Genomic DNA, 56,934 nt, shown 5'->3' on the forward strand with positions numbered 1-56,934 from the left:
GCGGGGGTGATGCAGCCGCAGACGGCTACCTGACGGTCTCCGCCGAACCTCGGGGCGAGGTGTTCCCGACGGGGTGAGTCCCGGACCCGGGTCCGGGACTCAGCCGCTTCCGGAGACGGCCTTCGCCGCTGGCCCGGACAATGCTGCTGCCGGACCGGAAGGCGGTAGACCTCGACGGACAGCCTGAGACACCCGAGACCGACCCACCGACGAGAGCGGCAGAAACGGTCCCTCGTCATGGGACCGGGCACGCCCATTTCCAGGGGTACCTCTTCTTCCTGTGCCAGGAGGCGAGGGTCAACCCGCCCTTCGATGCGCAGCGGCGGCACCAGGTCGGGAACCCACACCGGCTGGCCCAGGTTCGGCAGGACAGCCATGATCTCGTCCCAGACCCCGCAGGTGCGCCACGTCCTGTAACGGGAGTGAATGCCCTTCCAGGGACCCACGAGAATGAGGATTGCTGAGGTCCTTGTTCCCGCCACCGCCAGAGGCACTTTCCAGGTGAAGAAGCGTGTCGGGTCCTACCCGCGTGTCCGCGTCGAGGGCGGCGGTCGTGGGGTCGTCTCGCAGGCCGGGGCCGTGCTGCTGGTCGAGACGATCCTCAAGTCCGGTCTGACTCGATCGGGTGGAGGCGGGCCCTGGCCAGCAGATCGAGTCCCCTATAGCGGCGGGCTTCGGTCCATTCGTCGTTCTGCTCCGCCGGCACGGCGCCGACCAGGCGGATCAGGGCAGTGCCGTCGGGGAAGATGCCGACCACGTCTGTGCGGCGGCGGATCTCCTTGTTGAGCCGTTCCTGCGGGTTGTTCGACCAGATCTGCCGCCAGATCTCCCGCGGGAAGACGGTGAAGGCCAACAGGTCGTGCTGGGCTGCATCCAGGTGGGCTGCGGCCTTGGGAAACTTGGCCTCCAATGCGTCCAGGACGTGCCGCATCTGGGCCCGGACAGCCGTCGTGTCGGGCTGTTCGAAGACGGTCCGGAGCAGCGTGGCGACCCACGGCTGGGCCGATTTCGGGACCCGGCTGAGCAGGTTGCGTGCGTAGTGAGTGCGGCATCGCTGCCAGGAAGCACCGGGCAGCACGGCGTCGATGGCGTCGACGAGGAGTAATTGTCAATACCTGTGGATCGCTTGCTCCGCGAAGCGCGGAACCTGTCCCCGGGGGCTTGGTTTCCCAAGTACTTCAAGGGTGGCGGCGCTCGCGTTCCAGGGCGAGGCGTTGTTGCTCTTCCAGGATGCGTTGACCACGGGTTCGGAGTGCGGAGCTGCGTCCCCGTGGTCGCCACCATCGATGCACCCGGGCGGGTGTTCGATCCAGTGCGTTTGCGTACTCGGTGATGAGTTCACGATCCCCTGCAGCCTTGAAGGCTGCGAGTAGAACGTGTTCGCTGGCCAAGTACGGATGTCGACGGCGTCGGGCCTCGTGCTCAGCGTCGCTCAGCAGCGCCTCAAGGGACGTGCTGGCAGGCAGCCTCTCGGCAATCGATCCGTATCCGAGTTTGTTCAGGACATCAGGAAGTCGGGAGTTGTCGGACAGCACTGCTCGGAGACGACGTGTCGTGCCCAGGGTCACGGAGCCAGGGTAGACGAGCGCCTGTTGCCCTGCGCGGAACCGTCTTCAGCGTTCGGTTGAGGTTGTTCATGCAGCGAGGCCCCTGGGGCGTTCGACGAGCTGGCCGCGTTCGAAGCGGGCACCTGCTCGACGAGGGCGACGAGGTGGGGTGCGGTGATCGCGCGCCAGCGTTCCCGGGCGGACTCGGCGAGCTTGAACACCATGGCGAGGGCGGCGGCCGTGCTGCCCGCGCCGCGGGTGACCTTGGTCCGGAGCTTGACCGTGGAGAAGGTCGACTCGACGGGATTTGTGGTGCGCAAATGGATCCAATGCTCCGCGGGGAAGTCGTAGAAGGCGAGGAGTTCGTCCTCGTCGTCGGTGATCTTCTTGGCGGCCTTGGGCCACTTCGCCCCATAGGTTTTGGCAAAGTCCTTCACGGCCTTGGCGGCGTGGGGGCGGTCCTCGGCGTTACAGATCTCCTGCGGGGCTCGCTTCGCGCCGGGCTGCGCGGACTTCGGGAGCGCGTTCATGACATTCCTGGTCCTATGGAGCCAGCACCGGGTGGCGGGCTTCGGGGAAGACCTCGGCGAGCGCGTTCCACAGTCCCATCGCACCGTCACCGGCCACCAGGGCCGGGTCGCGCATGCCGCGCCTGCGGCAGTCGCGCAGCAGGTCGGCCCAGGATTCGGTGGACTCGCGCAGGCCCTCGGCGAGCGCGATCAGCTCCTTGCGCCCGTCGGCGCGCACGCCCATGAGGACCAGGACGCAGGAGTGGGCCTGGCCGAGCCTGACCTTGGGGTGGTTGACTCTTTCCTCGCTGACCTGCCCGTATTCGGCGCCGCAGAGGGCGTCTGCCTCCGCGGACATGAGCGCGTCGGCGAACGTCTTCACCATCGCGCGCAGCAGATCGGGACTCGCCGTGGCGAGGTTGTCCTCGGCGAGAGCATGCAGCGGCAGACTGTCCGGAGCGGTCATCGTGCTGATCTCCTTCGGGCTTCGACACCTCGAAGATCAGCCGGTGGCCGTTCGTCCATGCGGGCATCACCCCGACGCCGGAGCAAACCCCCGGATCAGGTCGAACCCGTACACCGTCTCCAAGGACGCAACCGACCTTTGTTCCTCACTCCCACCCACCCCCCTGGGTCCGAAGTCGTCCTGGATCTTCAGCCCTGCTCGGTCCTTGCGCCGGGCAGCAGATGAGGACTTGGAACACCGGCAACACACCGCGGTACACATGTGGTCCCGGATCCAGGGGGTCAGCCGGCGACGAGCCGCACCGGCAACGACTCGAACTTGCTCATCGTCTGGCTGGCCGCGCGCACTGCAGGCGCGGTCCGCTCGATGCGCCGGACCCTGCGGGCCAAAGCAGTCAGAAGTTCGATCGCTTCCATCCTGGCCAGGGGAGCACCGACACACAGATGGATTGATGTGCCGAGGGCCAGATGGGCTTTGGCGTCGACGCGGCTGATGTCCAGGCGGTCCGGATCCGTGAACCTGCGCGGGTCTCGATTGGCGGGGGGTATAAGCACGCACACGTCTGCGTCGGCGGGGACGACAACCCCGTCAAAGTCCACGTCGGCGGTCGTACGGCGGTAGACCGAGCGCAACGGCGAGTCCCAGCGCAGCACTTCTTCCACGGCGTTCGGAATCAGGCTGGGGTCGGCAAGCACAGCGTCCCACTCCTCGGGAAACTCGGCGAAGGCATTCACGGCGTTACCGATGAGACCGCTCGAAGAATCGACGCCGGCCAACCAGAGCGAGAAGAGCGTCGTCAGCCGCTCGGATTCCGCCAGGGCTCCGTTCATCCCGCCGTCCTCCATGAGACGACGCCCCATGCAGTGCTTCGGCAGTGCCGGAACGCCCTCATCCAACAGCCAGTTGAACGCCTGAGAAACCAGGTTCCCCTCACGGGGGTCGAGGTCGGGGCCGTGGAGTTGGCCCACCGCGTTGGCCCAGACCCGCATGCGGAGGGAATCGGGCGGCTCGATACCGGTGAGCAGTCGCGTGGACAGATCGGGCAGCGGCGAGGCGAAGAAGGAAACAGCGTCGATCTGCCCGGCCGCAGCAGCAGCCTCCACCAGTCCGACGGCGGTCGCACGGACCACGGGACGAAGCCGTTCCATCGCTTCACGGCCGAACTCCGTTTGCACAGAACGCCGCACGCGTGTGTGACGGGGCGGATCGCTGTCGACCAGAGGGTAGTTGTTTCCGTGCTCCGGCACCCGGGTGTAGCCCGCACCGAGCCCGGAGCGGAACTCCCGGTGATCGCGCAGCACACGACGCGCTGAGTCGTAGCGGCCTACTAGCCAGACCTCTCGTTCACGAGAGTAGACCACAGGCCCTGCCTCTCGTATTTGCCCGTAGGTACTCGCAGGCTCCCGCAGCACTTGGATCCCGTAAGGATCAATCCCCTCAAGGAGAGGGACAGCAGAACTCATGAATGTTCCACCCTTTCAAAAGCTACCTGTCTTTTGCGGCGCCCGGGTCCCACAGATCGGCGGCCCGTGAGGCCGTCACACTAAGCCGGTCCCATACCGGGGTGGGTACCGCCTGGATTCCCCGGAGAGGCCTGCGGCGCTCCGGTGGGGGAACCGGGAACGCATCCGGACGGAACGAGGCGAGGCTGAAGCCTCGTTCTCCTCAGCAAGACGGACAGGGCTGACCGCCTCGCACAACCGGTCCGCGACAGGCCGCCGTGCCGGCAGCCGATGGCAGGGCGACGGGTCCACGGGACGAGGTGGAACGCGGCGCGTTCCCTCTGCCGCCGTTCCGGACGCGGATCCACCGGTAACGCCCGGCTCCGTACGACATCAGTACGCCGGTCGTGGTCGGCAGCACGGTGAGCGCGTTGATCAGCCTCGCGCTTTCATCAGGTGGGGTGTCCGAGGCTTGATCAAATAAGCGAAGAGTGCTCCTGACCTGCAACGATGGGACTTGTCTAGGGTCCTGTCGGCTGCACGGAAAGAAGCTCTCTCCAGGTGACGAAGCGTATCGGGTCGTACCCGCGTGTCCGCATCGAGGGCGGCGGCCGGACGGTGGTACGGACGCTGACCACATCACCGCCGCCCAACTGGCCCTGGCCCAGCTGCCGAAGAAGTACCGGCGAGGGCGCCGGACCCTGATCCGCACCGACTCCGCGGGCGGCACCCACGACTTCGTCGCCTGGCTCGCCCGGCAGGGACGGTGGCTGTCCTACTCGGTCGACATGGTGATCACCGAGGCGATCCACCAGCACGTGCTGAAGGTCCCGGCATCGGCCTGGACGGCGGCCGTCGAGGCGGACGGCGAGATCCGCAACGGCGCCTGGGTCGCCGAACTCACCGGCGACGTCCTGGACGGCTGGCCGAAGGGCATGCGGCTGATCGTCAGGAAGGAACGTCCGCACCCCGGGGCTCACTTGAGGCTCACGGACGCGGACGGCATGCGGCTGACCTGATGCGCCACCAACACCTTGGGCCGGCCGATCGCCGAGCTGGAGCTCCGTCACCGGCTGCGGGCCCGGGCCGAGGACCGCATCCGCGCCGCCCGGGCCACCGGCCTGCGGAATCTCCCTCTGCACCGCACCGCCCAGAACCGTATCTGGCTGGAGATCGTGCAGATCGCACTGGACCTGCTGGCCTGGATGCCGATGCTCGCCCTGACCGGCAAGGCCAGGCTCTGGGAGCCCCGCCGCCTGCGGCTCCGCCTGTTCACCACGGCCGGACATCGTGACCACCGGCCGTCGGCGAATCCTCCGCCTGGCCCGGCACTGGCACTGGACCAGCCACACCACCACAGCTCGTGAGCGGCTCGCACTCCTGCCGAACCCCGGCCGACCGACGGATTCCCCGTCCCTACGACAGCAGCTCAACACCCGGAGCAGTGGAAACCGGCGCCGCCCCGAGGCGACACTCGGGTCTTCGGCCTCCACAGCCTCAGCCCACGACACAAAGACGGTCCACCGACTCCGTCGGCGGACCGTGACGAAACTTCGAGGTTACTGAGGTTGAACTCGTGGTGTCGTAGGTGCTGATGGCTCGTCGTCCGCGCGGTATCACCGGGGCATGCGGTATCCACAAGGAGGCGGGCTGACTGCCGAACGGCAGCAGTCCGCGAGGAGTTACGGCTCAAGGCGGCCGAGCGGTTCGCCCAGGGCGAGGCGACCTCGGTCATCGCCAAGGCCCCGCGCGTCAACGTCCGCTCGGTACAACGGTGGCGGCAGAAGTGGGAGGAGGGCGGACCGCGGGCCCTGCGGTCGCAGGGACCGGCATCGCTGCCGAGGCTGAGCCAGGAGCAGTTCGCGCGGCTGGAGGCGGAGCTGGCCAAGGGGCCGGCCGCGCACGGCTGGGAGGACCAGCGCCGGACACTGGCGCGGATCAAGACGGTGAACGGTCGGCGCTTCCACATGGCCTACACGATCCAGGGCGTGCGGAAACTGCTGGCGCGTAACGGCTGGTCCTGGCAGGTCCCGGCCCGACGGGCCATGGAGCGGGATGACGAGGCGGTGGCCGGGTGGGTCAAGGAGGTGTGGCCCTGCGCGGAAGACTCGCGGCGGGCCGTGGAGCCTGGCTCGTCTTCGAGGACGAAGCCGGATTCTCCATGACGCCGCCGCACGCGAAGACCTGGTCACAGCGCGGCCGGACCCCGGTGGTGCGGGTCCGCGGCCGCTCCCGCAGACGGATTTCCATCGCCGCGCTGACCTGCTGCAGACCCGGTCACCGCTCCAGGCTCACCCACCGGCCCCGCCATGACGACGGCCGTCGCGATGGGCGCAAGAGCTGCTCCTGGCGCGACTACCGGGACCTGTTGATTGCAGCACACCAGCAGCTCGGCGGCCCGTCGTGCTCGTCTGGGACAACCTCAACGTCCGCAAGGCCGCCGACCTGCAAAAGTTCGCCGAGGCCCGGGACTGGCTGACCATCTATTATCTGCCGCCCTACGCACCCGACCTCAACCCCGTAGAGGGAATCTGGTCCCTCCTGCGACGCGGCTGGCTTTCCAACGTCGCCTCCAGCACCCCAGAACACCTCGTCCAGCGCATCCGGCGCGGCCTACGGCACATCCAGTACCGCAGCGAACTCAAAGACGGCTGCTTCGCCGAGACCGGCCTGACTGTCAGACCCACCTGAGTCACCCGGCCACATCACGAGTTCAACCTCAGTAGCGCAGGGCGACCGCGAGTGCCTCGGCCAGGGTCGCGGGCGGGCGGCCGATCAGGCGGCGCAAGTCGCCTGAGTCGGTGTACATCTCGCCGCGGTTCATGCCGCGGTCAGCGTCAGCGAGGACCTCCGCCAGCTCGGCGGGTAGGCCCGCAGCGGCCAGTACCTGGGCGAAGTCGGTCACCGGGAGGTCAGAGTAGGTCACCTGCTTTCCGGCCGCAGCGGAGATCGCGGCGGCGAGCTCAGTCAGGGTGAAGGATTCGTCGCCGCCGAGCTCGTACACGGCGCCGGTGTGGCCTTCAGCGGTGAGGACGACCGCTGCGGCCTCGGCGTAGTCGGCGCGGGACGCGGCACTGATCCGCCCCTCGCCTGCGGCGCCGACGACGGCGCCGTTCTGCAGGATCTGCGGCAGTTGGCTGGTGTAGTTCTCCAGGTACCAGCCGTTGCGCAGCAGCACGCTGGGGATTCCGCGGTCCCGCAGATACTCCTCGGTCTCGCTGTGCGTGGCACCGATGACGGTGGTGGCCGTGTCCGCGTGCGTCGTGCTCGTGTACGCCACTAGCGACACGCCTGCGGACGCCGCAGCGTCGATCACGCGGCGGTGGTTGGCGACCCGCTCGCCCACGGGGGCCGAGGCCGAGATCAGCAGCAGCCTGTCCGCACCCGCGAATGCCTCGGCCAGGCCGTCGGACTCCGCGAAGTCGGCGCGGCGTACCGTGATGCCTCGGTCGGCCAGGTCCTTGATCCTGGCGATGTCCCGGCCGGTCGCGATGATGTCCGCGGCCAGGATCCCGCGCCGCAGCAGTGCCTCGATGGTGAGTCTGCCCAGGTGGCCGGTGGCTCCAGTGACGACGATCGGCATGATGGTCATTCCTTCCGTCCGCGCGTGCCTCGCACGCCTGCCGCGGTCCGTCCGCGGTGGGATGGACACAGAATGACCTGGACACTCTCCATTGGGGAGTAGCCACTTCTTGGTATGGTACTTACCGGACCGATAGCATTGAGGTGAGCCGTATGACTGCTGTCGAGAACGTGGCCGGGCCCATACCGTCGTTCGATCCGTACGAGCGCGGCTGCCCGTCGCGGGACCTGCTCGACCAGATCGGCAGCAAGTGGGCGGTCCTCGTGTTGGGCGAACTCGGCCGGAACGGGGCCTCCCGGTTCGGCCGGCTCCGGCAGGCGCTGGCGGGCGTGAGCGAGAAGATGCTCACCCAGACGCTGCGCACCCTCGAACGCGACGGGCTGGTCAGCCGGACCGTCTACCCAGAGGTGCCGCCCCACGTGGAGTATGAGCTGACTGCGCTCGGCCAGACGCTGCGGGAACCGCTGAAGGCACTCACGGAATGGTCCGTGCTGCACATCGAAGAAGTCATCACCGCCCGCGAAGAGTACGACGACCGCACTGAGCGCACCCGGTAATCGGCAGCGGCCGGCGGTCTGGTCATAGACGGCTGCCTCGCCGAAGCCGGCCCGACAATAAGACTCACCTGAGCAACCCGGCGACATCACGAGTTCAACCTCAGTAGATGCAACCGCTGATGTTCCTCAAACCGAGGGCAGGGCGGGGACTTGGTGGGCATCCTTGGCGCATGTCGCTTCCAGTCGTTGCCCTCGTTGTTGCATCGATCAGTGCCCTCTCTCTGGGGGTCAACGTGACGGTCTTCGCTCGCGAGCTATCGTCGCGGCCGGATGTCTTGATTGAAGCCGGAGAGTAGCCATGGCTGCCGACTGGTGGGCCCGCGGAATCGCGATCGGAAGCGCTGCCGCTGCCTCCCTGAACATGGTCATCTCGTATCGCACGTTCAAGCGAGGACGGCCCAAGATCAAGGTGAGGCTGTATCGCAACGGGGTTCGGGCACGGAAACCCGGCACGGAAGAATGGCATCACATCTTCATCCTTCGCCTCGTCAACCATGGCGCGACCCCTGTAACTGTGGAGCGGGTGGAACTGTGTCGTTACGCGTGGACATACAGCAAACGGCGATTCGAGACGGTGGGCGGGCAAAGATTCGACCCCCGTGGCAGATGGGGAAATGTGCCACCGATTATCCCTGCGCTTGACGGAATTACCCACAACGAAAGAGTGGCCGGGACATATCTTGATCGAGGGGACCATCTCCGGTTCCGGCTTCTATTATCCAATGGACACACGGTGACAAGCCCCGTCATCAGGAAAAATGCAAAGAAACTGGCACTCTGGCCATCCCGGGCAGATACCCCGGAAGAGGGCTCTGGGGATAGCTGACGGGTGTCCCCGCGATGGCGCCGACTCGGGATAGCGCTGAAAAACGGCAGGTCAGAGGGTGCTCTAGCGACGTGCACGAGGAGCCGGGGACGGCTGTCGTCGCGCCGCCCCAGGGAGCCGTGTACATCGTCTTCCAGGAGGCCGCCGGATATCGGCCGCCCACCTGGCCGCCGGTCGACGGTGAGCAGCGCACGATGATGCACCTCGACTTCCAGGTGGCCGATCTGGACGGGGCGGTGGCCGAAGCCGTCGCCCGGGGAGCGGTACTCGCGCCGGACCAGCCGCAGGACAACGTACGCGTGCTCTTCGATCCCGCCGGTCACCCCTTCTGCCTGTGCCACGACGACGGGTAGGAACAGGACCCGCGAAATTCGTACGCACCGGCTGAGCGGGGTCCCGTAGATTCCCGGCGGAGGCCCGCCCGAGGCGCTCCGAAGGGGGGGCATCGATGACTGTGGAGTCGATACCGGTGAAGTCGGCGCCGAAGTCGCTGGTGTGGGACGGCGACGAACTGGTCTCCGCGACCGGGGGCGGTCGGCGCTGGGGCCGAGACGGGGTGGAGCGGCGGGCGCCCTTCGCGTGGAGCTTTCCGTTCGACGCCGGGACCGCCTCGGCCTCGGGGCGCTACTCCGCGGTGTACCAGGAGCGCGGCACCAAGGGCGCGTTGCTCGAAGGCGAACGGGTCGTACGGGAGCTGAACCGCAGCTACTACCGGGCGCCGAACTACGACTACCCGCTCGCCCTCGGCAGGTTGGGCGACGGACGCGAGGTCGTCGTGCACTGCCCGGACGAGTACAACGTGCTCCAGATCGAGGACGCGGCGAGCGGGGAGCGGCTGACCGCCGGTGGGCGGGAGCCGGAGGACGTCTTCCACTCCAGGCTCGCCCTGAGCCCGGACGGCCGCTACCTGCTCTCGGTCGGCTGGGTCTGGCAGCCCTTCGGGATGGCCCTGGTCTACGACACCGCGCTCGCGCTCTCCGACCCCGGCACCCTGGACGGCGAGGGCGTACTGCCGATTGCGGCGGTGATGAACGCCGAGGTGACGGCCGGCTGCTGGCTCGACGCCGACCGGCTGGTCCTGGCGACGGGGGCCGAGGAGTGGGACGAGGAGGAGACCGCCGGGCTGCCCCCGCGCCACCTCGGCGTGTGGTCGATCGCCGAGGGCCGCTGGCTCCACCGCAGTCCCGTCGCCGATACCGACCCGGGTGTCCTGCTCCTGCCCCGTGGTGACCAGGTGATCTCGTTCCTGGGCCACCCGCGGCTGCTCGACCCGGCCACCGGGCGCATCGTCGCGGAGTGGCCCGAGGTCGCCGTGCCCGTCAAACCAACCTGCTTCGGCTACCGGCGTGTTCCCACCCCCGTCGCCGCCCTCCACCCCGACGGCACCCGGCTGGCCGTCGCGACGGCGGAGAGCATCGCTCTCATCACGCTGCCGTGAACCGCCCGACCGGGACGGACGCGCCCCGCACCGTCACCCGGCTCAGGCCTGTGCCCGCTCGTGGTACGACCGTCGCGTGTGCTCGGTGTGTTCGCGCATCAGCGTGGTCGCCAGTTGCTCGTCTCGCGCCGTGATCGCCGCGATCAGTTCACGGTGTTCGATCCAGGACTGGTGGCCGCGCTGGCGGGCGACGGGGGTGTAGTACCAGCGGACCCGCCGGTCGACCTGGGCGGCGAGTTCGGCGAGGACCGTGTTGCCGGCCAGGTCCATGATCTTGGCGTGGAACGCGGCGTTCAGGGCGACGGCTCCGTCCACGTCGTCCGCGGCGACCGCCTTCTCGCCCTCGGTGCAGAGGGATTCGAGGGCGGCCACGCCCGCACTGCCCGCGTTGGCTGCCGCCAGCCGCGCCGCCTCCGCCTCCAACAGGGTGCGGACCGTGAGGAGTTGGTCGGCCTCCGCCTCCGTCGGCTCGTGGACGAACGCGCCCTGTGCGGGGCGCAGGTCCACCCAGCCCTCGGTGTTCAGCCGCTGAAGCGCCTCACGCACCGGCTGCCGGGAGACGCCGAGGTGGCCGGCGAGTTCGCTCTCGACGAGGTGCTGGCCGGGCTGCAGGGCACGGGTGGTGATGAGTTCCAGCAGCGCCTCGTACACGCGGTCGCGGAGCGGTCCGGGGCGTTCGAGCTTGGGCACCGCGCCCTGCGGCAGTCCGGCTGACAACATCGGGTCCCCCTTCGGCAGACACCCGCTACGACGGACACTCAGTATCGATTGTCTTTCGTCTACAGTCTACGGCGCACAGCTGCCGACAGAAGCGGGAGTCCACCACGTCACACCGCGGAGCGCCCTCTCACGGACACCGCACGACCTGCCCCGCGTAGGACAGGTTGCCGCCGAAGCCGAACAGCAGGACCGCATCGCCGCTCGACACCCGTCCCTGTTCGACCAGCTTGGAGAGGGCGAGCGGAATGCTCGCCGCCGACGTGTTGCCGGATTCGGTGACGTCCCGCGCGACGACCGCGTTGACCGCACCGATCTTCGCCGCGAGCGGCTCGATGATCCGCAGGTTGGCCTGGTGCAGGACGACGGCCGCCAGGTCGGCGGGGGCGATCCCGGCCTTCTCGCAGGCGCGCCGGGCGATGGGCGGCAGCTGGGTGGTGGCCCAGCGGTAGACGCTCTGCCCCTCCTGCGCGAACCGGGGCGGGGTGCCCTCGATCCGTACGGCGTGGCTCATCTCGGGGACGGAACCCCACAGGACCGGTCCGATCCCGGGCTCCTCGCCCGGCCCGCACGCCTCGACGACGGCCGCGCCCGCCCCGTCGCCGACCAGGACGCACGTCGTACGGTCGGTCCAGTCCGTCACCTCGGACATCTTGTCGGCGCCGATGACGAGCGCCCGGGTGGCGGCACCGGCCCGGACGGTGTGGTCGGCGGTGGCGAGCGCGTGGGTGAAACCGGCGCACACGACGTTGACGTCCATCGCGGCGGGCTGCGGGATGCCGAGCCGGGCGGCGACGCGCGCGGCCATGTTCGGGGAGCGGTCGATCGCGGTGGAGGTGGCGACCAGGACCAGGTCGATGTCCGCGGGGGTGAGGCCCGCCGCGGCGAGGGCCTTGGCGGCGGCGTGCGCGGCCAGCTCGTCGACGGGTTCGTCGGGGCCGGCGATGTGCCGGGTGTTGATGCCCACCCGGCTGCGGATCCACTCGTCACTGGTTTCGACCATGCCCGCCAGGTCCTCGTTGGTGAGTACCCTGGCGGGCTGGTAGTGGCCGACGGCGGCGATGCGCGAGCCGTTCATGGGTGGTGGAGCCCCCTCGTTGCCTCGGTATGGGTCCACCAGTCTGTTCAGTGACTCACCGGTACGACGGCACGTGAGGCCACAGGAAACGGGCGCCCGAGTTGTCGGCTTCTTGCAGACCCTCGGACGCCCGAGCATTCCCCGGACTCACCCGTTGGACACCGGACTCACCCGTTGAACAGCTGTGTCGCTTTCTGCACGAGTTCGTACACCCCGTAGGCGAACGGCGCGCCCACCCAGACCCAGGCGACGGCGATCAGCCAGCGGCGGTCCGGCTCAGGCCGGCTGCTCTCGTTCGACATCGACGGCCTCCCTCGGGGCGGGGATGTGGTGGCGGGCATGGACGGGGCGGACCAGCTCGTTGGCGACGAAACCGACGACGAGCAGGCCGATCATGATGCCGAAGGACAGGGTGTACAGGTCGGAGCCGTGCTTGCCGGCGTCCTTCTGGTGGTCGGCGATCCAGTTGACGATCAGCGGGCCGAGCACACCCGCGAGGGACCAGGCGGTGAGCAGCCGGCCGTGGATGGCGCCGACCTGGTAGGTGCCGAAGAGGTCCTTCAGGTAGGCGGGCACGGTCGCGAAACCGCCGCCGTAGAAGGAGAGGATCACCAGGGCGCAGAGCACGAACAGGGGTTTCGACGAATCCCCGAACAGGGCGATGAGCAGGTACATCACGGCGCCCACACCCAGATAGACGCGATAGATGTTCTTGCGGCCGATCAGGTCGGAGGTGGACGACCAGCCGATCCGGCCCGCCATGTTGGCGGCGGACAGCAGGGCGACGAACCCGGCCGCCGCGGACGCCGACACCGGGGTGGAGCTGTCGGCGAAGAAGTCCGCGATCATCGGCGCGGCCTTCTCCAGGATGCCGATGCCGGCGGTCACGTTCATGCAGAGCACGACCCACAGGCACCAGAACTGCGGGGTGCGGATCGCGCTGTTCGCGGAGACCTGCACGCCCTCGAAGGCGCTCGGCGCGTCCGCGACCGGCTTCTCGGTGCGCGGGACGCGGATGAGGAGCACGCCGAGGGTCATGAAGACGGCGTACGAGAGCCCGTGCACCAGGAAGGCGAGGGCGATGCCATCGTTGTCACTGCCGAAGGACGAGAGCATCTGCGCGGACCACGGCGAGGCGATCAGCGCGCCGCCCCCGAAGCCCATGATGGCGATGCCGGTGGCCATGCCGGGCCGGTCCGGGAACCACTTGATCAGCGTGGAGACCGGGGAGATGTAGCCGATGCCGAGGCCGATGCCGCCGACGAAGCCGTAGCCGAGCACGATCAGCCAGTACTGCTTGGTCTCGGCGCCGAGCGCGGAGATCAGGAAACCGGAGGAGAAACAGATCAGGGCCACCGTCATGGCCCAGCGCGGTCCGTTGCGCTCGACGAGGGTGCCGCCGAACGCGGCCGACAGGCCGAGCATCACGATCGCGAGCTGGAAGGGCAGCGCGCTCTCGGTACCGCTCAGGTTCAGCGCGGATTCGAGCGGCGGCTTGAACACGCTCCAGGCGTAGGCCTGGCCGATGGAGAGATGGACGGAGAGGGCGGCGGGCGGGACGAGCCAGCGGCTCCAACCCGGCGGTGCTACAGGGGGGCTGCTCATGAATCCCGAACGGTAGGGCCCCGCAAGGTGGTTGAGAACCCGACCGTTCGATCGTATGCGATGAGCGGTATCCAGAATGCGCCGAACGGTCGCCGTCCGAACCCTTGTCGGCTACGACTCCATACTGTAGACAATATTTCGTCGACACGATTCGGTCGGCCCTCTCCCCCCGACCACCTCCGCGGTACCCCTCAAGCCGAACGGAGCGTTCCGTGAAAGTCGCAGTCCTCGGCGCCGGTGCGATCGGCGCCTACGTCGGTGCCGCGCTCCACCGTGCGGGCGCCGACGTGCATCTCATCGCCCGTGGACCGCATCTGGCGGCCATGAGGCAGTACGGAGTACGGGTGCTCAGCCCGCGCGGCGACTTCACCGCGCACGCCCACGCCACCGACGACCCGGCCGAGGTCGGCCCGGTCGACTACGTCTTCCTGGGCCTGAAGGCCAACTCGTACGCGGCGTGCGGGCCGCTGATCGAGCCGCTGCTGCACGAGCGGACGGCGGTGGTCGCCGCCCAGAACGGCATCCCCTGGTGGTACTTCCACCGGCACGGCGGCCCCTACGACGGCCACCGCGTCGAGAGCGTCGACCCGGACGGCACCGTCAGCGCCGTCCTCGCCCCCGAACGCGCCCTCGGCTGCGTGGTGTACGCGGCCACCGAGCTCGAAGCCCCGGGCGTGGTCCGGCACTTGGAGGGCACCAGGTTCTCGGTCGGCGAGCCCGACCGCGGCATGTCCACCCGCTGTCTGCGGTTCAGCGAGGCCATGCAGTCCGGCGGACTCAAGTGCCCCGTGGAGCCCGACCTGCGCAACGACATCTGGCTCAAGCTGCTCGGCAACATCTCCTTCAACCCGATCAGCGCGCTGGCCCGGGCCACCATGCGGCAGATGTGCCTGCACGGCGGCACCCGGCGGGTCATCGAGATCATGATGCGCGAGACGCTCGACGTCGCCGAGGCGCTCGGCTGCGAGGTCGGGGTCTCCATCGAACGTCGGCTGGCGGGCGCCGAGAAGGTCGGCGACCACCGCACCTCCACGCTCCAGGACCTGGAGCGCGGCAAGCCGCTGGAACTCGACGTGCTGCTCGCGGCCGTCGTCGAGCTGGCGGAGATCACCGGCGTGGAGGTGCCCACCCTGCGCACCGTGCACGCCATCTCGGACCTGCTCGCACTGAGGAGCGCCGCATGAGCCGCACGAGCCGCATGAGCCGCACGGAGAAACGGCAGCCGAAGACCTACACCCGGCTCACCCACCCCCTGATCCGCGACTCCCGCGACGAGCCGTTCCGGCAGGCGGGCTGGGAGGAGGCCCTGGACCGCGCGGCCCGCGGCCTGGAGCGCAACCGCGACGCGTTCGGGATGTTCTCCTGCGCCCGCGCCACCAACGAGATGAACTACGTGGCCCAGAAGTTCGCCCGGGTGGTGATGGGCACCAACAACGTCGACTCCTGCAACCGGACGTGTCACGCCCCGAGCGTGGCCGGCCTGAGCGCCGCCTTCGGCTCCGGCGGCGGCACCTCCTCGTACGAGGAGATCGAGCACACCGACGTCATCGTGATGTGGGGCTCCAACGCCCGCTTCGCGCACCCGATCTTCTTCCAGCACGTGCTGAGGGGGATCCGGAACGGCGCCCGGATGTACGCCGTCGACCCGCGCCGCACCTCCACCGCCGAGTGGGCGGAGAGCTGGCTCGGGCTGAACGTCGGCACCGACATCCCGATGGCGCACGCGATCGGCCGCGAGATCATCCACGCGGGGCTGGTCAACGAGGCGTTCGTCGAGCGGGCGACCACCGGCTTCGAGGAGTACAAGGCGCTCGTCGAGCCGTGGACACTGTCCCTCGCGGAGAAGGTGACGGGCGTACCGGCCCGTGCGATACGGGAGTTGGCGCACGCCTACGCCCGCGCCGAGCGCGCCCAGCTGTGCTGGACCCTCGGCATCACCGAGCACCACAACGGCACCGACAACGTCCGCGCCCTGATCAACCTCTCCCTCCTGACCGGTCAGGTCGGCCGCTGGGGTGCCGGGTTGCAGCCGCTGCGCGGCCAGAACAACGTGCAGGGCGGCGGCGACATGGGCGCGATCCCCAACCGCCTGCCCGGCTTCCAGGACATCCTCGACCCGGAGACGCGGCTGAAGTTCGAGTCGGCCTGGGACACGGTCATCGAGCCGCACTACGGGCTGAACCTCACCGAGATGTTCGAGGCGATGGAGGAGGGCACGCTGAGGGCCGTCTACTGCATCGGCGAGAACCCGGCCCAGTCGGAGGCCGACAGCGAGCAGGCGGTACGACGGCTCCGGGCCCTCGACTTCCTGGTCGTCCAGGACATCTTCCTCACGAAGACGGCGGAGCTGGCGGACGTGGTGCTGCCCGCGACGGCCGGCTGGGCGGAGACCGAGGGCACGACCACCAACAGTGAGCGCCGGGTCCAGCGGGTGCGCCGGGCGGTGACCCCGCCCGGCGAGGCCCGCGAGGACATCGACATCATCTGCGAACTGGCGGCCCGGCTCGGCCACGACTGGAAGTACCAGGACGCGGAGGCCGTCTGGAACGAGCTCCGCTCGGTCTCCCCGGACCACTACGGGATGACGTACGACCGGCTCGCCGAGCACCAGGGCATCCAGTGGCCGTGCCCGAGCACCGAGCGCCTCGAACCGACGTACCTGCACGGCCGGTTGTGGGAGACGGACCCGGACCGGCGCGGGATGCCGGCGCCCTTCGGGCTGGTCCGGCACGATCCTCCGGTCGACCTCACCGACGAGGAGTACCCGATCCGGCTCACCACGGGACGACGGCTCGACTCCTACAACACCGGGGTCCAGAGCGGTGGTTACGCCTCCCCGCTGCGGCGCGGCGAGTACATCGAGCTGTGCCCGGAGGACGCCGAGCGGTACGGGGTGGTCGTCGGCGAGGAGGTCCGGGTGTCCTCGCGGCGGGGCGCGGTGGTGGCCCCGGTCTGGGTCGACACGGCACTGCGTCCGGGTCTCGCCTTCATGACCATGCACTTTCCCGACGAGGTGGACACCAACCAGCTGACGATCGAGGCGAACTGCCCGATCGCGGGGACGGCGGAGTTCAAGGCGTCGGCGATCCGTATCGAGAAGCTCCCGGTCGCGACCATCGTGAGGTGACCAAGTGGACCTGCACTTCGGCGACAGCAAACCGACGGACGACGAACGGGCCGCCGTCGACGCCCTGTTGGGCCCTCCGGAGTCCTCCTGGGAGGGCGCCGACCGTTCCGACGCGGACCTGCGGTGGGCGCGCGGCGGCCGGGAGGCGCGGGACCGACGTGACCTGCTGCTGCCGGGGCTGCACGCGATCAACGACCGGATCGGCTGGATCAGCGAGGGCGCCCTCGGCTACCTGTGCCGCCGCCTGACCGTCCCCCCGGCCGAGGCGTACGGGGTCGCCACCTTCTACGCGATGTTCTCCGTCAGGCCCCGTCCGGCGACCGTCCTGCACGTCTGCACGGACCTGGCGTGCACCGCGGCCGGCGCGTCCGCGCTGTGCGCCGGGGTCGAGGAGGGCCTCGGCCCCGGGGTGCAGGTCGAGCGCAGCCCCTGTCTGGGCCTGTGCGAGCGGGCACCGGCGGCCCTGGCGATCAGGGCCGGGGATCCGGTGCGCACGGCGGTGGCGGCCCCGGCGACGGCCGCCACGGCCGTCCTCGCGGCCACCGCGCCCGACTCGGCGCCGGAGGAGCCGCCGGCCGTGGCGGCCGTACCCCAGGCGGGACAGGAAGGTCTGACCCTGTTGCGGCGGGTGGGCGTGGTCGACCCGGCCTCGCTCGACGGCTACCGGGCGAACGGCGGCTACACCGCCCTGCGGCACGCGTTCGCCCTCGGCCCCGCCGGGGTCATCCGCGAGGTCACCGACTCGGGCCTGGTCGGGCGCGGCGGCGCCGCCTTCCCCACCGGCCGCAAGTGGCAGGCCGCGGCGTCCCAGCCCGACCGTCCGCACTACCTGGTCTGCAACGCCGACGAATCGGAGCCGGGCACCTTCAAGGACCGCGTGATCATGGAGGGCGATCCGTACTCCCTGGTGGAGGCGATGACGGTCGCGGCGTACGCGATCGGTGCGCACCGGGGCTTCGTCTACCTCCGCGGCGAGTACCCGCGGGCGACCCGGCGCCTCCAGCACGCGGTCGACCAGGCCCGCGCCCGGGGCTTCCTCGGCGACGACGTCCTCGGGCAGGGCTTCGCCTTCGACATCGAGATCCGGCGCGGTGCCGGGGCGTACATCTGCGGTGAGGAGACGGCCCTGTTCAACTCCATCGAGGGGTACCGAGGCGAGCCGCGTTCGAAGCCGCCGTTCCCGGTGGAGAAGGGGCTGTTCGGGAAGCCGACGGTCGAGAACAACGTGGAGACGCTGGTCAACGTCCTGCCGATCCTGACCATGGGCGCCCCGGCGTACGCGGCGATCGGCACGGCGAAGTCGACCGGCCCGAAGCTCTTCTGCGTGTCGGGGAGCGTGGCCCGCCCCGGCATCTACGAACTCCCCTTCGGCGCCACGCTCGGCGAACTCCTCCGACTGGCCGGAGTGCGCGAGAACCTGCGGGCGGTCCTGCTCGGCGGCGCCGCGGGCGGCTTCGTACGGCCGGACGAGCTCGGCATCCCGCTCACCTTCGAGGGCACCCGGGAGGCCGGCACCACGCTCGGGTCGGGTGTGGTCATGGCCTTCGACGACACCGTGCCGCTGCCGCACCTCCTGCTCCGGATAGCGCAGTTCTTCCGGGACGAGTCCTGCGGGCAGTGCGTGCCCTGCCGGGTCGGCACGGTCCGGCAGGAGGAGGCGCTGCACCGGATCGTCGGGCGCACCGGCGCCGACGCGGCCGGGGACGTCGCGCTGCTGCGCGAGGTCGGCCGGGCGATGCGGGACGCCTCGATCTGCGGTCTCGGGCAGACCGCGTGGAACGCCGTGGAATCCGCCATCGACCGTCTGGGGGCGTACGAATGACCGTGACACCGCTGGGGATCCCGCGCCGGCTGCTGGAGTTCACGATCGACGGCGAGGAGGCGCGGGTCCCGGAGGGCTCGACGATCCTGGACGCCTGCCGGGCGGCCGGGAAGGACGTGCCGACCCTGTGCGAGGGCGACACCCTGCGCCCGAAGAACGCCTGCCGGGTGTGCGTGGTGGAGGTGGAGGGAGCACGGACCCTGGTGCCCGCCTGCTCCCGGAAGGCCGAGCCGGGGATGGTCGTGCAGACCGGCAGCGAACGCGTCCGGCACAGCCGCAGGATCGTCCTGGAGCTACTGGCCTCCTCGGTCGATCTGTCGACGACTCCGCGCGCCGCCGAGTGGCTCAAGGAGTACGAGGCGAAACCGGACCGCTTCGGCCCCGACGCGGCGCGCCTGAACGAGGAGCCCCGGGTCGACAACGATCTGTACGTGCGCGACTACGACAAGTGCATCCTCTGCTACAAGTGTGTGGACGCCTGCGGCGACCAGTGGCAGAACAGTTTCGCAATCTCTGTTTCCGGGCGCGGCTTCGACGCCCGGATCGCCGTCGAGCACGACGCCCCGCTGACCGACTCGGCCTGTGTCTACTGCGGGAACTGTGTGGAGGTATGTCCCACCGGGGCGCTGTCGTTCAAGTCGGAGTTCGACATGCGGGCGGCGGGTACCTGGGACGAGTCACGGCAGACGGAGACGACCACCGTGTGCGCGTACTGCGGTGTGGGCTGCAACCTCACGCTCCACGTGCAGGACAATGAGATAGTCAAGGTCACCTCGCCGCACGACAACCCGGTGACCCACGGCAATCTCTGCATCAAGGGCCGTTTCGGCTACCAGCACGTACAGAACCGGGGCTGATCAGACCATGGGACGAGTCACGGAACGACGCAAGGTCATCCGCATCCGCGACGGAGCGGTCTCCGCCCGGCCGGACACACTCGTCGCCGAGGAACCGCTGGAGATCAGACTCAACGGGAAACCCCTCGCGATCACCATGCGCACGCCCGGCGACGACTTCGCGCTGGCGGCCGGGTTCCTGGTGAGCGAGGGGGTGCTGGCGGCCGCCGGCGACCTGCAGAACATCGTGTACTGCGCGGGCGCGACGGTCGACGGCTCCAACACCTACAACGTCGTCGACGTACGGACCACGCCGGGCGTCACGCTCCCCGACTTCACCCTGGAGCGGAACGTCTACACCTCCTCGTCCTGCGGGCTGTGCGGCAAGGCGAGCCTCGACGCGGTGCGTACGACGGCCCGCTGGCCGATAGCCGACACTCCCCCGGTCCGGGTGGAGCCCGAGCTGCTCGCGAGCCTCCCCGACCGGCTCCGCGCGTCGCAGCGGGTGTTCGACCGGACCGGGGGGCTGCACGCGGCGGCCCTGTTCACGGAGGACGGCGAGCTGCTGGACATCCGCGAGGACGTGGGCCGGCACAACGCGGTGGACAAGCTGGTCGGCCGGGCCCTGCAGAACGGCGACCTGCCGCTGTCCCGGACGATCCTGCTGGTCTCCGGGCGGGCCTCCTTCGAGCTGGCGCAGAAGGCCGTGATGGCGGGCATCCCGATGCTCGCGGCGGTCTCCGCGCCGTCCTCGCTGGCGGTGGACCTGGCGGCGGAGACCGGGCTGACCCTGGTCGGTTTCCTGCGGGGCAGCAACATGAACGTGTACGCGGGCGAGGACCGCATCGCCCTGCGGGCCGCGGCCGCCCAGGGCTGACCGGTTCCCCGCGGCACGGCGGCGGGGCCCCGACCGGCGGGGAGCGCCCCCTGCGCCGCAGGGGCCCCGCCTCGGTCCGGTGTCCCCCCGCGCCGCAGGACCCGCCTCAGCCGGAGTCGGGCTCCGCCCCCGCGACGCGCGCCGCGGCCTCGGCGAAGGCGGCGACCAGCGGGGAGCGGCGGCCTGCCGCCCAGGCCAGCAGCACCCGGTCGGGTTCGGCGTCGACGACCGGGACGTAGACGATGTCCGGGCGGGAGTACTGCTCGGCGGCCGAGCGCGGCACCATCGTGATCGCGGTCCCGGCGGCCACGCACTCGAACTTCTCCTCGATGGTGCGCAGCGGCAGGTCGCCGGGCCGGGGGTCGTTGTAGCGGAGCCACTGCTCGCCGTCGAGGTCCGAGAGGGAGATCTCCGGCTTCCCGGCGAGCCGGTGCCGGTCCGGGAGCATGGCCACGCGGGGCTCGCTGTACAGGGGGCGCAGTTCGAGACCCGCCTCCCGGACCGGCAGCCGTACGTAGGCGATGTCGACCGTGCCGTCGAGGATCAGATCCTCCTGGTCGTCCCATTCCACCCGGCGGGCGTTGGCCTCGACGTCCGGGTGCACCGCGGCGAAGGCGCGCAGGGCCCGAGTGACGACGACGCCGGCCCGGAAGCCGACGACGAGCCGCCGCCGGCCGCGGGCGGCCTGCACGACCCGGCGCCGCGCGCCGTCGGCGGCGGCCAGCAACTGACGGGCTTCTTCGAGGAGTTGCCGTCCGGCGTCGGTCAGGGTCACGCCGTGGCTGTCCCGTACGAACAGCTCGGCCCCCAAGTCCTTCTCCAGGGCGCGGATCTGACGGCTCAGCACGGGCTGGGCGATGTGCAGCCGCTCCGCCGCCCGGCCGAAGTGGAGGAGTTCGGCGACCGCCGCGAAGTAGCGGACCTTGCGCAGATCCAGGTCCATGACCGCGGCTCCTTCCCGGGTGGCGATGTCTTCAGGGTATCGCCACCGCCGAAAGAGGTCTTGGACGGCCGATGGAGCGGGACCGCAGGCTGGAGACGTCCGAACGGGACGGAACACCGGCTTGGAAGGGGATCAGCCATGGGTCTGCAGGGACAGCGTGTCGTCGTCATCGGGGGTACCTCGGGCATCGGGCTCGCGGTCGCCGAGGGCGCGGCACGGGAGGGCGCGCGGGTGGTGGTCGCCTCGCGGCGGCAGGAGAGTGTCGACGCGGCGCTGAAGGTGCTGCCGGAGGACGCCGAGGGGCAGGTCCTCGACGCCTCGGACGAGGCCGCGGTGCGCGCCTTCTTCACGCGGATCGGGGCGTACGACCACCTGGTGTACACGGCCGGTGACTCGATCCTGCTGGAGACGCTGGCCGACACGGACCTCGCGGCGGCCCGGAGCTTCCTGGACACCCGGCTGTGGGGTGCGTACGCGGCGGTGAAGTACGGCGCCGGGTCGCTCCGCGCGGGCGGGTCGGTGGTGCTGACCACGGGCACGGCGGGGCGGCGGCCGATGCCCGGTTCGAGTGTCGCGTCGGCGCTGTGCGGGGCGATGGAGTCGCTGACCCGGGCGCTGGCGGTGGAGCTGGCGCCGGTGCGGGTCAACGTGGTCTCGCCGGGTGTGGTGCGGACCGAGCTGTGGCGGGGGCTGCCGGAGCCGGTCCGCGAGGAGCTCTTCCGGTCGTCCGCCGAGTCGCTGCCGGTGGGGCGGATGGGCGAGCCGGCGGATGTGGCGGAGGCCTACCTGTACCTGATGCGTGGGGGGTACAGCACCGGGTCGGTGGTGGTCGTGGACGGGGGCGGGACGCTGGTCTGAGCGGTCAGGCGGGGCCGAGGCGGACGTCGGCGGCGGTGACGACCGTGCCGAGGCGCGGGAAGTCGAGCCGGACGGACGCCTCGTGCTCGGCGCCGGTGAGCGCGGCCATGGCGTCCTCGACGAAGACCAGGTCGTAGCCGAGGTCGGCGGCGGCGCGGGCGGTGGACTCGACGCCGAGGTTGGTGGCGATGCCGCCGAACACCAGCCGGGTGACGCCGAGCCGGCGCAGCCGGGCGTCGAGTTCCGTGCCCTGGAAGCCGCCGATCGTCCGCTTGACGATCTCCAGGTCCCCTTCCTTCCCGAGTCCGGCGACGAGTCCGCTGCCCGGCGGCTGCTCGGCGAGGGAGGGCCGCTCGACGCGGATCAGCACCACGGGCGCGCCGGCGGCGCGAAAGGCGCGGGCCAGCTCCTCGGCGGTGTGCAGGACTTCGGTGCCTTTGCGGGGCTCCAGGGGCAGCGCGACGATGCGGTCCATCAGGTCGACGAGGACAAGGGCGGTGCGCGCCGGATCGAGCGCCAGGGGTGCGGTCATGACGGAACGTTAGCCGTCATGAGCCGTCCGTACCGGAAATCCGGATCAACAGGCCCGTGAACTGGTCGCGTTCGGCAGCCGACAGCGGGGCGAGCAGCGTGTCGTTGGCCTCGCGCGCCGCCTGTTCGCAGCGGCCGAGGATGCGGTCGCCCTCGGCCGTGAGGGAGACCGCGTTCTTGCGGCGGTCGGCGGGATCGGGTGCGCGGACGACGAGTCCGGCGGCCTGGAGGTCGTTGAGGACGCCGACGAGGTCCTTGGGGTCGAGGGACACGGACCGGCCGAGATCGGCCTGGGCGACCGGGGCGAGGTCGCGGACGGCGGAGAGTACCACGTGGTGCCACATCCGCATGCCGTGTTCCGCGAGCGCCTCGGCGACGAGGGCCCGGCCACGGGCGGCGGCCCGCCCGAGCAGCCAGCTGGGCAGGGCGCGGATTGCGGGGAGGGGGGCTTCTGCCATGAGGTCAGCGTAACCAAGGATCCATTGGCTTTCCCAACGAAAAATCGTTGGACTCACCCATGAGCTTGTTTACCATTGGTGCTCCCAACGAATCTCATGCTCCGTGGAGGTGCGATGCGTCGCGTCCGGTACGAGTCCACCGGCGGCCCCCTGTTCCTGGAGGAGACCCCGGTCCCCGAGGCCGGGCCCGGTGAGCTGCTCGTCCGCTGCGAGGCGGTCGGGGTCACGCTGGCCGTGGTCCGCAAGGTCACCGAGGCGGCGAAGCCGATCGCGCTGGGCGGCGAGATCGCCGGTGCGGTGGTGGCCGTCGGCGCGGGAGTCACCCGCTTCCATGCCGGCGACCGGGTCGCGGGCCTGTGCTTCGGCCACGGCTACGCCGACTTCGCCGTCCTGCACGAGGCGATGGCCTCCCCCGTCCCCGGGACCGCGTCCGCCGTCGAGGCGGTCGCCCTGGTCCGCGGCGGCCTGGTCGCCCTCGGCGCCCTGGCCGCGGCCCGCCCCGAACCGGGCGAGACGGCCCTCGTCACCGCCGCCGCGAGCGGGGTCGGCCACCTCGCCGTCCAACTGGCCCGCGCCCGGGGAGCGGGCCGCGTCGTGGCCGCCGTCTCCGACCGGGCGAAGGCTCCCTTCGTCCGCTCCCTGGGTGCCGACGCGGTGGTCACGTACGCCGACGAGGACTGGGGCACTCCGGCCGACTACGCCCTGGACGCGGTCGGCGGCGACCTGCTCACCCCGGCCCTCGCCGCCCTGGCCCCCGGCGGCAGGCTGGTGGCGTACAGCTCGGGCGGCGGCACGGTCCAGGCCTACGACCTGCTGGTCGGCGCCAAGTCGGTGACCGGCTTCCAGATGGCCCGGATCGCCCGCGAGCGGCCGGCGCTGTACGAGGAATGGCGTCAGGAGTTGTGGCGCCTGTTCACGGAAGGGGCCGTACGGCCCGCCGTGCACGGGGAGTTCGCACTGACGGAGGCGGCGCAGGCGCACCGGCTGATCGAGACCCGGGCCAACCTGGGCAAGGTCGCACTGATCCCGTGACCGGTGGCTCAGCGGCCGGTCGTCCCGGTGCCGACCGCCGGACGCGGCTGCGCCGCCGGGGCGGGCGGCGACGCGGAATCCTCCCGGGTCTCCGGGTCGTGGGCGCGGCGCTTGGCGATCACCGCGCACACCATGAGCTGCATCTGGTGGAAGAGCATCAGCGGCAGCACGGCCAGCGAGGCGTGGGCCCCGAAGAGGACGCTGGCCATCGGCAGCCCGGAGGCGAGGGACTTCTTCGACCCGGCGAACTGGATGGCGATGCGGTCCCCGCGGCCGAAGCCGAGCGCCTTGGCGCCGTACCAGGTCAGCAGGAGCATCACGGCGAGCAGCACGGCCTCGACGGCGAGGAGCCCCGCCAGGCGGACCACACTGACCTGGTGCCAGATGCCCCGGACCATGCCCTCGCTGAACGCGGTGTAGACCACGAGCAGGATGGAGCCGCGGTCGACCAGGCCGAGGATCTTCTTGTGCCGGGCGACGAAGCCGCCGACCCACCGGCGCAGCAGCTGCCCGGCGACGAACGGCACCAGCAGCTGGAGCACGATCTTCACGATCGAGTCGGCGGAGAACCCGCCCCCGCTGTTGCCGAGCAGCGCGGCGGCGAGCAACGGCGTGAGGACGATGCCGACCAGCGAGGAGAAGGAGCCGGCGCAGATCGCGGCCGGCACGTTGCCGCGCGCGATGGAGGTGAAGGCGATCGACGACTGGATGGTGGAGGGCACCAGGGTCAGGAACAGGAGGCCCTGGTAGAGCGGATGGGTGAGCAGGACCGGCACCAGCCCGCGAGCCGCGATGCCGAGCACCGGGAAGACCACGAAGGTGCAGACCAGGACCGTGACATGGAGCCGCCAGTGCCGCAGCCCGTCGACGGCCTCGCGGGTGGACAGGCGGGCGCCGTAGAGGAAGAACAGAAAGGCGATCGCGGCCGTGGAGGCACCGGAGGCCACGTCGGCGGCCGTGTCCCGGGCCGGAAGGAGCGCGGCGAGGCATACCGTCCCGAGCAACAGCAGGACGTACGGGTCGATCGGCATCCGACTGGGCCAGCTCAGGCGTTTCACGGTGCTCCACTTGCGGGTCGGTCAGGGTGTCGTGCCGGCCGGCACGGCCGGTTTCTCGCCGGGGCCGGAAGGGCCCCCTCCATCGTCCTCCTCCGGCACGTGATCGGGAATCCGGTATACCACTCTGACTGCCATCGCGTTTCGCGATAACATGTTCGAGTGTACGACCCTTCGCAGCTGCGCACCTTCCTGGCCGTGGCCCAGACACTCAGCTTCACCCAGGCCGCCCGACGGCTCGGGCTGCGCCAGTCCACGGTGAGCCAGCATGTGCGCCGCCTGGAGGACGCGGCCGGCCGTCAGCTGTTCTCCCGCGACACGCACTCCGTGGAGCTGACCGAGGACGGCGAGGCGATGCTCGGGTTCGCCCGCCGGATCCTGGAGGTGCACGAGCAGGCGGCGGCCTTCTTCACCGGCACCCGGGTCCGCGGCCGGCTCCGCTTCGGCGCGTCGGAGGACTTCGTCCTCACCCGGCTGCCGGAGATCCTGGAGGGATTCCGCCACGACCACCCCGAGGTCGACCTCGAACTGACGGTGGAGCTCTCGGGCACCCTGCACGAGCAGCTGGCCGCCGGGAAGCTGGACCTGGTCCTGGCCAAGCGGCGCACCGAGGACCCGACGGGCGAGCTGGTCTGGCACGACGACCTGGTGTGGATCGGCGCGGAACGGCTCCGCCTGGACCCCGCCCGCCCGGTCCCGCTGATCGTCTACCCTCCGCCGGGCATCACCCGCGCACGGGCCCTGGAGGCGCTGGAGCGCCAGGGCCGCGACTGGCGCATCGTCTGCACGAGCGGCAGCCTCAACGGCCTGCTCGCGGCGGCCCAGGCCGGCCTGGGCGTGATGGCCCACTCGAAGGGCCTGATCCCCCCGGGCCTGTTCCGCGTCCCGGACCGGGCGGGCCTGCCGGAACTGGGCAAGGTCGACTTCGTCCTCGTACACGGCCCGAGGAGATCACCGGCACAGGCAGCAGCAGACGCCTTGGCGGCAGCAATCCTGGCCAGCGGAGCCCGCTTGAGACGCCCCTAGCCACAGCGCCCCCGAACGGGGCGCTGGGGGTACCCCCGGCCGAAGGCTGGGGGAGGAACTGCGCGCCCAGCCCCCACCGGCCGCCGGACTCACGACAACCTCTGATACGTAAGTTGCTTCACACGGCGCAAAAACGGCATGACCTCCACATGCTGCACCCCCTCCAGCCGCCCCACCGGCCCGCTCAGGTACGCGTACAGATGCGCCGTGTCCCGCAGCACCGCCGTCACCACGACATGCGACGGCCCGGCGGTGGCCGCGGCGGACGCCACCTCGTCATGGGCCGCCAGCGCCTCGCCCACGGAATGCATCGCGGCCGGCGTGGTGGTGATCCACAACACCGCGGACTTCGAGAATCCCAGCACCTCGGACCGGTACTCCACGTCGATGTACACCGCCCCGGACCCGATCAGCGCGGCCAGCCGCCGCTTCACCGAGGACTCGGACCGCCCTGTCGCCCGCTGCAACTCCGGATACGTCGCCCGCCCGTCCCGCTCCAACGCGGCGAGCAACGGCGCGTCCTCGGGCTCCAGCCGCGCGGGCCCCTCGGTCTCCGGCGGCGCCGGCCGCAGCGCTGCCGCCTGCTCCTCCGACAGCGCCCGGAACTTCCGCACCCACCCGGTCGGCCCCCCGTAGAACCGGTGCAGCAGTTGCTGCGCCCGGATCTCCACCACGCTCGGGGTCCGCGGCAGCTTGCCGAGCAGCAGGTCGTCGTGGTCGCCGGGACTGCGCGGCCGGGTCATGCAGACGATCTCCGTGCCGCCGGAGGCCAGTCCGATCCAGGCGGTGTCGGGGCGCTTGGCGAGCGCGTCGGCGATGACGGTGGCGCCGTCGGGTGCGCAGCGCAGCCGGAGCATCCACTGGTCCTGGCCGAGCCGCTCGGCGTCACGGACCGCGACGACCCGCAGCCCGGCCTCGGCGCACAGCCGCCGGTAACGGCGGGCGATCGTCTGGTCGGAGACCCCGAGCACGGCCGCGATCCGGCTGAACGAGGCGCGGCCGTCGACCTCCAGCGCGCTGAGCAGTTGCACGTCCAACGGATCCAGCGTGTCGGATTCCAGCTCCAGCATCCCTGAACCGTACTCGGACGGAGTGACGAAATCGGCCGCCCCGGCGCAGTCATCAGAGGGCGCTGCTGTGCCCGCACCTGACCGGCGGGTAACCGGCCGGGGGCCGTAATCGGGTGGTACAGATTCCGTGGAGATTACGGAGGCGGAACTTACTGAACCGTAAGGATTCTGTCCGGCCCTTCCCCATGTGGGCGTATTTTCCGGACGTGAACGCGGTCATACGAGAGCAATGCTCGTTTTCGCACCCCCTCCCGAACGGTCTTCCGGTGGGGTAGCTTTCACGGCGCTGTGCAGAGCGTCACTACTACCGTCACTGTGGAGCGAGGAGCGGGGAGCGGGGTTTGCGCGAGTTCACCAACCCGCCGTTGGCGTCGGCACCGCCGGTCGGCGGTCTGGCCGACAGCGTGTTCGAGCATGCCCAGACGGACCCGCTGCACGTCGCGCTGGGCCGCAAGGACGAGCTCGGCCGGTGGCGTGACGTGACCGCCGCCGAGTTCCGCGACGAGGTCCTGGCCCTTGCCAAGGGGCTCCTCGCCCGTGGGATCCGCTTCGGCGACCGGGTCGCCATCATGTCCCGCACCCGCTACGAGTGGACGCTGTTCGACTTCGCGCTGTGGACCGTCGGCGCCCAGGTGGTGCCGGTCTACCCGACCTCGTCGGCAGAGCAGTGCTTCTGGATGCTGTACGACGCCGAGTGCACGGCGGCGGTCGTGGAGCACGAGGACCACGCGATGACGATCGCCACCGTCATCGACCGGCTGCCGCAGCTGCGCCAGCTGTGGCAGCTCGACGAGGGCGCGGTGCAGGAGCTGTACGACGCGGGCGCGCACCTCGACGACGAGGTGGTGCACCGGCACCGGCAGGCGGTCACGCCCGACTCGGTGGCCACGATCATCTACACCTCGGGCACCACGGGGCGCCCGAAGGGCTGCGTCCTGTCGCACGGGAACTTCATGTACGAGGCGGACACGGTCGTCGCCCGCTGGGAGTCGGTGTTCCGGGCGAAGAAGGGCGAGGAGGTGTCCACCCTGCTCTTCCTGCCGCTCGCGCACGTCTTCGGCCGCATGGTGGAGGTGGCGGCGATCCGGCACGGGGTCCGCTTCGGCCACCAGCCGCAGCTGCACGCGGCCGCGCTCCTGCCCGACCTGGCCGCGTTCCGGCCGACGTTCATCCTCGCCGTGCCGTACATCTTCGAGAAGGTGTTCAACGCGGCGCGGCGCAAGGCGGAGAAGGACGGCAAGGGCGGGCCGTTCGAGAAGGCGGTGGAGATCGCGGTGAAGTACGCGGACGCCGTCGAGGCGAAGGCCTGGGGCACCGGTCCCGGCCCGTCGGCGTCGCTGCGCATGCAGCACCAGCTCTTCGACAAGCTCGTCTACGCCAAGGTGCGCACCGCGATGGGCGGCAGGATCCGCAACGCCATGTCCGGCGGCTCGGCCATGGACCGCCGGCTCGGCCTGTTCTTCGCCGGCGCGGGCGTGCAGATCTACGAGGGCTACGGCCTGACCGAGTCGACGGCGGCCGCCACCGCCAACCCGCCCGAGCGCACCCGGTACGGCACGGTCGGCCAGGCCATTCCGGGCACCACCGTGCACATCGCGGACGACGGGGAGATCTGGCTGCACGGCGGCAACGTCTTCCAGGGCTACCTGAACAACCAGAAGGCCACCGACGCCACCCTGCACGACGGCTGGCTGGCCACCGGCGACCTGGGCTCCCTCGACGAGGACGGCTATCTGACGATCACCGGCCGCAAGAAGGAGATCCTGGTGACCTCCGGCGGCAAGAGCGTCTCCCCCGGTGTGCTGGAGGAGCGGGTGCGGGACCATCCGCTGGTCAACCAGTGCATCGTGGTCGGCAACGACCGCCCCTACATCGCCGCCCTGGTCACCCTCGACACCGAGGCGGTCGAGCACTGGCTGACCATGCGCGGCAAGCCCCAGATGTCCGCGGCCCAGCTGGTGCGCGACGCCGACCTGGAGACCGAGGTGCGGCGCGCGGTGGTGGCCGCCAACACCCTGGTCTCGCAGGCCGAGTCGATCCGTACGTTCCGTATCCTCGCCCAGCCGTTCACCGAGGAACACGGCTTGCTGACCCCGTCGTTGAAGCTCAAGCGCAAGGCGATCGAGAACGCCTACGCCAACGAGGTCGAGGCCCTGTACCGGGCCTGATGCCCCGTCAGCTGATACTGACCCGGAAGATCTTGTCGGATCCGTCCGGCTCGTTGCCGTTGTTGTCGCAGTTGGTGGTGGACAGCCACAGCTGGTCGGCGCCCGGCACCTTGGTCACGGTCCGCAGGCGTCCGTAGGTTCCCACGTAGTACGCCGTCGGGGTGCCGACGTTCTCGGTGTCGCCGTTGATCGGGATGCGCCAGAGCCGTTCGCCGCGCAGCGAGGCCATGTAGACGACGTTGCGGACGATGGCGATGCCACTCGGGGACGCCTCGGAGACGTTCCAGGTGGCCTTGGGATTGGTCATCCCGGCGACCGAGCAGGTGCCCTCACAGGTCGGCCAGCCGTAGTTGGCGCCCGGCTTGATCAGGTTCAGCTCGTCCTTGGAGCTGTTGCCGAACTCGGCTTCCCACAGGCGCCCGTTGCGGTCGAAGGCGAGGCCCTGCGGGTTGCGGTGGCCGAGGCTGTAGACGTAGTTGCCGAACGGGTTGCCGGGGGCCGGTTTCCCGTCGGTCGTCATCCGCAGGATCTTGCCGTTGAGGGAGTTCTTGTCCTGGGCGAGGTCGGGTGTCTGGGCCTCCCCGGTGGAGACGTAGAGGTAGCCGTCGGGCCCGAAGAGGAGCCGGCCGCCGTTGTGGTAGCGGTTCTTCTTGATGCCCTGGAGGAGGATCTTGTAATTGCTGAGCGTGGTGCCGTCGTAGGTCATGCGGACGACGCGGTTGCCCTCGTCGGCGGTGTGCATGAAGTAGACGTAGTGGTTCGTCTCCCACTTCGGGTCGACGGCGACACCGAGCAGTCCGCCTTCCCCGTTGGTGGTGACGGCGTTCGGGACGGTCCCGACCTGGGTCCGGGTGCCGTCCTTGGTCACCTTCCAGACGCGGAAGTCGTCCCGCTCGGTGACCAGCGCGGTCTTGCCGTCGGGCATCCAGTAGGTGCCCCAGGGGATGGTCCAGCCGCTGGAGAGCGTGGCGATGGAGGAAGGCGTGCCGCCGTCGGTGGCGCAGGCCTTGGTGGTGAAGGTGACGGCGTTGCTCGGCTGGGAGACGTTCCCGGCCGCGTCCCGGGCGACCACGTCCAGGGTGTAGGGGCTGTCGCAGGCGAGGCCGGTGAGGGTGGTGGTCGTGCCGTCGGTGACCGTCTTGTAGACGGTGCTCCCGCTGCGGATGTCGTACGCGGTGACGGCCCGGTCGTCGGTGGACGCGCCCCAGCTGAGGTCGGCCGAGTTCGCGGTGATGCCGGTCGCGGACAGGGTGCCGGGGGTGGTGGGCGGCGTGCTGTCACTGCTCGGGTTGGTCGTGCAGTCGACGACGGGACTGGCCGGCGAGGTGTTGCCGGCCGCGTCGCGGGCGATGACGGTGAGGTCGTAGGTGGTGTTCGGGGCGAGCCCGGTGAGGGTCTTCGCCGTCGAACTCCCGGGCGCCTCACCGATCTTGTTGCCGTGCTCGTAGAGGTCGTACGCCGTCACGCCCACGTTGTCCGTGGCCGCGCCCCAGGCGAGGGTGAGCGCGTCCTCGCCGATGTCGGAGCAGGAGGGCTGGCCGGGGCGGGTGGGGGCCTGGGTGTCGGCCGCCGTGCCGATGCTGACCTTGTCCAGGTTGGGGCCGCCGTTCGCGGTGGTGGCGGTGGCGCGGATCTTGTTGCTGCCCGCGGTCAGCGGGACGTTCACCGTCTTCGTCGCCCAGGTGTTCCAGTCGGCGGTGGCCGGGAAGGAGACGCCGGAGGCGACGACCGTGCCGTTGACGGAGATGTCCATCGGCCGGTCGGTGTCGGTGCCGTTGGCGAAGCGCACGGCGAGCGCGGAGGTGCCGGCGGTGGCCGCACTGACCGTGAACTCCACGTACGAGCCCTTGACGTTGGTGTAGTCGACGAAGCCGGTACCGGTGTACCCGGTGTGGTTGGTGGCGACGGTGCCCTGCGAGACCGTGGCGTCCTCGGCCTGGTAGTCGGTGGCCGCGAGGGCGGTGCCCTGGCTGAGGCCGGCCAGTGGCAGCGCGAGCGCCGCGGCCAGGCCGTAGGGCAGAACTCTCCGGAGATTCATGGCTGTTGTTCCCCTCAGCCCGTGTACTGGGCGAAGACCTTGAGATAGTCGTAGGGCTGCTGCGACACTCCGCTGCACGCGTCGCCGTCGCCGCCGGAGCCGCACGCCCGGTCGCGGTTGACGGACCAGTAGGTGAGGCGGCCGATGTGGTGCTGCTGGGCGTAGGCGAGCATGGTCTTGAAGTCGGCAACCCGGACGCGCTCACCGGAGTCGTCGGTCTTGCCGTTCATCGACGACAGCCCGATGTGCGCGTACGCGGTGGCGTCGCTGTAGCCGTACGCCGACTTCACCTGGGCCTTGAGCCCTTCCATGGCCTTGGTGGTGAGGCTGCCCATGGTGGTGGCACCGCCGCCGAAGTCGAACGGCATGATGCACCAGACGTCGTTCGCCAGACCGGAGTTCGCGGCCCGCTTGATCATGTCGACGCCGGTGGAGTCGGGACCGCTGCTGGTGGTGCCGAAGGTGATGACGGTCTTCAGACCGGGGTTGTTCGCCTTGACCGTCTTCAGCGCGTCCACGACCCGCTGGCGGACGGTGGCGTTGGACCACTCGGTGTTCTCGATGTCGATGTCGAGAGCCTTGAGCCTGTAGGCGTTGACGACCTTCTGGTACGCCCCGGCCAGGGCGCTCGCGCTGGAGCACTTCTCGCCGAGTTTGTTCCCGCTCCAGCCGCCCACGGAGACGATCACGTCGCCGCCGGCCGCCCGGATCGCGTTGATCTTCGACTGGTCGTCGCCGCCGGTGAGCGCACGGGAGCCGTCCCACTTGGGGTTGCAGGTGCCGTCGGAGAGCACGAAGGCGAGGGTGAACCACTTGACGCCGGTCGCCGACATCACCGAGGTCGGGTTCTGCGGGGAGCCCCAGCCGAGGTATTCGTAGGGGGCGACCGCGAAGCCCGGCGTGGCCGCCGCAGCGGTGAGGGAGCTGACCGGCTTGACGCGGATCAGCCGTGTCTCGCCGGGTCGCAGGGTCGCACTGTAGGTGCCGGCGACCGTGCCCTTGTGGGAACCGGACCACAGGTCGGTGACGTCACCGGAGCCGGAGAAACCGACCTGGGACCAGTCGACGCTCACCGTGGCGTTGCCGGAGGTGCCGGTGTTGAAGAGGGCCACGACGTACTGTCCGTCGGCCTCCTTCTTGCTCCAGACCTGCTTGACCCCGCTGTTCACGAGCCGCTTCGCGGCCACCCCGTCCTGGTCGACGCCGATCAGCCGGTCGTTGGTGAGCATGGCCTTGTCGACGGTGTCGAGGTGGGTGAGGTCGGTGCCGAGCAGCAGGGGCGCGGCGGCCATCGCCCACAGGGTGAAGTGGGAGCGCCGCTGGTCGGCGGTGAGGCCCACCTGGTCGCCGTTGCCGATCTCCAGGGAGTCCAGGTCGTTCCAGCCGCCGGGGCCCGCGTACTGCTGCCAGTTGGCGGCCGTGTTGAAGCGGGCGGAGACGTGCGACCAGTCGGTGAGCGGATAGCCGCTGCCGTTGTCGCCGGGACCGCAGTAGCACTCGACGTCGCCCTGGGTGCGCCAGCTGTTGGCCAGGGACTTCCAGGTGGGGGCGTCGGCGATGGGAAGGTTGTTGGAGAGCGCGAAGTTGATGGGCCGTCCGCTGGCGCGCAGCGCCGTGGACCAGGCCTGGACGTCGGGGATGTCCTGGCTGCCCACTCCGTCGATCTTCAGGTAGTCGACACCCCAGGACGCGAACTGCCTGGCCCAGGAGTCGACGAACTCCTGGGCGCCCGGCTTGGAGTAGTCGATGTAGTACATGTTCTTGCAGTTGTAGTTCTTCTCGGTCTTCGAGGTGTCCGCGATGTCCTTCGCGTGGTACGACGTGCCCTCGATCGGGGTGTTCTTGGTGACGGCGTTCTTGGCGATGCCGGGTGTGACGTAGAAGCCGAACTTCAGGCCCTTGGCGTGGACGTAGTCGGCGACCGCCTTGATGCCGTCGGGGAACTTGGCGGGGTCGACCGCCCAGCGGCCGTAGGAGTCGACGGTGAAGCCGTTGGAGTCGCACTTCTGGTAGAAGTCGTCGAGGTTGACGTAGACGAAGCCGTGGTCCTTCAGTCCGCTCGCGACCAGGGCGTCGGCCTGGGCCTCGATCTTGGCCGCGGTGGGCTGGCGGCGGACATAGCTCCAGCTGCTCCAGCCCATGGCGGGCCGGACGGACAGGCCGTTGTCGGAGGCGGCGGCCGGGTGGGCGGTGCCCACGAGCGGCACCGCGGAGGCTGCCAGCAGTGCGGCGGCGGCCACCGTGAGGGCTCTGATCCGGGTCACGGGCGTACTCCGTTCGCGGGTGTCGCGTACGACGTGCCGATCCAGGCCTCGTCGATGCGCAGCCGCTGGTAGCGGGTGGTGTCGGTCGAGGCGGCCCAGGTGGAGTCCACCTCCACGCGGACGTAGCGGGCCGTGGCGGCGGTGAGGTCGATGCCCTGGATGCCGCGCCTGCTGGGCAGTTCGCCGCTCTTGACGGCGCTCCCCCAGGTGGTGCCGTCGTTGCTGAGGAAGATCTTGTACGCCTTGATCCGCGCCGACTGCTCGGTGTCCGAGCGGGCGTAGGCGACCGAGTCCTCGCGCTGGTTGAGCCCGATGTACTGCACCTTCTTGGCCGAGCCGAGGTCGAAGGTGAGGTTGACGGGCAGGGTCTTGTTGTTGTCCCAGTAGGTGAGGTAGTCGCCGTCCCCGGCGGCCGAGCCCGCGTGGCCGCTCGCCGCGGCGCTCGCGGTCACCTTGACGCCGGAGAGGATGCCCTGGCGGCCGGCCGTGGTGACCTTGAAGACGGTGTCGTACGGGTCCCAGTCGCCGAGCCCGGTCAGGGTGAGCACACCGCCGGACTGCGACCACGAAACCGCCTTGCCGGTGCGGAGGTTGGTGACGGAGGCGATCCGGTAGCCGTTGTCGCGGATCCGCAGGGTGCCGGTGGACGGCGGGGTCAGGACGTGGACGTACTGGCGGTTCGGGTCGTCCTTGGCGATCGTCGTCACGCCGTGGGCGCCGTCGTTCCAGAAGCCGGGTTTGAGGCCGCCGTACATGTAGCCGCCGCCCTCGGTGCCGTGCAGGGACTCCCAGATGGAACCCAGGTAGGAGTTGGCGAAGTTGTTGAAGGCGGCCTGGTTCGCCGGGAACTTGCCGTTGACCTGGGCGGTTTCGGCCATCAGCGCCTTCACCGAGGAGCCCGTGTTGGTGACGAGGCGGCCGAGGGTGAGCATCTTGTCGACGGACGGGTCGGAGCCGTCGTACCACCAGGCGCCGGTCGAGGGCAGCTTGAAATCGGCCTCGGTCAGCCGGGGTTGGGCGGTGTAGACGGCCTGCGGGTAGTCGTAGGCCGGTGTCATCCCCGTCTTCTGCTCATTGCTGATCATGTCCATGATCGGCGTGTCCTCGTTGTTGTTGCTGAGCGTGTAGTTCGGGCGCTTCTCGTAGATCTGCTGGTAGAGGTCGTGGCTCTCCCAGTACGCGTTGTCGTTGTCGATCCAGAAGCCGCCGAGGTCGGGGTAGCGGTCCATGACCTCGAAGAAGTTGTCGTAACTAAACTGCCCGAAGCCGTCGTTGGTGGTCAGGTCGACGTTCTTGCCCTTGTAGGCGGAGTAGGCGGCCGAGTCCAGCCACTCGTGGCCGCCCTCGTCGTGCCACTGCGGGTCGTTGGTCATGTAGAGGATGACCTTCATGCCCTTGGCCTTGGCCGCGGTGATCAGTTCGCCGAGGAAGTCCCGCTTGGTGGAGCAGGAGCCGGGGATCTTCGAGGGCCAGGGGCGGGCGTAGCCGAGCCGGCTGTGGAAGGTGGCGAGGACGAGGTACTGGGTGTGCAGCTTCTGCGCCTCGTTCACCCAGTAGTCGGGGGTCCAGCCGCCGTTCGTGACGTCGTTCTCCCAGGCGGTGCAGCTGGTGTGTGCGGGCGCGGTGCGCTCGCCCCAGTGCAGGAAGAGCCCGCCGACGGAGTCGCGCAGGAAGTCCTGGCGGGGGTTCTCCAGGTCGAGCGGCCGTGCGGCCGCCGTGCAGTCCTGACCGCCGGAGACGCGGAGCGCGCCCCCGGAGCTGTTGTGACTGTCCGTCAGACAGGCTCCCCTGACGTCCTGGAGGCCGACGTCGTACGGGGAGTCGCTGCCCTTCTGGGCGGTGAAGCGGGTGAGGCGGAGGTCGCTCGCCGCGTTGGCGATGACCGCGGGACGGCCGTCGTTCGCGGCGAACTTCACGCTGCTGTCGGTGAACTGGACGTGGTCGGCGTTGTGCAGGTACCAGCCGTAGGCGGGCCGGGTGCCGATGGCCTTGGGGTTGTAGTCGTTCGGGTCGTTGCTCGGCACTCCGGTGGACATGGTGCCGGTGCCGCCGGGGACGGTGATGTTGACGTTGGTGAAGGTGACCCCGCTGATGCGGTGGCCGCTCTCGCCCCACAGGGTCGGACTGAAGGAGGGGCTGTTGCCGGTGGCGGTGATGTTGTCGTACGTGACATCGCTGATCGATCCGACGCCGGGGCTGTTCCCGCAGCGTTTCCTCGTCCCGATCTTCTCCATGATCGGCGAATGGACGTTCGTCATCGTGATGTCGCGGTAGTGGACGTCGGAGATCTTCGCGCCGTCCATGGAGACCATGCCGAGGCCGGACTTGTCGGCGCCCTCGATGCGGATGTTCTCGAACTGGTAGTCCGAGAAGTCGCCGCAGGTCTCGGAGCCGAACATCAGGGCGTTGCAGCACTTGGCGCCGAGCGTCGAACCACTCACCCGGACGTGCCCGTTGGGCAGCTTCGCGCCGAGTGCGTAGTCGCTCTTGAAGACCAGGGCGTCGTCGTTGGCGTGGATGGTGGCGTTGGTGATCGTGGCGTTCGTGGTGGAGATGACGTTCCAGCCGTCGCGGTCGCTCGCGGTGTCGATGGTCAGGTGGTCGGACGTCACGTCGGTGCAGCCGTTGATGAGGGCCGCGAAGTGGCCGCCGCGGCGGAGGGTGAGGCCGTCACCGATCCGGAGGCCGTCGCACCGGGTCAGCGAGATGATCTTGTCAGCCTCGCCGGTCTTCGGGTTGCCGGTGATCAGGTTGCCCGCGCCGTCGATGACGCCCTGGCCGACGAAGCCGATGTCGGTGAGCTTGTCGCCGTAGATCATCGCGTCGTGGAAGTGGCTGTGGCCGTAGTCCTGGTAGGCGTCGTACGGGTTGGACTCGGCCTTGTCGTAGGTGTCCGCGCTGGAGCCCTGGAGGGTGGCGCCCATGTCGAGCTGGAGCGTCACATGGCTCTTCATGTGGATGGTGTTCTTGGACTTGTAGGTGCCGGCGGTGAAGCGGACGGTGCCGCCGCCCGCCGAGTTCGCGGCCGTGATGGCCTTGTCGACGGCCGGGCTGTCGTTGGTGGAGCCGTCGCCCTTGGCGCCGTAGTCACGCACGTCGTAGACGGCGCCGGCGCGTGGTGCGTCGGTCTGCGGGGCGGCGAGGGCCGCGGGACGGGAGAGGCCGAGGACGACGGCGAGGACGAAGAGGACGACGGCGGCAGCACTGTGCCGGCCGGCGGTGGGGGGTTTCATGGTGGCGGTTCCTCACACCTGTTGGTAGCCGCGGAGGTTGGTGAGCAGGAGATAGGTGTCCTGGAGCGAACCCGAGGTGTCGCCGAGGGAGCGGTAGATGCCCCACTTCGGGCGGACCCGGTCGGCCAGGAAGGTGTCGACACCGGTCTTCGAGGCGTCGATCACCGTGGCGCCGCCGGACTTGAGGATCCAGCGGACCGAACCCGCCGAGCCGTTGCCGACCTTGATCTGGAAGTCGACGTCGGTCCAGGTGTCGTGCAGCGGGTCGAGGTCGGTGCGGCCGACGAGGATGTCGTCGATGGCGAGCTTCAGCTCGATGGTCTGCTTGCCGTTCACGCGTCGCAGCGACTGCACGACGATCGGCGAGGTGCCGGTGCCGGGCTGTTTCATCTGCATGATGTGGGTGAAGGTGGTGGTCGCCTTGAGCGAGTTCGGGATGTACATCGAGTAGGTGACCCGCCAGGTCTGGCCCTCGTTCCACTTGAGGTAGCTGCCGGCACCCGTGCGCAGGCCGGTGACCTCCTGGCGCTGGCGGTCGGTCGAGGTGTCGCGGTCGACCGTGTGCATGTTGAAGCGCCAGTTGTTCCCCGTGGCGTAGATGTGCGGCTGCCCGGCGGGGTGGGAGTCGGCGCGGTCGTCCTCGACGGTCTCGAAGGCGCCGAGGCCGTCACTGCTCGCCGACGGCTGCCACTTGAGCTGCCAGGACGCCGCGTGCGCGGTGGTCGCGGGCAGACCGACGGCGGCCGTGGCGGCTCCGGCGAGCGCGGCTCCGAGAACCGCCCTTCTGGATGTTGTGCTCATGACACTAGTCACCTCGCAGTTGCTCGTTCATGATCAGGAAGGCCCCGAGGCCGTGGAAGTCGTTCACGGCCCGGGTGCGGCCGACGTAGTACGCGTAGTCGCCGACGTTGGTGCCGATCGAGATGTCGGCCAGGTCGGTACGGCCGTCCGCGCCGACGGACACTTCGGCGAGGACGCCCTGGTAGCCGCGGCGGGCGACGTCCGCGTAGTGCGGGTCGAGGTAGTGCTGCTGGGCGCCGCGCGAGAGGGCGTAGGTGAACATGCTGGAGCAGGAGGTCTCGGTCCAGTTGTCGCTCCGGCCGCCCTTGTCGATCACCTGGAACCAGCGGCCGGTCGCCGGGTCCTGGTACTTCTCCAGACCGGCCGCCAACTTCTGGAGGATGCCGAGGAGTTGCGGGCGGCGAGGTTGGTTCGCCGGGATCGCGTCCAGCACGTTGACGATCGCCATCGCGTACCAGCCGACGGCCCGGCACCAGTGCTCGGGGGCGAGGCCGGTCTGCGGATCCGCCCAACTCGCGCTCTTCGACTCGTCGTAGGCGTGTTTGAGCAGGCCGTTCGCGACCTGGAGGTGGCCGCCGTAGACGGCGAGCTGCTTGGCGGCCTCGTCGTCGGTGTACGCGCTGTCCCCGAACTCCCTGCCGTACTCGACGAGGAACGGGTTCACCATGTAGACGCCGTCCGCCCAGAGTTGATGGGCGCGGCTGGAGTTGTCCGCGTGCCAGAAGCCGCCGTCGCTCGTGCGCGGGTAGGTGTTCAGGCGGTCGCGGATCTTCTTGGCGGCCTTGCGGTAGCGGTCCTGGCCCGTCTCGTGGTGCAGGATCACCAGGAGCCGGCCCGCCTGCATGCTGTCCAGGCTGTTGAAGGACTGGTCGATGGAGCCGTCGCTCTTCACGAACCGGTCGACGTAGTTCTTGATGTAGGTGAGGTAACGGGGGTCGTGGGTGCGCCGGTAGGTGAGGTACTGGCCGTAGAGGTAGAGGCCGACCGGGTAGGACCAGCCGCCGATGGTGCTCGGGGTGTAGCGGGCCATGGTGGAGTCGACGACCGCGGTGGACCAGTCGGCGGCGGCGGCCGGCCTGGTCGGGGCCGCGGCCGCGGCGAGGGCGGGCGGGGGTACGGCCGCGGGGAGCGCGACCAGGGGGGCGGTGGTGAGGGCGACGGCCGCGAGGGCGACTCGCAGGCGTTTCATGGTCCTCCTTCTGCAAGGGCTTCTCTGGGGGCGGCGGCCTCGGAGGTCCGCCGCAGGGGTACGAGGTGGTGGTCGGGGGCGTGGCGGCAGGCCGGGTCGGTGTTGCGGGCGTCTCCGGTGAGCGCGTACGCCTGGCAGCGGCAGCCGCCGAAGTCGGCGGTGCGCAGGGCGCAGCCGCGGCAGGGCTCGCGCATCCAGGACTCGCCCCGGTAGGCGTTGAAGGCCTTCGACTCCCGCCAGATCCAGGCGAGTCGACGGTCCCTGACGTTGGGCGGGTCGAGGCCGGGCAGGGTGGCCGCGGCCGGACAGGGCAGGACGGTGCCGTCGGGGGTGACGGTGAGCGAGATCCGGCCCCAGCCGCCCATGCAGGGTTTCGCCGTGCCGGTGAGGAGGTCGGGGGCGACCCAGACCAGCTCCGGTTCGTCCAGGCGCCGGCGCCACCGAAGGACCGTCTCGCGGGCCCGCTCGACCTGTCCGGGCAGCGGCAGCAGGGCGGCGCGGTTACGGGCCGCCCAGCCGTGGTACTGGGTGTTGGCCAGCTCGATCCGGTCCGCGCCCCAGGCCACGCCGAGAGCGATCAGGTCCTCGACGGCGTCCAGGTTGCCCCGGTGCAGGACGACGTTCAGGCCGAAGGGCAGGCCCGCCGCCCGGATCAGCCGGGCCGCGCGCTCCTTGGCCGCGAACGAGCGGGCGCCCGCGATGCGTTCGGCGGCCGTCGGCTCCGCGTGCTGCACGGACAGCTGCACACCGCGCAGCCCGGCACCGACCAGTCCCGCCAGCCGCCGCTCGCTCAGCCCGAGCCCGCTGGTGACGAGCTGGGTGTGCAGGCCGGCGGTGTCGGCGGCACCGACCAGCTCCGGCAGATCGCGTCTGAGCAGCGGTTCACCGCCGGACAGGTGGGTCTGGACGACGCCGAGCTCACCGGCCTCCCGGAACACCTCGGCCCACTGTCCGGTCCCCAGTTCCGCTGACCGACCGATCAGTCGGACGGGGTTGGAGCAGTAGCCGCAGCGCAGCGGACAGGCATGGGTGAGCTCGGCGAGCAGCGCCCAGGGCGGCGCCGGTCCGTCCGGATCCGCAGTCGTCATCGCAGCCATCCCTCCTTCCGTAACGCCGTCAGGAACTCCGGGACCTCGGCCGCGACCGGGGCGCCCGGGAAGTCCTCGGCGAGTTCGGCGACGATCTCGGCCACCGCCCGGCTGCCGTCGCACAGCCGGAGCACGCCGCCCGCCCGGCCGTGCAGCACGACCACGCGCTCGGGCAGCAGCAACAGATCGGTGCCGCGGACCCGGTCGTGGCGCAGGACGACCGTGCGGGCGAGGACGGGCCGCCAGGTCACGGCCCGCAGCCGTCCGGGGCGTCGCCCCAGCCACCGGTGTCCCCGCGGTCGACGGCGTCGAGCAGCGACCACAGCACCTCGCACTTGTAGGCGAGCGCGGCGACCGCGCGTTGCTGCTCCTCCCGGGTGCGGGCCCAGGTCAGGACCAGCGCGAGGGCCTCCGCGCCGTCCCGGGCGCCCTGGTCGACGCGGGTGCGGAAGTAGCCGAGGCCGGCCGGGTCGATCCACGGGTAGTGGCGTTCGAAGGCGGCGATGCGGGTGCGCATGAGACCGGGTGCAGACAGTTCGGTGAGGGAGGCGGCGACCGCGTCCAGTACGGGGCGCAGGCGGCAGAAGGTGACGTACCCCTCGACCGCGAAGCGCACCCCGGGCAGCACCCGGGAGCTGTCCCACAGCTGTTCGCGGGGGACGCCGGCCGCCTCGCCGAGGCGCAGCCAGCGCTCGATGCCGCCCTCGCCCTCCGCGGTGCCGTCGTGGTCGCGGATGCGGCGCAGCCACGGACGACGCAGCTCGGGCCGGTCGAGTTTGGCGAGGATCAGGGCGTCCTTGACGGGGATGTGCCGCTGGTAGTGGAAGCGGTTGGCGATCCAGCGGCGCAGTTCGGCCGGGGTCAACTCACCCCGGTGCATACGCTGGTTGAAGGGGTGCCGGTCGTGGTAGCGGTCTGCGGTGACGGCGCGCAGACGTTCGGTGAACTCCGGGGCCGGCCAGGGTTCGGCGGCCGTCCCGGAGCCGACGGCGGTGACGGCGGTGACGGTCATGACGGCCCGCCCGGGGCGGATCAGCGGTCGCCGAGGGCGTAGCCGGTCACTTCCAGGGCGGTCTCCACGACCTGGTAACCAGGGCTTCGCCAGACCTTTTCATCCGATGTCTGCGGGCCGGCGGGTTCCGGCTGACGGTCTTCGGAGGTCGTCTCGTTCATGGCGTGGGTACCTGCTTTCCTGAGGTTGGGGGGTCTCAGAGTGCAGAGAGAGGTATCTCTGTTCACAGGGATCGATCGGGAACCCCACAGGGACGTTCACATCTCTGCACCGGGTTCAGCGATACGTCCGACGTGCGCACCAGAGTCCCGGCAGAAACGGGCCGCGGTCAATGGTCCGGACCCATAACGTCGGATGCATTTCCGGCCAATCTCCGCCCGCGGCGGCTGACCCATCGGTCAGTTCCGGCAGATTCCGCGGTCAGGAATGCGTCGGGGCCGGTGATCGTTGACGATGGGAGTACCACCTGTCGACAACCTAAGGATCGAGAGCTCGTGAGCAGCAAGGTCCCCCCGAAAATCCTCAACAACGGCGTGGAGATGCCCCAGCTGGGCTTCGGCGTGTGGCAGGTGCCGGACGACGAGGCCGAGCGGGCCGTCGCCACGGCGCTGGAGGCCGGGTACCGCAGCATCGACACAGCGGCGATCTACGGCAACGAAGAGGGCACCGGCAAGGCGATCGCCGCGTCCGGCGTACCGCGCGAGCACATCTTCGTCACCACCAAGCTCTGGAACGCCGACCACGGGTACGACGCCACCCTGCGCGCCTTCGACGCGTCGCTGGCGAAGCTGGGTCTGGACTACCTGGACCTGTACCTCATCCACTGGCCGCTGCCGGGCCGGGGCAAGTACATCGACTCGTACAAGGCGTTCGAGAAGCTGCACGCCGACGGCCGTATCAAGGCGATCGGTGTCTCCAACTTCCTTCCGGAGCACCTGGAGCGGCTGATCGCGGAGACCTCGGTCATCCCGGCGGTCAACCAGATCGAGCTGCACCCGCATCTGCAGCAGCACGCGTCCCGGGAGTTCCACGAGGAGCAGGGCATCGCCACCGAGGCCTGGTCACCGCTCGGCCAGGGCAAGGGCCTCCTGGAGGTGCCGGCGATCATCGCGATCGCGCAGAAGCACAACCGCACTCCGGCCCAGATCGTGCTGCGCTGGCACATCCAGCTCGGCAACGTCGTGATCCCGAAGTCCGTGACCCCGTCCCGGATCAAGGAGAACATCCAGGTCTTCGACTTCAGCCTGGACACCGAGGACCTCGCGGCGATCAGCGCGCTCAACGAGGACCGGCGCATCGGCCCGGACCCGGCCACCTTCGACGTGGGCTGAGCCGGAACCCGGCTCACGAGCGGCCGTTCCGTCGTCGACACGCCGGGGCGGCCGTTCGGGTTCCCCGACTCCCGTGCGGGGTGGGTCAGTCGGGGCGGACATCGGCGTGCAGGACCTCGAACTCCTCCAGGCCGACCACGGACACGCGCGCCTTGGCCGTGTCCGCGCGCCGCGCCTCGGCCTGGCCGGCACGCGAGGCGACCATCGACGCGCGGTCGACGAAGAGCGAGCCGACCATGCCCCGGCCCCGCTGCCGGTCGACGAACAGGGAGCACAGGGCGAAGCCGGGCAGCCCTTCCAGCCGGGGCACCGCCGAGGAGCGGAAGGTCTCGGCGAGCAGGTCCGTGTCGGCGGGGTCGAACTCCACCCGGGTGGAGCGCATACCGCCGCCCGTTCTCGGCTGTTGCACGGAGTGGAAGACGGCGACCTCGTAGTTCTCGACGGCGACGGTGCCCGCGAACGGTTCCAGCATCGGCCTGCGCCGCTCGCGCATCACCTGGTCGCTGTTGCGCCGGGCCGCCTCGGTGCCCCACCAGCTCACCGCGAACAGTTTGCCCAGCTCGCGGTCGATGAAGACGCCCGCGCCCCGGTACTCGGGACGTTCTGCGAGCAGTTCGCGCCCTTCGCTGTTCAGTGCCCTGACGGCCGCCTCGAGCTTCGCCGGATCGCCGGTGACGTACACCGTGCGTACGAACATGACCCCTCGCCTCCCAGGAGCCACTGGAGCCACCGCTCGACCTCCGCACGGCTCCTGCGCAAATATCCGGAATGTCCTGCCACACCAGTGTTCCGCGGGGCCCATATCACCGCAATGCGCGAGAAATCACCGAGTTGACATCCAGGGGTTGACGCGGACATGCAGCCGGGTCCACCTTGTACGACACCCGGTCAGGAAACTTTCCTAACAGAAGGGGACCCCCCACAGTGCGCATCCGAACACTGACCCTCGCCGCGGCCTCCGGGGCCGCGCTGCTCGCCGCCGGAGTCCTGCCCGCGAGCGCGTCCGGCGCCGTCGCACCGATGTCCGCCCAGGAGGGCTCGGTCAGCGCGGCGGACCTGCTCGCCAAGGTGACGTCCTGTTCCCAGATCTCCAGCGGCAAGTACAAGACCGACGACGAGACGTCGGCGACGATTCCCGTGTGCGGCAAGAACGGCGCGGTCTTCTGGAAGGCCGACATGGACATCGACTGCGACGGGCAGCGGACCACCAACTGCAACGAGGACCGCGACCCCTGGTACCAGGACGACACCGCGTTCCACCAGTCCGACGGCAAGCCGCTCAAGGCCGAGTCGCTGCCGTACATCGTGGTTCCCAGCTCCAGCAGCATCTGGAACTACTCCAGCGCCGGCATCAAGGGCGGCGGTGTGGTCGCCGTCATCTACAACAACAAGGTCGAGTACGCGGTGGTCGGCGACACCGGCCCCACGAAGATCATCGGCGAGGCCTCGTACGCCACCGCCAAGGCGCTCGGCATCGACCCGGACCCCGCGACCGGCGGCGCCGACTCCGGCGTCACCTACATCCTGTTCAAGAACTCCAAGGTGTCCCCCATAGAGAGTCACAGCGCGGCGGTGACCCTCGGCGACCAGCTGGCCAAGCAGTTCCTCGCCAACAACTGACGCCCGGGCGCCTTTCGCGCCACCACCGGCCCGGGGAGGGCGGACGGCCCGGTACCGTGCGGTACCGGGCCGTTCCGGCTATGCGGGCCGTACCGCCGTGTGCACCGTGCGGACGCCGAGTACGAACAGGTCGGGCCTGCGGTGCAGGCTCGCCGGGTCGGCCGGGTCGAGGAGGCGGTCCAGGGTGGCGCGGTCGTCGGCGTGGAGTTCGTCGGTGAGGGTGTCGCGGAAGCGGGAGAAGATCTCGACGGCGTAGGCGCGGGCCCGGTCGGAGGGGGGAGCGGGCAGGTCGATCAGGAAGCTGCGGGTACGGGCGTACTTGAGGCCGGCGGAGGACAGCAGCGTCGGCCAGTCCTCGGTCTCGGCGACCGAGTCGGGCAGTTCGGCGCGCATCTGCGCGAACCACTCCTCCTGCAGCGCGTCCAGCCGCGCCTGGAGCCCGGGGCGGCCGATGCCGATGTCGCGGGGCAGGAAGCGGCCGGGCAGGCCCCCTTCGAGGATGGCCAGCGTGCCGCCGGGCGCCAGCCGCTCGGCGAAGGCGGTGAGGGCAGCCCGCTGGTCGCCGAGGTGGTGCAGACTGTGCCCGGCCCACAGGAGATCCGCCGGGTAGTCCAACTGGTCGAGTACGGCGGGCAGTTCACCGGCGAGCACGCCGAAGCGGTCAGCCACGCCCAGCCGCTCGGCGCGGGCGCGGGCCCGCTCCAGGAGCGGCTCGCTGCCGTCCACGGCGAGCACCCGGGCGCCCGGGAAGACCTCGGCGAACAGACACGACACCACCCCGGGCCCGCTGCCCAGGTCGACGATCAGCCCCGGCTCGGTGACCTCCTTGCCGAGCCAGCTCAGCGCGCTCTCGTACAGGGGCGCGAAGAGCTCCGCCTGCGACTCCAGGTGACCGGCCATCTCGGCCCAGTCGATGTCGGTAGTGGAGTGGTCGTGGGAGTGGGTGAGGGCGTGCTTGTGGGTGTCCGTGTGGTGGTGGTCGTGCGCCATGGGGTCAGCCTCTCGTCCGGATGCCGCCAGAGTGCGAAGGCGCACCGCCCGGGGGCCAGTCCTGTTGCCGGTGCGGCAAATAACCGGATGCGGACGGCAAGGCGGACGGTCCACGATGACCGGGTGGACGACGACCTCGTGGAACGCTTCCTGACCGACGGCTTCGTGAAGATCGAGGGCGCCTTCCCGCCGCGCGTCGCCGAGGACTGCGCCCGGCTGCTGTGGCGGGAGACGGGGTACGACCCGGAGACCCCGGACAGCTGGAAGGACCCCGTGGTGTGGGTGGGCGGCATGGCTCAGGGCCCGTTCGCGGCGGCGGCCAACTCCGTGTCACTGCACAGGGCGTTCGATCTGCTGGTCGGCGAGGGCCGCTGGGTCCCCCGGTATTCGCTGGGGAGCTTTCCGCTCCGGTTCCCGCACCCGGAGGAGCCGGACGACGCCGGGTGGCACATAGAGGGCAGCTACCTCCCGGACGGCGTCGGGACCCGCTGGTACTACACGAACCTGCGCTCCCGCGACCGCGCGCTGCTGATGCTGTTCCTCTTCTCCGAGGTGACCGAACAGGACGCGCCCACCCGGATCAGGGTCGGCTCGCACCTCGACATCCCGGCGGTCCTGGAACCGTACGGCGAGGCCGGCGTCTCGATGCTGGACATCGCCCCGCAGGTCGTCGAGGCCTCCGCGCACCGCCCGCTCGCGTACGCCACCGGCCGCCCCGGCGACGTCTACCTCTGCCACCCCTTCCTGGTGCACGCGGCCCAGCCCCACCACGGCACCCGCCCCCGTTTCATGGCCCAGCCGCCCTTGATGCCGGCCGTCCCTTACGAACTGGAGCGGGCGGACGGCGACTACTCGGCGGTGGAGCACACCATCCGCCTCGGGCTGCCGCGCACGGGATGACTCCGGCGAACCCCAGCGCCCCAAAGGGGCGCTGGGGGTACCCCCGGCCGAAGGCTGGGGGAGGAACTGCGCGACCAGCCGCATACGGCCCGCGGCCTCGATCTCGCCTCAGCCGACAGGCCTACAGCGGCGGGTACGCGTTGGCCATCAGCTGCTGGAACTGCGCGGAGAACCAGTGCCCCGACAGCGGAGCGTTCGGCAGGGCGCCCGACATGTTGTTGCCGTTGCGCGCATTGCCCGTGTACGTCGGGTCGCACATCTGGTCGAAGCCCTTCCCCTCGTCGTTCGGGATGGCGCTGCTGGAGCCGTCGGACTCACCCGGAGGCTTCATCCAGACGTAGGCGTCGATCCCGGCGGCCGGGCTGGCCTGCGGGCGCTCGCCGAGGCCGGCTCCGGCCTGGTTGCACCAGTTGCCGACGTGGATCCGGCGGTCGTAGCGGCCGCCGTCGACGTACGTGTCCACGCTGGTCGTCGCGCCGGGACCGGTCGGCCGCGCGCTGCCGCCCCAGCCGTTGCGGGAGGTGTCGATCAGCATGCCGATGCCGGAGTTGAAGCCGACCGAGACCAGTTCGGTGCGGAAGGCCTGGGCGAAGGACAGCTCGTCGACGTAGCGGTTCCAGTCGACCCACTTGGACTGGCGGACGGAGGTGCCGTTCACCGTGTCGTTGACGGTGAAGTTGTTCTCTTTCAGGGCGCTGTAGTTGGCCGTGTTGGTGATGAAGCCCTGCACGTCGTCGACGGTCGCGCCCTCGCTGGTGGCCGCCTGTTTGAAGAGGTTGGCCGCCGGGGCGAAGTTGTCGTCCCAGCCGAGCCAGCCGTGGTGGCCGGCGTCGAGGTAGTTGTAGACGTTGGGGATCGCACCGAGCTTGGCCAGCGCGTAGCCGACGCCCTTCACGTAGTTGCCGTTGGCGAGCATCGTGTCGCAGTTGGCGGTGGCGGTGGCCCGGCTGCCGGTGTTGGTGACCAGGTTGGGCAGCGAGTCGATCTCGATGGTGGTGACGATCCGCAGTGAGGCGTACTTGCTGTCGGAGAGGATCGCCGCGATCGGGTCGATGAACTGCGTCTTGTACTTGTCGATCTCCGTCGGGCCGAGTTCGCCGTTGGAGGCGAGGGCCGCGCAGTCGCGCCCGGGCAGGTCGTAGATGACCAGCTGGACGACTTCCTCGCCGCTGCCCTTCTGGGCGAGCGCCGCGTCGAGATGGGCACGCAGCCCCATGCTGCTGCTGGTTCCGTTGATCGCGGCGATGCGGTCGAGCCAGACGCCGGTGGGCTGGTTCGAGACGCGGGTGCCACCGGGTTCGGCGGCGGCCTTCGCGGACCACTCCGGGTTCACGTACACCTTGGCGCCGGAGTACGGGTTGTCGACGCGGGTACCGGAGCCGCCGCCGTTGCCACCCCCGCCACCACCGCTGCCGGTGCCGTCGTCGACGTTGCAGGTCACGCCGTCGAGGGTGAAGGAGGCCGGAATCGCGTTCGTGCCGCTGTAGGTCCCGTTGAACCCGAAGCTGACCGAACCGCCCGTCGCCAGCGCGCCGTTGTAGGACTCGTTGCTGGCGGTGACGGCGGTGCCGCTCTGGGTGAGCTTGGTGTTCCAGTAGCTGCTCACCTGCTGGTTTCCGGCGTACGACCACTTCACCGACCAACTCGACTTCGCCGCCGAGTTGTTGGTGACCGTGACGGCGGCGGTGAAGCCGGAGCCCCAGTCGTTCTGGATCTTGTAGTCGACGGTGCAGGGAATCGCGGAGATCGCCGCCTCCGCGGCCGGGGTCACGGCGACCGCCGGCCCGGACACCCCGGCGACGAGCGCCAGGGCGGCGAGAACCGCTGTTCTGGTACGACTCATGAGTGCGGGTTCCTTCTTCTTCGGTGGACGTGCTTCTTCGGTGGAGGTGCTTCTTCGGTGGAGGTGCTTCTTCGGTGGAGGTGGTTACGGGTTGATGGCCCGCAGGTGGTCGCGCAGTCCGACGCCGTACGCCGTGGGCGTACCGCTGTAGTCGGAGATCAGAGAGGGGCCGGAGGAGCAGTCCCAGGTGTTCCAGGTCCAGCCCAGGTAGGAGAGGCCCCGGTCGTCGAACCACTTCATGACCTGGTCGACGAACGCGTGCGAGCAGGTGTTCTCGCCGATCTCGCCGGCGACCAGCGGAACCTGGGCCGCGACCGGGGCGAGGGTGGAGTTCCAGCAGCTCTCACTGGCGCAGGTGTTGAAGTTGTAGCCGTGGTAGGCGGCGACGAGGTTGCCGGCCGGGTCGGTGGGCTTGTACGTCAGCCACTGGCTGAGGTCGTTGGAGTACGCGAGCCCGCCGATCATGATGACGTTCCTGGCGCCGGCGCCCCGGATGCCGTCCACCAGGTCCTGCATCCCGGCGACCTCGTAGCCGATGCCCGGGCAGGTGCCGCCGTCCCGCCAGCACTGCCAGGCCTGGGTGGCCGTCGAGGCCGCCCGGTCCGGGTAGGGCTCGTTGAACAGGTCGAAGACGGCCGCCTGGTCGTCCTTGAAGGTGCCGGCCACCGAGGACCAGAAGGACGGGCTGTACTGCGCGTCCGGCATCGGTTTCTGGCAGGTGGCGTGCACGTCGGAGCAGCCGGCCGAGTTTCCGGTGTACTGCCCGTAGGACCAGTGGAGTTCGAGGATCGGCGTGAGGCCGTGCGACTCGACCCGGGCCACCAGGTCCTTCACCGCGTTGATGTAGTTGGCGCCCGCGTACTCGGGTTTGACGTTGGACAGGCCGAGCCAGCACTCCTCGTTGAGCGGGATGCGGACGGCATCGGCCTTCCAGTCGGCGATCGCCTTGATCGCCGCGTCGTCCACCGGGCCGTCCCAGATGCCGTAGCCCTGCACGCACATGAACTCGCCGCCGGAGCGGTTCACGCCGAGGAGGCGGTGGGCCGTGCCGGCGGCGTCCACGAGCTTGGTCCCGGAGACGTGCAGGGCCGGGGCCGACCCGGTGGCGGGCGGCTCGGTCGGCGTCGGGGTCGGCGTGGGTTCGGAGGCGACGTTGCACGTCGTGCCGTTGAGCCTGAACGCCGTCGGTACGGCGTTGCTCCCCGCCCAGGAGCCGAGGAACCCGGCGCTGACGCTTGCGCCGGTGGCGAGGGAGCCGTTCCAGCTCTCGTTGACGGCGGTGACCGTCGTACCGGACTGGGACCACTTGGCGTTCCAGCCCTGGGTGACCTTCTGGCCGTTCGCGAAGTCGAAGCCCAGGCTCCAACTGCTCATGGAGGCGATGTTGTTGGTGATGGTCACGGAGCCCTGGAAACCGGTGTCCCACTGGCTGGTGACCGCGTACTGCACGGTGCAGGCCGGCGTCGCACCGGACGCCGACACCACCGGCACCAGTGCGGCCCCGACGAGGGCGACCGCACCGGTGACGGCTAAAAGAACTGAACGCGGGGGGTGTCGCATGAGCGACTCCTTGCAGCTCGGGCGCGTCGTGACGGACGCGTCGACTGAACGGAATCGCTCCCACTGGTGCGAAGGAAGGTAGCGCCAAGTGCGGGCAAAGAACAGGGGCGTTGCTTGACTTTCCTCAGCGGGGTCCGTCGAATCTTTTCGACTCTTCAACGGCCTTGACCGCACCATGCCACGTCTCCACTATGGGAGCGCTCCCACTGGTTCAAGCCTTGACTTCTCCCCGAGCCGCAAGCGCAAGGAGGAACCAGCACATGCGACCCGGATATGCCCTGCATCCCGGGCGGAGGCGCCGAGCCGTGCGACGGTTGTGGACGGCCGTCGTCGCGGCCCTCGCCCTGCCGCTGTCCATGCTCGCGACGGGCACGACTCCCGCCCAGGCGGCGACCGTTCAGTGCAGCGTGGACTACAAGACCAACGACTGGGGCACCGGCTTCACGGCCGACCTCACCCTCACCAACCGCGGTACGGACGCGATCAACGGCTGGACGCTGACGTACGCGTACACCGGCAACCAGAAGCTGGTCAGCGGCTGGAACGGCACCTGGTCCCAGTCCGGCACCTCGGTCACCGTGCAGAACGCTTCGTACAACGGCACGATCGCGGCCGGCGCGGCGGTGTCGACCGGCGCCCAGTTCTCGTACACCGGCAGCAACGCGGCCCCGACGGGCTTCGCGATCAACGGCACGACCTGTGCCGGCGCACACCAGCCGCCCATCACCGTGCTGACCAGCCCGAGCGCGGGCGCGGTCTACACCCAGGGCGCCGCGGTCCCGCTGGCGGCGACCGCGGCGGCGGCCGACGGCGCGACGATCAGCAAGATGGAGTTCTACGACGACACCACGCTGCTGGGCACCGACACGTCGGCGCCGTACTCGCTCTCGGTCTCCAGCTTGACCGTGGGCAGTCACTCCCTGGTGGCGAAGGCGTACGACAGCCTGGGCGCGTCCGCGTCCTCGACACCGGTGGGCATCACGGTCGCCTCGGGTCCCGCGGTGGTGGCCTCACCGGCCCAGCTGGGCATCCAGCAGGGCGCGACCGGCCGGTTCGGGGTGAGCCTGTCGAAGCAGCCGACCGCCGACGTGACGGTGTCGGTGGCCCGCACGGCCGGCAACACCGGCCTTTCGGTGAGCGCCGGATCGTCGCTCACGTTCACGCCCTCCAACTGGAGCACCGCGCAGAACGTGACGGTGGCCGCGGACTCCGCCGGTACCGGCACCGCGACCTTCACGGCGTCGGCGACCGGCTACACCGGCGCCACGGTCACCGTGACCGAGCTGGCCGCGTCGAGCGCGTACGACGCGCGGTTCCTGGACCTCTACGGGAAGATCACCGACCCGGCGAACGGCTACTTCTCCCCCGAGGGCATCCCCTACCACTCGGTCGAGACGCTGATCGTCGAGGCTCCGGACCAGGGCCACGAGACCACGTCGGAGGCGTACAGCTACCTTCTCTGGCTGCAGGCCATGTACGGCAAGGTCACCGGCGACTGGTCCAAGTTCAACGGCGCATGGGCTCTCATGGAGAAGTACATGATCCCGACCCACGCCGACCAGCCGACCAACTCCTTCTACAACGCGTCCAAACCGGCCACGTACGCACCGGAGCTGGACACGCCGAACGAGTACCCGGCGAAGCTGGACACGTCGGTGCCGGTGGGATCGGATCCGATCGCCGCCGAGCTGAAGTCCGCATACGGGACGGACGACGTGTACGGCATGCACTGGCTGGAGGACGTCGACAACGTCTACGGCTACGGTGACACGCCGGGCGGCGGGTGCGAGGCGGGGCCGACCGCGGACGGTCCGTCGTACATCAACACCTTCCAGCGCGGTCCACAGGAGTCGGTGTGGGAGACGGTCCCGCAGCCGACCTGCGACGCCTTCAAGTACGGCGGGACGAACGGGTACCTGGACCTGTTCACCGGCGACTCGTCCTACGCCAGGCAGTGGAAGTACACGGACGCCCCGGACGCCGACGCGCGTGCGGTGCAGGCCGCGTACTGGGCGGACGTGTGGGCGAAGGAGCAGGGCAAGGGCGGCGACGTCTCCGCGACCGTCGGCAAGGCGGCGAAGATGGGCGACTACCTGCGCTACGCCATGTACGACAAGTACTTCAAGAAGATCGGCAACTGCGTGGGCCCGACGACCTGCGCGGCCGGCACCGGCAAGGACGCCTCGGACTACCTGCTCTCCTGGTACTACGCGTGGGGCGGGGCGACCGACAGCAGTGCCGGATGGGCGTGGCGGATCGGCTCCAGCCACGTGCACGGCGGCTATCAGAACCCGTTGGCCGCCTACGCGTTGAGCTCGTACGCCGACCTGAAGCCCAAGTCGGCCACGGGTCCGGCGGACTGGGGCACGTCCCTGACCCGGCAGCTGGAGTTCTACCGCTGGCTGCAGTCGTCCGAGGGCGCCATCGCGGGCGGTGCGACCAACAGCTGGCAGGGGCGGTACGCGAGCCCGCCGTCCGGTACGTCGACCTTCTACGGCATGTACTACGACTGGGAGCCGGTCTACCACGACCCGCCGTCCAACCAGTGGTTCGGCTTCCAGGCCTGGTCGATGGAGCGGGTCGCCGAGTACTACCAGCAGACCGGCAACGCCACGGCGAAGACGATCCTCGACAAGTGGGTGGCGTGGGCGCTGTCCAAGACCACGATCAACCCGGACGGGACGTATCTGGTCCCGTCGACGCTCCAGTGGTCGGGGCAGCCCGACACCTGGAACGCGTCGAGTCCCGGTTCCAACAGCGGACTTCACGTCACGGTCTCCGACTACACGAACGACGTGGGCGTGGCCGCCGCGTACGCGAAGACGCTGACGTACTACGCCGCCAGGTCCGGTGACGCGACGGCGAAGTCGACGGCCAAGGCGCTGCTCGACGGCATGTGGAACAACTACCAGGACAGCCTGGGGATCGCGGTGCCGGAGACGCGGGCCGACTACAACCGCTTCGACGACAGCGTGGTCGTGCCGAGCGGATGGAGCGGGAAGATGCCGAACGGGGACGCGGTCAACTCGTCGTCGACGTTCGCGTCGCTGCGGAGCTTCTACCAAAACGATCCCGCATGGTCGAGGATCCAGAGCTATCTGGCGGGCGGGGCCGCGCCTGTCTTCACGTATCACCGGTTCTGGGCCCAGGCGGACATCGCCTTGGCCATGGGGTCGTACGCGGAGCTTCTCGAATAGCCCCCGCCGGGCGCTCCGCGGGGTGGGCCGTGTTCGACTGCGGGTCCGTTGTGGCTGGTCGCACCCGCGCGGCGGTAGCCGCATGTCAAACGCAGTCCCGCGCCCCTTTCGGGGCGCGGTGGGCACCGCTTCTTCCGGGGAACCGTCCGAAAGAGCTCTGCGTGCGTGGCCCCGCCACCTGACGGCGGGGCCGACCGGCCGGGCGACCCCCACCCGCACAGGGGGTCGCCCGGCATCTCTCACACCCGACAGAAAGCGCTTGCCCCGGAAGGGAACCCCCGTGCGAAGAACCCGCATCCTCACCGCCGTACTCGCCCTCGCGGCCGGTCTGCTCGCGGGCACCCCGCCCGCACTCGCCGCGCATGACACCGCGCACGTCGCGGTCGCCGCCGACACCTACACCTGGAGCAACGCCCGGATCGACGGCGGCGGATTCGTCCCCGGGATCGTCTTCAACCGCACCGAGAAGAACCTCGCCTACGCCCGCACCGACATCGGCGGCGCCTACCGCTGGCAGGAGACGACGAAGACCTGGACGCCGCTGCTGGACTCGGTCGGCTGGGACGAGTGGGGTCACACCGGTGTGGTGAGCCTGGCCTCCGACCCCGTCGCCCCGGACAAGGTGTACGCGGCCGTCGGGACGTACACCAACAGCTGGGACCCGACGAACGGCGCGGTACTGCGGTCCGCGGACCGGGGCGCGAGCTGGCAGAAGACCGACCTGCCCTTCAAGCTGGGCGGCAACATGCCGGGCCGGGGCATGGGCGAGCGGCTGGCGATCGACCCGAACAGGGACAGCGTGCTGTACCTGGGCGCGCCCAGCGGCAAGGGGCTGTGGCGGTCCACGGACTCCGGGGTCACCTGGTCGCAGGTGACGAACTTCCCCGACGTCGGTAATTACGTGCAGGATTCGACCGACACCACCGGGTACGCCTCCGACAACCAGGGCATCGTGTGGGTCACCTTCGACGAGTCGACGGGCACGGCCGGTTCGGCGACGAGGACGGTCTACGTCGGGGTCGCCGACAAGGACAACGCGGTGTACCGCTCCACCGACGCGGGCGCGACCTGGACCCGGCTGGCCGGCCAGCCCACCGGGTACCTCGCCCACAAGGGCGTGCTGGACGCGAAGAACGGCTACCTCTACCTCGCCTACAGTGACAAGGGCGGCCCCTACGACGGCGGCAAGGGCGGGCTGTGGCGGTACGCGACGGCGACCGGTACCTGGACGAACATCAGCCCGGTGGCGGAGGCCGACACGTACTTCGGCTTCTCCGGCCTGACGGTCGACCGGCAGCACCCCGGCACGGTGATGGCGACGGCGTACAGCTCCTGGTGGCCGGACACCCAGCTCTTCCGCTCCACGGACAGCGGGGCGACCTGGACGAAGGCCTGGGACTACACGTCGTACCCGAACCGCTCGAACCGGTACACGATCGACGTCTCGTCCAGCCCCTGGCTGACCTTCGGCGCCAATCCGTCGCCGCCCGAACAGAGCCCGAAACTGGGGTGGATGACGGAGTCGCTGGAGATCGACCCGTTCAACTCGGATCGGATGATGTACGGGACGGGTGCGACGCTGTACGGCACCGAGGATCTGACGAAGTGGGACAGCGGGGGCCAGTTCACGGTCAAGCCCATGGTGCGGGGGCTGGAGGAGACGTCGGTCGCCGACCTGGCCGCTCCCCCGTCCGGTGGCGCCCAGCTCTTCAGCGCGCTGGGTGACATCGGCGGCTTCCGCCACACGGACCTGACCAAGGTCCCGTCGATGATGTACACGTCCCCCGCCTTCACGACCACGACGAGCCTGGACTTCGCCGAGTCGAACCCCAACACCGTGGTCCGGGTGGGGAATCCGGACTCCGGCCCGCACATCGCGTTCTCCACGGACAACGGCGCCGACTGGTTCGGCGGGACGGATCCTTCGGGGGTGAGCGGTGGCGGCACGGTCGCCGCCGCCTCGGACGGGAGCCGGTTCGTGTGGAGTCCGGCGGGGACCGGCGTGCGGTACACGACCGGTTTCGGCTCGTCCTGGTCGGCGTCGAGCGGAATCCCGGCGGGCGCGGTCGTCGAGTCCGACCGCGTCGACCCGAAGACCTTCTACGGCTTCGAGTCCGGCCGTTTCTACGTCAGTTCGGACGGCGGCGCGACCTTCACGGCGTCCGCGGCGACGGGTCTGCCGAGCGGTGACAGCGTACGCTTCAAGGCGCTGCCGGGGACGAAGGGCGACGTGTGGCTGGCGGGCGGAGCGGCGGACGGCGCGTACGGCCTGTGGCACTCCACCGACGGCGGCGCGGCCTTCACCAAGCTCGCGAACGTCGACCAGGCCGACACGATCGGCTTCGGCAAGGCAGCACCGGGAGCCTCGTACCAGACCCTGTACACGAGCGCGAAGATCGGCTCGGTGCGCGGCATCTTCCGCTCCACGGACGAGGGCGCGAGCTGGACCCGTGTCAACGACGACGCCCACCAGTGGGGTTGGACGGGCGCCGCCATCACCGGCGACCCCCGCGTCTACGGCCGGGTGTATGTCTCGACGAACGGCCGGGGCGTGATCTACGGCGACACGTCCGACACCGGCGGAGGCGGCGGGGACGGTGGCGGAGGCACCGGTCCCACACCCTCCGGCGCCTGCACGGTCGCCTACACCGTCACCAACCAGTGGACGGGCGGCTTCCAGGCGGACGTCAGGCTCACCAACACGGGCTCCGCGGCATGGAGCGGCTGGTCCCTCGGCTGGTCCTTCCCCGGCGGCCAGACCATCGGCCAGCTCTGGAACGCCGACTGGACCCAGTCCGGCGCAGCCGTGACGACCAGGAACGTCGGCTGGAACGGCACGGTGGCGGCCGGCTCCTCCGTCTCCTTCGGCTTCACCGGCACCTGGAGCGGCTCCAACGACAGACCCACGGCGTTCAAGCTGGGCGACCGGACCTGCACGGTCGCCTGACCGACCGAGGGCGCGTGCCGCACCGGGCACGCGCCCTCTGCTGTCAGGGTGGCGTTCGTCGGCTGCCGCTTGAGGACGAGGTCGAGCCGGCCGTCGCCGACGGAGGCGTCGTTGGCCTCGTAGGTGTAGAGACGCCGTCGGGGTCGGTGCCGAGCCAGCGCCAGCTGACCAGGTTCCAGGCGTCGGTGTGGACGCTGACCACGCCCCGGTCGAGGGCCTCGACCCGGCGGGCGGTGGCCGCTGCGGCGCTGGTCGAGGAGAGGGCGGTGAGACCGGCGGCGATCAGGGCGGCCACGGCGGTCAGGGCGGTCAGGACGGCGGCACGGCTTGCGCTGCGGGTGCTGCACGTGGGGTACCTTCCGGGAGTCGGACGGGTTCCTCTGTCAGTCGGCGCCACCCGCCTCGCGGTCGCCGTACCTTTCGGCCAGTTCGGCGATCGTTCGAGCCATGCGTGCGCGCAGCTCGGGCGGGCCCAGGACCTCGATGTCCGTGCCCAGGCGCAGGAACTCTGCGACCGCGTGGTCGGCCGACTCGACGGGGACCCGGGCCACGGTCCAGGCATCGCCGTCCGGGGCGCCGGCCGGCACCGCCCTGGGGAGCGTCACTCCCGGCGCCAGCCGGACCAGGGCCTCGCCGCCGTCGCCGTACAGCCGGGCGTGGAAGCCGCGTTGGTACGCGGTCCAGTGGGCGGCCAGGCCGAAGCCCTCCGGGCGACTGAACTCCTCGTCCAGAAGGGTCAGTTCGAGGATCTGGTCGACGCGGTAGGTGCGCGGTCCGGGGGCCGCCACGACGTACCAGCGGCCCGCCTTGAGGACCAGTCCGTACGGTTCCAGGCGGCGCCGCACATCGGTCGGCTCGCGCCAGCGGCGGTACCGGACGTCCAGGGCAAGGCCCTTCCAGACCGCTTCGGCCACCGCCGGGAGGTACGGCGCCTCGTCGGCGTCCGCGTACCAGCCGGGGGCGTCGAGGTGGAACCGGCCGCTGATCCGGTCGGCGTGGGCGCGCAGCTCCGGCGGCAGGGCGGCGCGGACCTTGAGCTGGGCGGCGGCCAGGACCGGGCCGAGCCCGAGGTCGGCGGCGGGGCCGGGAACACCGGCCAGGAAAAGGGCCTCGGCCTCCGCCGTGGTGAGACCGGTGAGGCGGGTGCGCCAGCCGTCGAGGAGGCGGTAGCCACCGGCGTGTCCCGCGTCGCCGTACAGCGGGACGCCGGCCGCGCTCAGGGCCTCGACGTCCCGGTAGACCGTGCGAGCGGACACCTCCAGCTCCGCGGCGAGCTGGGCGGCGGTCATCCGGCCCCGGGTCTGGAGCAGGAGGAGGATGGAGACGAGCCGGCTGGACTTCACCCTCCCA

At 70.0% G+C, this 56,934-nt stretch carries 46 protein-coding genes and 5 pseudogenes (1 of these 51 running past the window's edge); 22 read left to right on the forward strand and 29 right to left on the reverse strand.

Going from position 1 to position 56,934, the window contains the following annotated elements; translation table 11 throughout:
- On the forward strand, positions 1-33 hold the 3' end of the coding sequence (locus tag ACFY6U_RS00495) for an OFA family MFS transporter (RefSeq protein WP_390034355.1). Its footprint begins 1,365 nt before the window's first position; 33 of the gene's 1,398 nt are visible here — the last part of the coding sequence; its start codon lies beyond the left edge, outside the window; it ends in the stop codon at positions 31-33.
- A 568-nt stretch (positions 34-601) separates the two neighbouring features.
- Here ACFY6U_RS00495 and ACFY6U_RS00500 read toward each other — a convergent pair.
- The 4 genes and pseudogenes from ACFY6U_RS00500 to ACFY6U_RS00515 form a co-directional block, all read right to left on the reverse strand.
- Positions 602-1,099 (reverse strand): annotated as a pseudogene (locus tag ACFY6U_RS00500) (transposase); the annotation flags it as partial.
- A 79-nt stretch (positions 1,100-1,178) separates the two neighbouring features.
- A complete protein-coding gene (locus tag ACFY6U_RS00505; protein ID WP_390034356.1) occupies positions 1,179-1,568 on the reverse strand; it encodes a Clp protease N-terminal domain-containing protein in 390 nt (129 codons plus the stop codon).
- A 66-nt stretch (positions 1,569-1,634) separates the two neighbouring features.
- A pseudogene (locus ACFY6U_RS00510) lies at positions 1,635-2,522 on the reverse strand (IS256 family transposase).
- A 281-nt stretch (positions 2,523-2,803) separates the two neighbouring features.
- Complete coding sequence (locus ACFY6U_RS00515; RefSeq protein ID WP_390034357.1) at positions 2,804-3,883, reverse strand: cytochrome P450; 1,080 nt, start codon at positions 3,881-3,883, stop codon at positions 2,804-2,806.
- 704 nt (positions 3,884-4,587) lie between these two features.
- Here ACFY6U_RS00515 and ACFY6U_RS00520 point away from each other — a divergent pair.
- From ACFY6U_RS00520 to ACFY6U_RS00535, 4 genes and pseudogenes are all read left to right on the forward strand, one after another.
- Positions 4,588-5,359, forward strand: a pseudogene (locus tag ACFY6U_RS00520) (transposase); the annotation flags it as partial.
- A gap of 335 nt (positions 5,360-5,694) precedes the next feature.
- Positions 5,695-5,763, forward strand: a pseudogene (locus ACFY6U_RS00525) (transposase); the annotation flags it as partial.
- Between the two features lie 12 nt (positions 5,764-5,775).
- Positions 5,776-6,129, forward strand: a complete 354-nt coding sequence (locus tag ACFY6U_RS00530; protein ID WP_390035165.1) for a winged helix-turn-helix domain-containing protein — start codon at positions 5,776-5,778, stop codon at positions 6,127-6,129.
- Positions 6,126-6,655: pseudogene (locus ACFY6U_RS00535) on the forward strand (transposase). The gene ACFY6U_RS00530 and the pseudogene ACFY6U_RS00535 overlap by 4 nt, the downstream one beginning before the upstream one ends.
- A gap of 28 nt (positions 6,656-6,683) precedes the next feature.
- Here the strand turns inward: ACFY6U_RS00535 and ACFY6U_RS00540 are convergent.
- On the reverse strand, positions 6,684-7,556 hold the full coding sequence (locus ACFY6U_RS00540) for an SDR family oxidoreductase (RefSeq protein ID WP_390034358.1): 873 nt from the start codon (positions 7,554-7,556) through the stop codon (positions 6,684-6,686).
- A gap of 143 nt (positions 7,557-7,699) precedes the next feature.
- Here ACFY6U_RS00540 and ACFY6U_RS00545 point away from each other — a divergent pair, with 143 nt between their 5' ends.
- The 3 genes from ACFY6U_RS00545 to ACFY6U_RS00555 all read left to right on the forward strand — a co-directional run bounded on the left by ACFY6U_RS00545 (position 7,700) and on the right by ACFY6U_RS00555 (position 10,368).
- On the forward strand, positions 7,700-8,104 hold the full coding sequence (locus ACFY6U_RS00545) for a winged helix-turn-helix transcriptional regulator (protein WP_390034359.1): 405 nt from the start codon (positions 7,700-7,702) through the stop codon (positions 8,102-8,104).
- Between the two features lie 897 nt (positions 8,105-9,001).
- Positions 9,002-9,283 carry a VOC family protein gene (locus ACFY6U_RS00550; RefSeq protein ID WP_390034360.1) on the forward strand — a complete coding sequence of 94 codons (282 nt, stop codon included), beginning with the start codon at positions 9,002-9,004 and terminating at the stop codon, positions 9,281-9,283.
- Positions 9,284-9,378: 95 nt separating this feature from the next.
- Positions 9,379-10,368 carry a hypothetical protein gene (locus tag ACFY6U_RS00555; protein WP_390034361.1) on the forward strand — a complete coding sequence of 330 codons (990 nt, stop codon included), beginning with the start codon at positions 9,379-9,381 and terminating at the stop codon, positions 10,366-10,368.
- Positions 10,369-10,410: 42 nt separating this feature from the next.
- Here the strand turns inward: ACFY6U_RS00555 and ACFY6U_RS00560 are convergent, their stop codons facing one another.
- The 4 genes from ACFY6U_RS00560 to ACFY6U_RS00575 all read right to left on the reverse strand — a co-directional run bounded on the left by ACFY6U_RS00560 (position 10,411) and on the right by ACFY6U_RS00575 (position 13,768).
- A complete protein-coding gene (locus ACFY6U_RS00560) occupies positions 10,411-11,088 on the reverse strand; it encodes a GntR family transcriptional regulator (RefSeq protein WP_390034362.1) in 678 nt (225 codons plus the stop codon).
- A 127-nt stretch (positions 11,089-11,215) separates the two neighbouring features.
- Positions 11,216-12,163: a beta-ketoacyl-ACP synthase III gene (locus ACFY6U_RS00565; protein WP_390034363.1), complete on the reverse strand. Its 948-nt coding sequence runs from the start codon at positions 12,161-12,163 to the stop codon at positions 11,216-11,218.
- Positions 12,164-12,330: 167 nt separating this feature from the next.
- A complete protein-coding gene (locus ACFY6U_RS00570; RefSeq protein WP_256215692.1) occupies positions 12,331-12,465 on the reverse strand; it encodes a hypothetical protein in 135 nt (44 codons plus the stop codon).
- Positions 12,440-13,768: an OFA family MFS transporter gene (locus ACFY6U_RS00575; protein WP_390034364.1), complete on the reverse strand. Its 1,329-nt coding sequence runs from the start codon at positions 13,766-13,768 to the stop codon at positions 12,440-12,442. The genes ACFY6U_RS00570 and ACFY6U_RS00575 overlap by 26 nt, the downstream gene beginning before the upstream one ends.
- 212 nt (positions 13,769-13,980) lie before the next feature.
- Between ACFY6U_RS00575 and ACFY6U_RS00580 the strand changes: the two genes are divergently transcribed.
- Genes ACFY6U_RS00580 through fdhD form a run of 5 tightly spaced genes read left to right on the forward strand, consistent with a single transcriptional unit; the run spans position 13,981 to position 20,430 of the window.
- Entirely contained in the window at positions 13,981-14,952 is a 972-nt protein-coding gene (locus tag ACFY6U_RS00580; RefSeq protein WP_390034365.1) for a 2-dehydropantoate 2-reductase, read from the forward strand.
- Positions 14,949-16,895 carry a molybdopterin oxidoreductase family protein gene (locus ACFY6U_RS00585; RefSeq protein ID WP_390034366.1) on the forward strand — a complete coding sequence of 649 codons (1,947 nt, stop codon included), beginning with the start codon at positions 14,949-14,951 and terminating at the stop codon, positions 16,893-16,895. Before ACFY6U_RS00580 ends, ACFY6U_RS00585 begins: the two co-directional genes overlap by 4 nt.
- A 4-nt stretch (positions 16,896-16,899) precedes the next feature.
- Entirely contained in the window at positions 16,900-18,717 is a 1,818-nt protein-coding gene (locus ACFY6U_RS00590; RefSeq protein ID WP_390034367.1) for an NADH-ubiquinone oxidoreductase-F iron-sulfur binding region domain-containing protein, read from the forward strand.
- On the forward strand, positions 18,714-19,574 hold the full coding sequence (locus ACFY6U_RS00595) for a 2Fe-2S iron-sulfur cluster-binding protein (protein ID WP_390034368.1): 861 nt from the start codon (positions 18,714-18,716) through the stop codon (positions 19,572-19,574). Before ACFY6U_RS00590 ends, ACFY6U_RS00595 begins: the two co-directional genes overlap by 4 nt.
- Positions 19,575-19,581: 7 nt before the next feature.
- Positions 19,582-20,430: a formate dehydrogenase accessory sulfurtransferase FdhD gene (fdhD, locus tag ACFY6U_RS00600; RefSeq protein WP_390034369.1), complete on the forward strand. Its 849-nt coding sequence runs from the start codon at positions 19,582-19,584 to the stop codon at positions 20,428-20,430.
- Between the two features lie 106 nt (positions 20,431-20,536).
- Here the strand turns inward: fdhD and ACFY6U_RS00605 are convergent, their stop codons facing one another.
- Positions 20,537-21,373, reverse strand: a complete 837-nt coding sequence (locus ACFY6U_RS00605) for a LysR family transcriptional regulator (RefSeq protein WP_390034370.1) — start codon at positions 21,371-21,373, stop codon at positions 20,537-20,539.
- Positions 21,374-21,511: 138 nt separating this feature from the next.
- On the opposite strand from ACFY6U_RS00605, the gene ACFY6U_RS00610 reads away from it, so the two are divergent.
- A complete protein-coding gene (locus ACFY6U_RS00610) occupies positions 21,512-22,231 on the forward strand; it encodes an SDR family oxidoreductase (protein WP_390034371.1) in 720 nt (239 codons plus the stop codon).
- 4 nt (positions 22,232-22,235) lie between these two features.
- Here the strand turns inward: ACFY6U_RS00610 and ACFY6U_RS00615 are convergent, their stop codons facing one another.
- Positions 22,236-22,763 carry an isochorismatase family protein gene (locus tag ACFY6U_RS00615; RefSeq protein WP_351500074.1) on the reverse strand — a complete coding sequence of 176 codons (528 nt, stop codon included), beginning with the start codon at positions 22,761-22,763 and terminating at the stop codon, positions 22,236-22,238.
- Positions 22,764-22,779: 16 nt separating this feature from the next.
- A complete protein-coding gene (locus tag ACFY6U_RS00620; RefSeq protein WP_390034372.1) occupies positions 22,780-23,220 on the reverse strand; it encodes a MarR family winged helix-turn-helix transcriptional regulator in 441 nt (146 codons plus the stop codon).
- 114 nt (positions 23,221-23,334) lie between these two features.
- Between ACFY6U_RS00620 and ACFY6U_RS00625 the strand changes: the two genes are divergently transcribed.
- A complete protein-coding gene (locus ACFY6U_RS00625; protein ID WP_390034373.1) occupies positions 23,335-24,252 on the forward strand; it encodes a zinc-binding alcohol dehydrogenase family protein in 918 nt (305 codons plus the stop codon).
- Positions 24,253-24,260: 8 nt separating this feature from the next.
- On the opposite strand, the gene ACFY6U_RS00630 is transcribed toward ACFY6U_RS00625, so the two are convergent.
- Positions 24,261-25,283, reverse strand: a complete 1,023-nt coding sequence (locus ACFY6U_RS00630; protein ID WP_390035166.1) for a bile acid:sodium symporter family protein — start codon at positions 25,281-25,283, stop codon at positions 24,261-24,263.
- Between the two features lie 186 nt (positions 25,284-25,469).
- On the opposite strand from ACFY6U_RS00630, the gene ACFY6U_RS00635 reads away from it, so the two are divergent.
- Positions 25,470-26,333: a LysR substrate-binding domain-containing protein gene (locus tag ACFY6U_RS00635; RefSeq protein ID WP_390034374.1), complete on the forward strand. Its 864-nt coding sequence runs from the start codon at positions 25,470-25,472 to the stop codon at positions 26,331-26,333.
- Positions 26,334-26,422: 89 nt separating this feature from the next.
- Here the strand turns inward: ACFY6U_RS00635 and ACFY6U_RS00640 are convergent, their stop codons facing one another.
- Positions 26,423-27,403: an Lrp/AsnC family transcriptional regulator gene (locus ACFY6U_RS00640; protein WP_390034375.1), complete on the reverse strand. Its 981-nt coding sequence runs from the start codon at positions 27,401-27,403 to the stop codon at positions 26,423-26,425.
- Between the two features lie 341 nt (positions 27,404-27,744).
- On the opposite strand from ACFY6U_RS00640, the gene ACFY6U_RS00645 reads away from it, so the two are divergent.
- On the forward strand, positions 27,745-29,571 hold the full coding sequence (locus ACFY6U_RS00645) for an AMP-dependent synthetase/ligase (RefSeq protein ID WP_390034376.1): 1,827 nt from the start codon (positions 27,745-27,747) through the stop codon (positions 29,569-29,571).
- 7 nt (positions 29,572-29,578) lie between these two features.
- On the opposite strand, the gene ACFY6U_RS00650 is transcribed toward ACFY6U_RS00645, so the two are convergent.
- From ACFY6U_RS00650 to ACFY6U_RS00690, 9 genes are read right to left on the reverse strand one after another with little or no spacing between them, the layout of a single operon-like run.
- Positions 29,579-31,609, reverse strand: coding sequence for a PQQ-dependent sugar dehydrogenase (locus tag ACFY6U_RS00650; RefSeq protein ID WP_390034377.1), 2,031 nt, complete (start codon positions 31,607-31,609; stop codon positions 29,579-29,581).
- Between the two features lie 14 nt (positions 31,610-31,623).
- Complete coding sequence (locus tag ACFY6U_RS00655; RefSeq protein ID WP_390034378.1) at positions 31,624-33,873, reverse strand: alpha-galactosidase; 2,250 nt, start codon at positions 33,871-33,873, stop codon at positions 31,624-31,626.
- Positions 33,870-37,106, reverse strand: coding sequence for a glycosyl hydrolase family 28 protein (locus ACFY6U_RS00660; RefSeq protein ID WP_390034379.1), 3,237 nt, complete (start codon positions 37,104-37,106; stop codon positions 33,870-33,872). Before ACFY6U_RS00660 ends, ACFY6U_RS00655 begins: the two co-directional genes overlap by 4 nt.
- Before the next feature lie 12 nt (positions 37,107-37,118).
- Positions 37,119-37,907: a Tat pathway signal sequence domain protein gene (locus ACFY6U_RS00665; RefSeq protein WP_390034380.1), complete on the reverse strand. Its 789-nt coding sequence runs from the start codon at positions 37,905-37,907 to the stop codon at positions 37,119-37,121.
- Positions 37,908-37,911: 4 nt separating this feature from the next.
- Positions 37,912-39,096, reverse strand: coding sequence for a glycoside hydrolase family 105 protein (locus ACFY6U_RS00670; protein WP_390034381.1), 1,185 nt, complete (start codon positions 39,094-39,096; stop codon positions 37,912-37,914).
- Positions 39,093-40,193, reverse strand: coding sequence for a pyrroloquinoline quinone biosynthesis protein PqqE (gene pqqE, locus ACFY6U_RS00675; protein WP_390034382.1), 1,101 nt, complete (start codon positions 40,191-40,193; stop codon positions 39,093-39,095). The genes ACFY6U_RS00670 and pqqE overlap by 4 nt, the downstream gene beginning before the upstream one ends.
- A complete protein-coding gene (pqqD, locus tag ACFY6U_RS00680; protein WP_351500050.1) occupies positions 40,181-40,435 on the reverse strand; it encodes a pyrroloquinoline quinone biosynthesis peptide chaperone PqqD in 255 nt (84 codons plus the stop codon). Before pqqD ends, pqqE begins: the two co-directional genes overlap by 13 nt.
- Complete coding sequence (pqqC, locus tag ACFY6U_RS00685; protein WP_351500048.1) at positions 40,432-41,196, reverse strand: pyrroloquinoline-quinone synthase PqqC; 765 nt, start codon at positions 41,194-41,196, stop codon at positions 40,432-40,434. The genes pqqD and pqqC overlap by 4 nt, the downstream gene beginning before the upstream one ends.
- 20 nt (positions 41,197-41,216) lie before the next feature.
- Positions 41,217-41,357, reverse strand: a complete 141-nt coding sequence (locus tag ACFY6U_RS00690; protein WP_390034383.1) for a pyrroloquinoline quinone precursor peptide PqqA — start codon at positions 41,355-41,357, stop codon at positions 41,217-41,219.
- Between the two features lie 333 nt (positions 41,358-41,690).
- Between ACFY6U_RS00690 and ACFY6U_RS00695 the strand changes: the two genes are divergently transcribed.
- Positions 41,691-42,527, forward strand: coding sequence for an aldo/keto reductase (locus ACFY6U_RS00695; RefSeq protein ID WP_390034384.1), 837 nt, complete (start codon positions 41,691-41,693; stop codon positions 42,525-42,527).
- 85 nt (positions 42,528-42,612) lie between these two features.
- Here the strand turns inward: ACFY6U_RS00695 and ACFY6U_RS00700 are convergent, their stop codons facing one another.
- A complete protein-coding gene (locus ACFY6U_RS00700; protein ID WP_390034385.1) occupies positions 42,613-43,224 on the reverse strand; it encodes a hypothetical protein in 612 nt (203 codons plus the stop codon).
- Positions 43,225-43,451: 227 nt separating this feature from the next.
- Between ACFY6U_RS00700 and ACFY6U_RS00705 the strand changes: the two genes are divergently transcribed.
- Positions 43,452-44,147 (forward strand): glycoside hydrolase family 75 protein, encoded by a 696-nt coding sequence (locus tag ACFY6U_RS00705; protein WP_390034386.1) that lies wholly within the window; start codon positions 43,452-43,454, stop codon positions 44,145-44,147.
- 78 nt (positions 44,148-44,225) lie between these two features.
- Here the strand turns inward: ACFY6U_RS00705 and ACFY6U_RS00710 are convergent, their stop codons facing one another.
- Positions 44,226-45,137 carry a class I SAM-dependent methyltransferase gene (locus ACFY6U_RS00710; RefSeq protein ID WP_390034387.1) on the reverse strand — a complete coding sequence of 304 codons (912 nt, stop codon included), beginning with the start codon at positions 45,135-45,137 and terminating at the stop codon, positions 44,226-44,228.
- A gap of 87 nt (positions 45,138-45,224) precedes the next feature.
- On the opposite strand from ACFY6U_RS00710, the gene ACFY6U_RS00715 reads away from it, so the two are divergent.
- Positions 45,225-46,037, forward strand: a complete 813-nt coding sequence (locus ACFY6U_RS00715) for a phytanoyl-CoA dioxygenase family protein (protein ID WP_390034388.1) — start codon at positions 45,225-45,227, stop codon at positions 46,035-46,037.
- A 121-nt stretch (positions 46,038-46,158) separates the two neighbouring features.
- On the opposite strand, the gene ACFY6U_RS00720 is transcribed toward ACFY6U_RS00715, so the two are convergent.
- Together ACFY6U_RS00720 and ACFY6U_RS00725 are read right to left on the reverse strand one after the other, a co-directional pair.
- The gene (locus tag ACFY6U_RS00720) at positions 46,159-47,880 is read right to left on the reverse strand and encodes a glycoside hydrolase family 6 protein (RefSeq protein ID WP_390034389.1); all 1,722 of its coding nucleotides are present in this window, start codon (positions 47,878-47,880) and stop codon (positions 46,159-46,161) included.
- An 84-nt stretch (positions 47,881-47,964) separates the two neighbouring features.
- The gene (locus tag ACFY6U_RS00725; RefSeq protein ID WP_390034390.1) at positions 47,965-49,440 is read right to left on the reverse strand and encodes a cellulose binding domain-containing protein; all 1,476 of its coding nucleotides are present in this window, start codon (positions 49,438-49,440) and stop codon (positions 47,965-47,967) included.
- A 278-nt stretch (positions 49,441-49,718) separates the two neighbouring features.
- On the opposite strand from ACFY6U_RS00725, the gene ACFY6U_RS00730 reads away from it, so the two are divergent.
- Entirely contained in the window at positions 49,719-52,637 is a 2,919-nt protein-coding gene (locus ACFY6U_RS00730) for a glycoside hydrolase family 48 protein (RefSeq protein ID WP_390035167.1), read from the forward strand.
- A 280-nt stretch (positions 52,638-52,917) separates the two neighbouring features.
- The gene (locus ACFY6U_RS00735; RefSeq protein WP_390034391.1) at positions 52,918-55,584 is read left to right on the forward strand and encodes a cellulose binding domain-containing protein; all 2,667 of its coding nucleotides are present in this window, start codon (positions 52,918-52,920) and stop codon (positions 55,582-55,584) included.
- Between the two features lie 43 nt (positions 55,585-55,627).
- Here the strand turns inward: ACFY6U_RS00735 and ACFY6U_RS00740 are convergent, their stop codons facing one another.
- Both ACFY6U_RS00740 and ACFY6U_RS00745 read right to left on the reverse strand, forming a co-directional pair.
- Positions 55,628-55,879 (reverse strand): hypothetical protein, encoded by a 252-nt coding sequence (locus ACFY6U_RS00740; protein WP_390034392.1) that lies wholly within the window; start codon positions 55,877-55,879, stop codon positions 55,628-55,630.
- Between the two features lie 88 nt (positions 55,880-55,967).
- Entirely contained in the window at positions 55,968-56,927 is a 960-nt protein-coding gene (locus ACFY6U_RS00745) for a helix-turn-helix transcriptional regulator (protein WP_390034393.1), read from the reverse strand.
- Between the last annotated feature and the right edge of the window lie 7 nt (positions 56,928-56,934).

Source organism: Streptomyces sp. NPDC013157, from assembly GCF_042899865.1.
Lineage (GTDB): Bacteria > Actinomycetota > Actinomycetes > Streptomycetales > Streptomycetaceae > Streptomyces.

Coding starts and splice junctions, on each gene's coding strand:
- ACFY6U_RS00715 (WP_390034388.1), top strand. CDS start 45,225: ATGCGGACGGCAAGGCGGACGGTCCACGATGACCGGGTGGACGACGAC.
- ACFY6U_RS00570 (WP_256215692.1), bottom strand. CDS start 12,465: ATGTCGAACGAGAGCAGCCGGCCTGAGCCGGACCGCCGCTGGCTGATC.
- ACFY6U_RS00555 (WP_390034361.1), top strand. CDS start 9,379: ATGACTGTGGAGTCGATACCGGTGAAGTCGGCGCCGAAGTCGCTGGTG.
- ACFY6U_RS00660 (WP_390034379.1), bottom strand. CDS start 37,106: ATGAAACCCCCCACCGCCGGCCGGCACAGTGCTGCCGCCGTCGTCCTC.
- ACFY6U_RS00630 (WP_390035166.1), bottom strand. CDS start 25,283: ATGCCGATCGACCCGTACGTCCTGCTGTTGCTCGGGACGGTATGCCTC.
- ACFY6U_RS00595 (WP_390034368.1), top strand. CDS start 18,714: ATGACCGTGACACCGCTGGGGATCCCGCGCCGGCTGCTGGAGTTCACG.
- ACFY6U_RS00575 (WP_390034364.1), bottom strand. CDS start 13,768: ATGAGCAGCCCCCCTGTAGCACCGCCGGGTTGGAGCCGCTGGCTCGTC.
- ACFY6U_RS00615 (WP_351500074.1), bottom strand. CDS start 22,763: ATGACCGCACCCCTGGCGCTCGATCCGGCGCGCACCGCCCTTGTCCTC.
- ACFY6U_RS00625 (WP_390034373.1), top strand. CDS start 23,335: ATGCGTCGCGTCCGGTACGAGTCCACCGGCGGCCCCCTGTTCCTGGAG.
- ACFY6U_RS00540 (WP_390034358.1), bottom strand. CDS start 7,556: ATGACCATCATGCCGATCGTCGTCACTGGAGCCACCGGCCACCTGGGC.
- ACFY6U_RS00725 (WP_390034390.1), bottom strand. CDS start 49,440: ATGCGACACCCCCCGCGTTCAGTTCTTTTAGCCGTCACCGGTGCGGTC.
- ACFY6U_RS00605 (WP_390034370.1), bottom strand. CDS start 21,373: ATGGACCTGGATCTGCGCAAGGTCCGCTACTTCGCGGCGGTCGCCGAA.
- ACFY6U_RS00690 (WP_390034383.1), bottom strand. CDS start 41,357: ATGAACGAGACGACCTCCGAAGACCGTCAGCCGGAACCCGCCGGCCCG.
- ACFY6U_RS00700 (WP_390034385.1), bottom strand. CDS start 43,224: ATGTTCGTACGCACGGTGTACGTCACCGGCGATCCGGCGAAGCTCGAG.
- ACFY6U_RS00710 (WP_390034387.1), bottom strand. CDS start 45,137: ATGGCGCACGACCACCACCACACGGACACCCACAAGCACGCCCTCACC.
- ACFY6U_RS00720 (WP_390034389.1), bottom strand. CDS start 47,880: ATGAGTCGTACCAGAACAGCGGTTCTCGCCGCCCTGGCGCTCGTCGCC.
- pqqE (WP_390034382.1), bottom strand. CDS start 40,193: ATGGCTGCGATGACGACTGCGGATCCGGACGGACCGGCGCCGCCCTGG.
- ACFY6U_RS00560 (WP_390034362.1), bottom strand. CDS start 11,088: ATGTTGTCAGCCGGACTGCCGCAGGGCGCGGTGCCCAAGCTCGAACGC.
- ACFY6U_RS00665 (WP_390034380.1), bottom strand. CDS start 37,907: ATGAGCACAACATCCAGAAGGGCGGTTCTCGGAGCCGCGCTCGCCGGA.
- pqqC (WP_351500048.1), bottom strand. CDS start 41,196: ATGACCGTCACCGCCGTCACCGCCGTCGGCTCCGGGACGGCCGCCGAA.
- ACFY6U_RS00585 (WP_390034366.1), top strand. CDS start 14,949: ATGAGCCGCACGAGCCGCATGAGCCGCACGGAGAAACGGCAGCCGAAG.
- ACFY6U_RS00545 (WP_390034359.1), top strand. CDS start 7,700: ATGACTGCTGTCGAGAACGTGGCCGGGCCCATACCGTCGTTCGATCCG.
- ACFY6U_RS00610 (WP_390034371.1), top strand. CDS start 21,512: ATGGGTCTGCAGGGACAGCGTGTCGTCGTCATCGGGGGTACCTCGGGC.
- ACFY6U_RS00670 (WP_390034381.1), bottom strand. CDS start 39,096: ATGAAACGCCTGCGAGTCGCCCTCGCGGCCGTCGCCCTCACCACCGCC.
- ACFY6U_RS00565 (WP_390034363.1), bottom strand. CDS start 12,163: ATGAACGGCTCGCGCATCGCCGCCGTCGGCCACTACCAGCCCGCCAGG.
- ACFY6U_RS00650 (WP_390034377.1), bottom strand. CDS start 31,609: ATGAATCTCCGGAGAGTTCTGCCCTACGGCCTGGCCGCGGCGCTCGCG.
- ACFY6U_RS00640 (WP_390034375.1), bottom strand. CDS start 27,403: ATGCTGGAGCTGGAATCCGACACGCTGGATCCGTTGGACGTGCAACTG.
- fdhD (WP_390034369.1), top strand. CDS start 19,582: ATGGGACGAGTCACGGAACGACGCAAGGTCATCCGCATCCGCGACGGA.
- ACFY6U_RS00620 (WP_390034372.1), bottom strand. CDS start 23,220: ATGGCAGAAGCCCCCCTCCCCGCAATCCGCGCCCTGCCCAGCTGGCTG.